Source organism: Thauera terpenica 58Eu, assembly GCF_000443165.1.
Lineage (GTDB): Bacteria > Pseudomonadota > Gammaproteobacteria > Burkholderiales > Rhodocyclaceae > Thauera > Thauera terpenica.
On sequence record NZ_ATJV01000070.1, the window covers coordinates 114746 to 172416 of the forward strand.

Genomic DNA, 57671 nt, shown 5'->3' on the forward strand with positions numbered 1-57671 from the left:
CAACTTCCCCTTGTTCCCGGCTTCCCGATGCGGATTTTCACGGGTTTCCATGATCGGCTCCTTGCTGTTGATAGGAGCCCAACTCTCGAGCTGGCAGCGACCGGCAGCTACCGGGGCAGATGTCCACAGCGTACGACTAGGCCCGAGGCCTGGTGATCCTGACCATCAGCGGCCAGATGAGCGCTCTACATCGGCGCTCTACAAAACGCGGTCCCTGCCGCGCGTCCTCAGTGCCTTGGCCAGCTCCAGATCGCGGGAATATCTCGGGCGTGGTGCAGGACGCGCGCAACCGTGATCCCCTCGTCGTCAACGAAATTAAAGAGGAGATAAGGCGTCGACGTCGGTCAGCTGCGAAGGCCAGCCGCCAGTTCGTCCCGAGCCCGGCCCATTTTCGGCTGCAGAAGCAGCGTTCGCGAATCGGCTTGGATCTGATCGAGCAACTGATCGGCGGCCTCGATGCTGTCCTCGGCGACGAAAAGCCAAGCCTCGAGCAAATCGTTTTCCGCACTGGCGGAATGTCGAACCGGGCTCACGCCATCACTACGCCGGTCGCCGTGCGGCCAGTGCTGCTCGGCCGCGTTGCTTGATTTCGTTCATGTCGAGCTCGCGCACCCGGCCCGCCTCGATGTCGGCGACGCCTTGGGCGATGTCAGCTTTCAGGCTAGCGAGGTTTGCCGCCTGCACGCCCTGGTAGGCCTCGAATAATCGCAATGCTTCGCGGATGACTTCACTCGCAGAGCTGTAGAGACCAGACTCCACGTGCCGGCGCACCCGATTTTCCAACTCGGGGGGTAAAGAGATGTTGAGGGACATGGCCGAAGTCCATACGACAGGAGGCGAACCCGAGAATCGGGCGCTACATCTCCACGGTCGCCTTCGACCAGGCAGCGCCATTCAGGATCCCATATCGCGCGCACCCAAAAAAACGCCGCCAACCCTTGCGGGCGGCGGCAAATAGAGGAGGGTAACCATGCAACAGAACTACAGGTACAACAAGGCACTACAACAACGGCACTACAACAACGCTAAAACAAAGAACTCAGGCTGATCACATGTAGAGGATGACCAGATCATTGATCACCGACGGACGCTCGTTGCCGACCACGTGGGTGACGATTTCCAGGGTCATCTGCATGCCCTTGGGCAGCTTCTCCACCGCCTTGACCCGTGTGCGCGCATGGATGCGCGAGCCGGCAGGCACGGGTGCGGGGAAGCGCAGGCGGTCGGAGCCGTAATTGACCATGTTGTTGAAGCCGACCACTTCGAAGTCCAGCGCCACGCGCAGGCGTGACTGCAGCACCTGCACCAGCGCGCCGTGGGCGATGGTGCCGCCGAAGGGGCTTTGCGCGCGGGCACGCTCGGGGTCGGTGTGGATCCAGTAATCGTCGCCGGACAACTGCGCAAATTCGTTGATCAGCTCCTGGTCGACGACGATCTGGTTGCTCCAGTCGCTGTAGGTGTCGCTGACCAGGGCCTTCATCGCGGCCTCGTCGTCGAAGCGCACCTGGCGCTTGCTCACCGCTGCGGCGGCGGCGTCGGCCTGTGCGGCTGAAGCGGCGGCGAGCGCGGCGGGCGTGCTGTCGATGTGCGCCGGGAAGTCATTGTCGGCGGCGGTGAAGCGCAGCAGCACGGTGCCGTCGGAGTGCGCGGTGTCAAACACCGGCTTGACGCGCATGCCGACCTTGATCTCGCTCTCGTCCATACCGACGAGCGTGGTGTTGATGCGCACGCCTTCGTCGAGTTCGACCACCGCGAGCTTCTGCGGCATCTCGTCGGCAAAATCCGGCAGGGTGGGAACGCGGGTCAGGGTGTAGGTGTACAGCGTGCCCGCGCCCTTCACTTCCTTCCACTCGAGGTCCTGTGACCAGCACTTGTCGCAATGGCGGCGCGGAAAGAAGATCCAGTGGCCGCAGGACTTGCAGTGCGGGATGGTGAGACGGCCTTCTTTCAGGCCATCCCAGAAGGGGGCCGAAATTGCGGTCGGCATCGGCATTGGTTTGTTGGTCGACATGCTCGTCATGCTCCCTGAAGAATCAGTGCGCCCTGCTCACTCATCACGCCGCCGGTTCCGGACACGAACACGGTGTCGCAGTCCTTGAGCTGGCGCTCGCCCGCGCGACCGGCGATCTGATGGAAGGCCTCGATGACCTGCGACATGCCGCCCGAAGTGCCGCTCTGGCCAAAGCTGAGCTGGCCGCCGTGGGTGTTCATGGGGAAGTCCCCGCGCCAGGTCAGGTCATGCTCGCGCACCCAGCGCATGCCCTCGCCCTTGGGCACGAAGCCGGCGTCCTCGAGCGTGAGCAGCACGGTGATGGTGTAGCAGTCATAGATCTGCGCCGCCTGTACATCGCTGCGCTTGATTCCGGCCATGGCAAAGGCGCGGTCGGCGGCGGGGCCGATCGGCGTGTGCACCATGTCGTCGGCGTAGGTCGGCGACTTGAACGACAGATGCTCACCAAAGCCGGTGACGCAGGCGCCGCGATTGCGTGCGCGCGCCGCCACTTCCTTGGAGGCGACGATCACCGCCGCGCCACCGGCCACCGGCATCACGATCTCGAGCACGTGCAGCGGGTCGGCGACCATCTTGCTGTTGAGCACGTCCTCGATCGTCAAGGGCTTGCCGAAGAAGCTGGCATCCGGGTTGGCGAGCGCATTGGTGCGCTGATCCACCGCGATCTTGGCCATCGCCACCGGGTCATAGCCGTACTGCGCGGCGTAGCGCTGCGCGATCATTGCATAGCCGGTGTTCTGTCCGAGGTGACCATAGGGCAGGTCGAACTCGGCCTCGGGCGCGCCGAAAGCGGTGCTGTGGCCACCGAAACGCATCGCCCGCGCCATCCAGCTCGGGTCCTCATTCGGAGCAAGGGGTGCCATCCGCGACGGGATCACGCACAGCACGGCCTGGCACAGACCGAGCTCGATCGCCGCCGCCGCACGCCACACCATGGCTACCGAAGAACAACCGCCGAGGTCGACGACTTCGGCGAAGTTCAGCGACAGGCCGAGGTACTCAGCCGCCATTGCGGGCACGAAAACCTGCGCTTCATGGAACTGCGGCCCATGAATCACCATGCCGTCGATGTCCGACGCCTTGAGGCCGGCATCAGCCAGCGCGCGTCCGGCCAGATCGGCCACCTGTTCCAGATGGAACATCTGCGGCGCGGTCGAATATTTCTCCGGCTTGTACTGCGCGGCGCCGACGATTGCTGCGTTTCCTTTGAGACCCATGCTCTCTCACCTCACTGATGCGGACCGATCGCGGCCCTGCGTTGCGCTGACGATGCCACAGCCTCAAGAGTCGGCAATCGTTCAAATCGACTAGTCGGGGCCTCAGGCCCTACAAACAGACGATTCGCTGGCGGCCGCAGCCATCAACAATCGAGCGCAGGCAAGCTCTTGTCGCTACGCGCATTTCACCGGAGGTCCTCGTGCACACCTTGTTCCGCCAGCCCCTCGCCGCCCTGCTCGCCGCCCCGCTGCTGCTGATGGCGGCCGCCGTCGGGGCCGACACGCAAATACCGACGTCAGCACCCGCCAGCGCGGCCTCCGAGTGGCGACAACATGGCCTCAATGCCGCCGAAACCCGCTTCAGCCCGCTGAGCGCCATCGATGCCAGCAATGTGGCCGGCCTGGGCCTGGCCTGGCACTTCCGTTTCGATCGCCCACGCGGGGTGGAGGCCACACCCATCATGGTCGATGGCAGCCTGTACGTCAGCGGCCCGTGGGGCGTGGTGTATGCGCTCGACGCGCGCAGCGGCAAACTGAAATGGCAGCACGACCCGCAAGTGCCCGCAGGCAAGGGCATGCACGCCTGCTGTGACGTGGTCAATCGCGGCGTGGCCGTCGACGGCGAACGCGTCTTTGTCGCCACCATAGACGGTCGCCTGCAGGCCCTGAACCGGGACGACGGGCGCGAGCTGTGGTCGACGCGCACCTTCGATCCCGCCGCCCCCTACACCATCACCGGCGCGCCGCGCGTGGTGCGCGACATGGTGGTGATCGGCAACGGCGGAGCCGAATACGGCGTGCGCGGCTTCGTCTCGGCCTATGACGTAGCCACCGGCGCCCTGCGCTGGCGCTTCTACACCGTACCCGGCAATCCCGCCGACGGCGCCGATGGCGCCGCCTCCGACCGCCCGCTGCAAGAGCTCGCGCTGCCCACCTGGAGTGGCGAATGGTGGCGCTATGGGGGTGGCGGCACGGTGTGGGACTCGATGGCCTGGGACCCCGAGCTCGATCTGCTGTACTTCGGCGTCGGCAACGGCTCGCCCCACGACCGCGACCTGCGCAGCCCGGACGGCGGCGACAACCTGTTCCTGTCCTCCATCGTCGCCGTGCGCCCGAGCACAGGCGAATACGTCTGGCACTATCAGACCACGCCGGGCGACAGCTGGGACTACACCGCCACCCAGCAAATGATCCTGACTGAACTGGAGGTCGACGGGCGCACACGCAAGGTGTTGATGCAAGCGCCCAAGAACGGCTTCTTCTACGTCCTCGACCGCGCCACCGGAGAACTGCTGAGCGCCGACAAGTACGTCACCGTCAACTGGGCGAGCCATGTCGAACTCGCCACCGGTCGCCCGGTGGAAACGGAGGGCGCGCGCTATCCGGTCGGCAGCCCCTTCCTGCTCCAGCCCTCACAGATCGGCGGCCACAACTGGCAACCCATGGCCTTCAACCCGGCCACCGGACTGGTCTATATCCCGGCGCAGGAGAGCAGCAGCTTCATGATGAAGGATGCAAACTTCCGCTACGAAGCCGAGCGCTGGAACACCGGCCTGGTGACGCCGCCGCTGCCGCCCGGTCCGGCCATGCTGGCGCAGGCGCGCAAGTTCATGCAAGGCCATCTGCTGGCCTGGGATCCGGTGCGGCGCGTCGCCGCGTGGCGCGTCCCGCATGCCGGACCGTGGAACGGCGGTGTGCTGGCCAGCGCGGGCGGCCTGGTGTTTCAGGGCGTGGGCGGCGAAGGCCTGGTGGCCTTTGACGCCCGCGACGGCAAGCGCCTGTGGCAGTCCGACACCTGGCTCGACATCCTGGGTGGCCCGATCAGTTACGAGCTCGACGGTGAACAATACGTCGCCGCCGCCGCGGGCTTTGGCAGCTCGCTGCACATCACCTCGAGCGTGCTCCTGCCGCGCACCGGCGCGCCGGTGCCGGGCGGACTCTTCGTCTGGAAGCTCGGTGCGAGCGCGCCGATGCCCACGGCCGAGCACAGACCCTACCTTGCCCCGCCCCCTGATCACGGCAGCGCCGCACAGGTGGAGCTCGGCGGCATGCTGTACGCGCACTACTGCATGCATTGTCATGGAGCGGGCGCGGTGGCCGGTGGCGGCATGCCGGACCTGCGTTATTCGCCCTATCTGGCGGCGGCGGAAGCGTTCCGGCGCCCGCCGCTCGACGGCGTGCTCGCCACCCGTGGCATGCCGGCATTCAGCGACAGCCTGCAGGCAGCTGAAGTGGACGCGATCCGCGCCTACGTGATCCGCATGGCGCACAGCTTCGCGCCGCAAGCCGACGCGCCTGAAGCTGCAGCGCAATGAAACGAACGGCCCAATGAAAACGCCCCGTGCTCACCACAGTGGGCAGGGGGCGCAGTTTTCAGCTTGGCCATTTTCAGCTTGGCCACGCTGAATGTTCAAGGTTCGCTTGCGGCACACGCCTCAAGCGAACTCAGCACGGCGGAGATCAGTTCATCGCCATCATGGTGAAGAAGCGCTCGGTCGATGCCTTGGAAGTCGAGCTCATGCTCGTGCTCTGGCAGCTGCTGTCGCTGCCCTTGCAGGCGGACATCTGCACCAGCGAGTCGATCGCGCGCGCATGGCCGGTGTCGAGCATGGCCGCCAGCCCTCCGATACAAGCTACAGCAAGCGCGCACACAAAAATCTTGGTAAACATAGGCCCATCCTCCATTTCCTGACTTTTCGGTGCTCCGTCGTTGGGGACGACTCACACTTTCGTCTGACAGGAACCCGATACGACGCCGCTTATGCTGCGACTGCCGCCCGAGTGTCTCCTCCTGCACATGACCCAGATTGACCGATTGACGCTAGGTCAACATCGTCCGAATGAACTAATTCAAATAAAAAAAGGAGCCTCTCGGCTCCTTTTCTCCAGACACGGCAGCGCTCAGGCAAACGGCGGCAGGCGGGCCTTTCTCAGCGCCTCCTCGGAGTAAGGCTGGTAGGTCCCTGCCTCCTCGTCGCGCACATACAGGGGGTCGGAAAAGGCCTTGGGATCATAGCCCTGGCGCTGCAGATCGACCTTGCGCAGCTTGAAGGTGCTGGTGAGGTCAGCCACCCCGGACACACGCACGAACACGGGTGCGGCATAGGAAGGGAGGCGCTCTGCGGTGAGGTCGTAGAACAGCTTGGGGTCGAATTCATGGCCGGGCTGCATCACCACCGCCGCCATGCCTGCCCGCCCTTCGTGCTGCGGCACCTTCACGCCATAGATGTTGAGCAATTCCATGCCGGGGTAATCCGACAAGGCATCGGCCACTTCAGCGGTGGACACATTTTCGCTCTTCCAGCGGAAGGTGTCGCCGATGCGGTCGACGAAGTACAGGTAGCCCTCGTCGTCGTAACGCAGCAGATCACCTGAGCTCCAGTAGGCATCGCCGTCGTTGAACACGTTGCGCAGGATCTTCTTTTCCGTTGCCTCGCGCGAGGTGTAGCCCTCGAAGCGCCCCGCGCCAACATCGGGATGATCGACGATGAAGGCGATGCCTTCGCCGACCTCGCCGGGCTGGCACAGGATGTATCGCCCGTTCTCGTCGCGCGGATGGCTCTCGGTCTCGACGTCGAAGCGCACCAGCCGCAGGTTCGACTTCTCCCAGTAGGGAATCCGCCCCACGGAACCGGGGTAATTGTCGATGTTGATCACCGCGGTGTTGGCTTCGGTTGCACCCCAGCCCTCGAAGATCTGTACCTCACCGAAGCGCTCGATCCAGCGCGCCCAACTCTCGGGGGTGAGGCCTGCACCCAGCATGCAGCGCAAGCTGTGATTGCGGTCATCCTCGTGCGCCGGCGCGTTGAGCAGGTAACGACAGATCTCGCCGATGTACTGCACCACGGTGATGCCGTGCTTGCGCACGTCCGACCAGAACTCACGCGTGCTGAACTTGCGCCGCAAGAAGATGCTGGCGCCGCACTTGAGCGCCGTCGATACCACCGAGGTTGCCGCCGCGCCGTGATACAGCGGCAGGCAGCAATAGAACACATCGTCAGGGCCTGTCTTCAGCGTCACCTCCATGACGTCGCCCGAAGACATCCAGCGCATGTGACTGTAACGCGCCGCCTTGGGCAGGCCGGTGGTGCCCGAAGTGAAGATCAGCAGCATGCTCTCTTCGGCGCGCACGCCCGCGCGCCCTGCGCGCGGATAGGTGGTGCGCGGCGCGGCGCCGACCTCGGCGGTGATGTCGGCCGTGAGGATCTCGCGATCCGCAGCAGTGGCGGGCTTTTCAGCGTCGGCCACGACGTAGAGCGGCCGTGCGGGGCGGTCTTCGGTGAGGGCAAAATTCGCCAGACACTCCTCGCCGACGATGAACGCCTTGGCCTCGACCGTCTCCAGCGCATGCGCCAGCGGGCGCCCGCTGACCTGAGTGTTGATGACCGCGGTGACGATGCCAAGCTTGGCCAGACCTAGCCAGTAGAAGAAGAACTCGGGTCGGTTCTCCATGGCGAGGGCACACACGTCGCCGCAGCGCAGGCCGCGCGCATGCAAGGCGTGCGCAACCTGATTGGCACGCGCGTCGACTTCGGCATAGCTCAGGCGCTGTTCGCCGTAGACGAGAAAAACCCTGTCGCCATGGCTGGCGACCTTCTCCTCGAAGCGGTCGGCGAGCGTGTAATGATCGCCGGGCTTGATCTGCATTGCGGCACGCGAACGCAGGTCGAGCTTGGCCTGTGTTTCGTCGCGGGAAACGGGCTTGCGCGAACCGGTAACACGACGCGGCACAAGATCGGATGCGGATGCGGTCATGTGTCCCTCTCCATTCTGTTTTCTAAAGATTTTGGCAAGATGTACGGCGCTGCATTCAGCGCACGCGAATCCTGGGGTCGGGCGCACCGCGGCGCATGGTGGCGAGGAACTGCTCCATCGGCGCCGGCGCCGCCACTTCGGGCAATTCGTCCTTGCCCGGGCGCTCGGCCCAGAACGCCTTCCACGACGGGAACAGGTCGTGGAATGAACCCTGATAGGGCTCGCGCCCCGGCCAGCGCATCTTGCGCTCGCCAATGGGCGGCTTGTTGAGGTCGGTGGCGTACCAGTAGCACGGCAAGCGGCGGCGGAAAAACCACTCGCCGTCGACGCGCTCGTAATCATCCCAATACAACATCTGCATGATCACCCACTCCGGGCCGGTCTCATGCTCGTTCTTGGAATACACCAGGCCAGTGGCGTGATCCGGGTCCGAGAACTCGATGATGTGCTGGCCAAGGTGGTGCGAGGTGCCGGAAAACTGGTCGCGCAGGGTGCTGTCCACCCAGGCCTTGAGATGGGCACGACCCACTTTCTCGCGCCCCACGCGAATGTCGGGCGCGAACAGGTTTACATGGGCGTCGATGTCGCGCATGTCGAGCGACAGCGAATACTTGCCTGCCAGCTGACGGATGGCGTCGATGGACTCGAGGCGGTCGATACGCGCGAGCAGGTCGGTGGGGAGCGAGGAGCTTGTCATGTCCGCGCCGATCAGATGAAGGCCATGCCACCGTTGACGGCGATGTTCTGCCCGGTGATGAAGCCGGCATCGTCGCTGGCGAGGAAGGCCGCAACGCGGGCGATTTCTTCCGGCTCGCACATGCGGCCCAGCGGGATGGCCTTGATCATCGACTGCATCCATTCGTCCGGAATACCCGCCATCATCGGCGTGTTGGTCGGGCCGGGAACGATGGTGTTGACGCGAATGCCACTGGCGGCGAGTTCGCGCGCGATGCTGCGCGTGAGCCCCATGACGCCGGCCTTGGACGCACAATAGTGGCTGGGACCTTCGCCGGTCATCGCCGCGGTGCTGGAGACGTTGATGAGGCTGCCCTTCGCTCCGCACTTCTGCATCAGGCGCGCGCCTTCGCGGCAGCACAGGAAGGTGCCGGTCAGGTTCACACCGATCACCCGCGTCCAGTTGTCGTCAGGCGTATCCAGGAAGGCGTCGACCGAACCGATGCCGGCGCTGTTGACGACCACGTCCAGGCGCCCGAAGCGCTCTTCGACTGCGGCGAAAGCGGCCTTCACCGCCGCCGGATCGGACACGTTGCACGCCAGTGCCAGGCCGTTCGCACCAAACTCGCTCACCGCCGCCGAGGCCGCTTCCAGATTGATGTCCACCGCCACGACCTGCGCGCCTGCAGCACCAAAATGCTGCACTACCGCCCGCCCCATGCCCTGACCGGCGCCGGTCACGAAAACCACCTTGTCTGCAAAGCTCACAGTCGATCTCCTTGATTGTTGTAGGTCTACGGGGGCCGCGTAACGGTCCTTGCCCGATGATGTGCCGAGCATTTTTGTCGCGATGCATGGGGCCCACATCGTCCAATGAGACTAATGCCGCCAGCTTTGCGCGGCAGCGCCCAATGCAGGACCAGTGGCAGCGCATTCGTCTGAATGGACGATGCCGCAGACCATGTCCGACCCGACGATACGCCACATCGCGCAGGCGGACCCACTGCGCCCCACCCCATTTCAGCCCCTCTCAGGGAGTCAGGTAGTGAGCACAAGCCAAGGCACTCCACAACGCGCTACATGGCACACGCATTATGCGTTGTTGATGCTGGCGACGATCTACGTCTTCAACTACATCGACCGCCTGCTGATCTCCATCCTGATCGAGCCCATCAAGCTCGAGTTCGGCGTCAGCGACACCCAGATCGGCCTGCTGTCGGGCGTCGCCTTTGCCATCTTCTACACCTTGTTCGGCTTCCCCATCGGCCGCCTGTCGGACCGCATCGGGCGCAAACCGGTGATCGCCCTCGCCTGCATTGCCTGGAGCGCCATGACCATGCTGTGCGGGGTGGCGACCAGCTTTGTCATGCTGTTGCTGTTTCGCATCGGCGTCGCCGTGGGTGAGGCCGGCGGCACCGCACCGTCGGTAGCCATGGTGGCGGACCTGTATCCACCAAAGCAGCGCTCACGCGCGCTGTCGGTGTTCATGATGGGACCCAGCCTGGGCGCCGTGCTGGGCCTGGGCCTGGGCGGCTGGATTGCACAGACCTACGGCTGGCGCACCGCCTTCATCGTCATCGGCGCCCCGGGGGTGGTGCTCGGCCTGCTGCTTTGGCTGACGGTACGCAGCCCACGCCCGCCCGCGCCTGCCGCACCCGTCGCCGGCGCTGCGCCGGAAAACTGGCGCACCACGCTGGTTGAGCTGCTCAAGACCCCGTCTTTCCTGCTCATCATGCTGGCCGGCACTCTGGCTGGTGTCATGGGCTACGCAATCGGCACCTGGAACCCAAGCTTCCTGATCCGCTCACATGGCACCAGCCTGCAAGATGCCGGCCTGCTCATCGGTCTGGGTGGAGGCATCACCGCCACCGTGGGCACCTTGCTGTGCGGCAGCGTCACCGACCGCCTGGTGGCGCGCAATCCGGGCTGGCAGCTCGGCGTGCCGGTGCTGGCCTGCCTGATCAGTGTGCCGCTCGGACTGGCCTTTTATCTGTGGCCGGTCGGGATCGCGTTTCATATCGGCTCGATGGCCATCCCCGAGGCCTTTCTTTTCTACCTGGGCTTCAGCTTCGCCGCCACCTGGTGGGCAGTGCCCTTGTACGGCGCCATCAGCCACCTGTTCCCGGCCAACCGCCTGGGGCAGGCCACAGCCCTCTTCGTCATGAGCATCACCCTGTTCGGTGTCGGCCTCGGCCCCATCATCGTCGGCGGCCTGAGCGACTTCTTCACCGCCAGCATCGGCACAGAGGCCTTGCGCTACGCGCTGGCGAGTACTGTGACGCTCTACGTGCTCACCGCCCTGTGCCTGCTGCTCGCAATCCCGGCCTACCGCCGGCAGATCGGCGCCGTGCCAGCGGCGCCCGCTGGCGCCAGCGCGCACGCCTGAGCCATCACCCTATAACCAGACCCACCAGGAGACCCCACCCATGACCTCACCCGACCTGCCCATCCCGCTCGACCAGTTTGCCGAACTCGACAACGGCCTGCGCCTGCACTACCTTGATGTCGGCAGCGGACCGGTGGTGGTGTGGCTCCATGGCAGTGGCCCGGGAGCGAGCGGCTACAGCAACTTCAAGGGCAACTACCCGGCCTTTGTCGACGCCGGCTTTCGCAACATCGTGCTCGACCTGCCCGGCTTCGGACGCTCGGACAAGCCGGCGGACGCGCACTACGACCTCGACTTCTTCGTCTCCAACCTGGACGCCTTCCTGAACAAGATCGGTGTCAGCAAGTGCACCCTGCTGGGCAACTCGCTCGGTGGCGCGATCGCGCTGGGCCAGGCCCTGGAGCATCCGGAAAGCGTTGAAAAGCTGATCCTGATGGCGCCGGGCGGGGTCGAGGAACGCGAAACCTACTTCAGGATGGAAGGCATCCTGCGCATGGTGGAAACCTTCGCCAAGGGGCCGATGGGCGCCGAGCAGATGCGCCACGTCATGAGCCTGCAGGTGTTCGACCCGGCCCTGCTCGACGACGCAACCATCAACGAGCGCTCAGCGATCGCGCCCTTGCAGCCGGCCAACCTGTTCACCACCATGATGGTGCCCAACCTGACTGAGCGTCTGCACGAAATTGCCGCGCCCATCTTCGGTTTCTGGGGCACGGATGACAAGTTCAACCCCCACAGCGGCGCCCTCAAGCTGATCGAGAACGCCCGCAATGCGCGCATGATCCTGCTCAACCAGTGTGGCCACTGGGTGCAGGTGGAGCACCGCGATCTGTTCAACCGCAGTTGCATCGACTTTCTGACCAAGGGATAAGCACGCCATGGGATCTTTCGACAACCTGCTGCAAGCCGGTCGTATCGGCAAGATGGAACTCAAGAACCGCATCGTGATGGCACCGATGGGTTCGAACTTCGCCGAATCCGACGGCACTTGCGGCGAACGCATCCAGGCCTACTACGAGGCGCGCGCCGCCGGCGGCGTTGGCCTCATCACCATGGGCGTGGGCGCCATCGCCTACCCGCACGGCACTGCCGAGCCCTACCAGGTCGGCCTGTCGGATGACAAGTTCATCCCCGGGCTGAAGGGCATCGTCGACCGTGTGCACAAACATGGCGCCAAAATCTCCATTCAGCTCCAGCACGCCGGCAAGACCTCGGTGCGCGATCTGGCCGAAGGCCGCGAGCTGTGGGTGCCGTCGATACCGCCCATGCTCAAGACCGACATGTACGCCGCCCTCACCCAGGAGGAGGTGAGCTGCTTCGTCAGCTCGGCGAAGGGTCGCGAAAAGGCCGGCGTGCAGATCCGCGTCATGGACAAGGCCGATATCGCACAGATGGTGGAGTGGTTCGCAGCCGCGGCCGACCGTGCCAAGCGCGCCGGTTTCGACGGCGTCGAGATCCACGCCGCGCACAGCTACATCATCGCCGGCTTCCTCTCCGGCTATTACAACAAGCGCGACGACGAATACGGTGGCTCGATCGAGAATCGCAGCCGCCTCATGCTGGAAGTGATCGCCGCGGTACGTGCGCGCGTGGGCGCGGACTACCCGGTATGGCTGCGTCTGGACGCCTACGAACTGCGCACCGAAGGCGGCATCACGCTCGAAGAGGCCAAGGTCTTCGCCAAGATGGCCGAAGCCGCCAGCTGCGATGCGGTGAGCGTGTCGGCCTATGCCAGCATCACCACCGGCACCGCCTTCACCGAAGCCCCCCTGGTACAGCAAAAGGCCGGCTTCCTGGCCTGGACTGCCGAGATCAAGGATGTGTTGAAGATCCCGGTGATCGCGGTGGGCCGGCTCGAGCCCGAAGTGGCGGACAACGCCGTCGCCTCCGGTCAGTGCGACTTTGTCGCCATGGCGCGCAAGCTGCTGGCCGACCCCGAGCTGCCGAAAAAGCTGATCGAAGACCGTCCCGAGGACATCCGTCCCTGTATCTACTGCTACGCCTGCGTGAGCCAGATCTTCATCAACGAGCGCGTCAAGTGCGCGGTCAATCCGATGACCGGCCACGAAGCCGAGATGCGTCTGCTCAAGGCCGAGCAAGCCGGCCATGTGCTGGTGGTCGGCGGCGGCCCTGCCGGCATGGAGGCGGCGCGCACCGCGGCGCTGCGTGGCCATAAGGTGACACTGGTCGAGCGCAGCAGCCGCCTCGGTGGCACGCTGTTCTTTGCCGCGCTGGCCTACGCCGAAAACGGTGGCCTGCTCGACTACCTGACCACACAGATGAAGAAGCTGCACATCGATGTGCGTCTCAACACCGTGGCCACACCGGAGCTGATCCGCACGCTTGGCGCCACTGCGGTCGTCGTCGCCACCGGCGCCGAGCGCAACGCGCCGCCCATCCCCGGCGCCGAACTCGACCACGTGTGGTCGGGCGACGAGCTGCGCCGCCTCATGACCGGCGATCGTGCCGACGAGATCGCCAAACGCAAGTTGTCGCTGACCCAGCGCACGCTGATGAAGGCCGGCAGCCTGGTGGGCGTCACCGACAGCACCGACGCCATCCAGAACCTGTCGCGGGTGTGGATGCCGCTGGGCAAGAAAGTCGCCATCATCGGCGGCGGACTGGTCGGTATCGAGCTGGGCGAGTTCCTGGTCGACCGCGGGCGTCAGGTGGTGATCCTGGAAGCAGGCCCCAGCCTCGGCCGCGAGTTGCCGATCGTGCGCCGCTGGCGTGTGCTCGACACCTTGCGCGAGCACGGCGTCGTGCTCCACACCAAGGCAACCGTCGACTCGATCGACAAGAAGAAGGTGTGCTACACCGACGCCGAAGGCCAGCGCCATGAGCTCGCCGTGGACTCCGTCGTGCTCGCCGTTGGTGCGCGCCCGGACGACACCCTGGCACGCACGCTGGAAGCAGGCGGCGTACCGGTCACTTCGGTGGGCGACGGCGCGCACATCGGCTACATCGAAGGGGCGGTCAAGTCGGGCATGCGCGCCGGCCTGAGCGTCTGAGCGTCACTTGGCCGGGGGCATCCGTCCCCGGCCACGCCCCATCGTGCACCACGGAGCCACCGCAATGAGTGCTGCAGCCGAGGACATTCGCACCCTCCTTTACCGTTATGCAGAGGCCATCGACGCCGGCCGCCTCGAGGACGCGGCGGCGCTGTTCCGTCACGCCCGTCTCGAGACCGGCGCGGGCGGCAGCCTTGACGCCGAGGGCGTGCTCGCGCTGTGGCGTCGCATCCTCATCCTCTACCCCTGCGGCACGCCGCGCAGCCGTCACCTCATCACCAACCCCATCATCGACATCGACGAGGCCGCCGGCACCGCCAGCGCGCGCTCGTGCTACACGGTGCTGCAGGCCACGGACGACTTCCCGCTGCAGATCGTGGCCAGCGGACGTTACCTCGATCGCTTCGCGCGCATCGATGGCGCCTGGTGCTTTGTCGCGCGCGACTACCGTCAACTCGACTTCCGCGGCGACCTCAGCCGCCATCTGCAGCCCGGCGCACTCGGCGCGCGCACGCAGTAGTCAGCTGCGCTGCGCCCGCAAGCGCACACGCCTTCATCCGATCGGACCTTGACCTCAGCCGCCCAGTCTCTTAGCGTGCCGGGCATGCGCACTGCCACCCGCAGGTCGCGCTGTCGCACCCTCCAGGAGACCGGCCGATGAGCATCGACAACACCCCCACCCTCGACGTGCTCGACGCCCGCTGCCGCGGCAGCGTCAAGCTCGCCTTTCACCCCAAACGCTGAGGGCTCGAGCATGCGTCGTCGAATCTGCTTCGAGGCCCTGTCCGGCATCCCCGAGATCCAGCCCGGCGACGATCTCGCTGCGCTCATCGTGGCTGCGCTGGAGGCGAATGCGCTGGGCCTGTGCGCCGACAGCATCCTCGTCGTCGCACAGAAGGTGATCTCCAAATCAGAGGGCCGTTTTGCCTGGATGGACGAAATCCGACCTTCTGCCAAGGCGCTCGAGCTGGCGGCCATCACCGGCAAGGATCCCGCGCTGGTCGAGCTCACCCTGTCCGAGTCCGACCGCGTGCTGCGCGCCGTGCCCGGGGTGCTGATCGTGCGCCACCGCCTGGGCTACGTGATGGCCAACGCCGGCATCGACATGTCCAACGTGCCTGGTCAGGACGGCCGCGAACGCGCCCTGCTGCTGCCGCTCGACCCCGACGGGTCGGCGCTGGCGCTGCGCACGGCGGTACACGCCCTCACCGGCCACGCCCCGGGCGTGCTCATCAGCGACAGCTTCGGCCGCCCGTGGCGCAATGGCGTGGTCAACGTCGCGCTGGGCTCGGCCGGCATCCCCGCGCTGATCGACCGCCGCGGCGACATCGACCGCCACGGCCGTACGCTGCAGGTCACGCAGACCGCCTTTGCCGACGCCATCGCCGCCGGCGCGGCACTGGCCATGGGTGAGGGTGACGAAGGCATGCCGGTGGTGCTGGCGAGCGGCTTCATGCCGGATGCGCCGGTGGTGGATTGCAAGGCCTTGCTGCGCTCGATCGACTCGGACCTGTTCCAATGAAGCGCGAGAACGTCATCGCGCTGAGCGGCGGCGTCGGCGGCGCCAAGCTCGCCGACGGCCTGGTGCAGGCGGTCGGCGATGGCCGTCTGACCGTGGTGGTCAATACCGGCGACGACTTCAACCACCTCGGCCTGCACATCTCGCCCGACGTCGACACCGCGCTGTACACCCTGGGCGGACTGGCCAACCCCGAAACCGGCTGGGGACGGCGCGACGAGACCTGGACCTTCATGGCGGCGCTCGCCCAGCTTGGCGGCGAGAGCTGGTTTCGCCTCGGCGACGGCGACCTCGCCATCCACGTCGAGCGCACGCGCCGACTGGCCGCGGGCGAAACCCTGTCCGCCATCATCGCCGACTTCGCCCGCCGCCTCGGCATCAGCGCACACATCGTGCCGATGTCGGACCAGGCGCTGCGCACCCGGGTGCACTGCGACGAAGGCGTGTTCGACTTTCAGGACTATTTCGTCCGCCTGCAGTGCCGCCCGCTGACGCGTTCGATCGAGTTCGTCGTCGCTCCCGATGCGCGCCCAAGCAGCGCAGTCGAGCAGGCACTCGCCGACGAGGCGCTGGGCGCCATCGTGATCTGCCCGTCGAACCCTTATCTGAGCATCGCCCCCATGCTGGCCGTACCCGGCCTGCGCGAACGCCTGCGCGCCGCCGGCGTGCCCATCGTCGCGGTGTCGCCCATCGTGGGCGGCGCGGCAGTGAAGGGGCCCACCGCCAAGATCATGCGCGAGCTCGGCGTACCGGTCAGCGCCGACGCCATCGCCCACCACTACGGCGATCTACTCGACGGCTTCATCCTGGACGTGCGCGATGCCGCGCTGCAAGGCCACATCACCGTCCCGGTGCATATCACCGACACCCTGATGCTGAGCGCCGCTGATCGCACGCGCGTCGCTGCAGAGACACTGGGCTTCGCCGCCACCCTGCGTCAATCCGCCTGAGTCCGCTGCCCGCCTGGGGTCATCCCGCTCGGCCTCGACGCCCCTGGGATACGCAGGCCGGCTGCGGCCAGCCGTCCACGGCTGCACCAGCCACTCAAGCGGGCTGCGAATTCGCTCGCGCACGGTGCGCGTGACATCCCCTGAAAGACATCCAGCCTTGAGGAAAAGGCTTGCAAATATTTTCGTCCCGAAGAATAATTCAAAACAATAACGATCGTTCGATATGTGCAAAATCGGGAGTAGAGCGGAACGCGATCGCTCTTACTCGTCAGGACGCCGCAATAGCAATCAGGAGGAGTCATGCTGGTCAAGCGAATCGATGTGAATGGGGATGTCCTGGGGGATCCGGCGGCCTCGGTGTGGAGCACGGCGAATGGCGAGACGGTGCCGCTCATGCCGACACCGGCGGCGATGCAGCCCACCAAGTACATCTCCACCAAGTGGCAGAACGAGGTCTATGGTCAGACCAAGAGCGTGAGCGTGAAGGCCTTGCGCAACGCTGACGAGATTGCCTTCCGTCTGGAATGGCAGGACCCGACGAAAAACGAACAGCGCATCGAGAACACCGACTTCCCGGATGCGGTGGCGATGCAGTTTCCCCTCTCCGAGGACGCCTCCCTGTTCATGGGCGGAGAGGGCACGCCGGTCAACCTCTGGTACTGGCGCGCGGATCATCCAGCGCGGGCGCGCAGCGACGTCGCTCACGGCATCGGCACCTCGCGGGTGATGGACGATGTCTCCATCAGCGCCCAGGCAGTCCACGCAAACGGACGCTGGTCGGTGGTGATGCGTCGCGCCCTGAGCGTGACCAAGGAAGCCGCGAGCGCGATCCAGATTGTTCCGGGCCAGACCGTGCGCACCACCTTCGCGGTGTGGGAGGGCGGCAACCTGGAGCGCGCAGGGATCAAGGCGTTCTCGCCCGCCTGGCTGGAACTGGAAATCGAGGCCTGATGGCCGGACGGGCATGAAGCCCGGGACGCCCCCTAGTGCAATGCCGCCCATTTTCTTCACCCTCACCCTCACCCTCTCTCCCGCGCATGGGCGAGGGGCGCTTTGTGACTCGCTGAAGCGACTCACACGTTTAGGAGATATGGCATGAGCGAAAAAACCGACATCGGTCGCGAACTCGACGGCGCGCTGCAAAAGCCCAAGCGCCAGTTGGCGATGGTCTTCGATCTGAACAAGTGTCTCGGTTGCCACACCTGTTCCATTTCCTGCAAACGGCAATGGACCCGGGACGAGGGCATGGACAACATGTGGTGGGCGGTGGTCAACACCCAGCCCGGCAAGGGCACCCCCAAGAACTGGGAAGACATGGGCGGCGGCTGGGACGAAAAGGGTGAACCCCGGCCCAGCAAGATTCCCACCCGGGACGAGTTTGGCGATGCCTGGAAGTTCAACAAGGAAGAGGTGTTCCACGGCGGCAAGGGCAAGGTCACTTACCTCAAGCCCGTCAACACCAAGGGCGAGTCTCCGGATTGGGGACCCAACTGGGACGAAGACGAGGGCGGCGGCGAATACCCCAACTCCCATTTCTTTTATCTGCCCCGAATCTGCAACCATTGCACTCACCCCGCCTGCCTTGAAGCCTGCCCCCGCGGCGCGATCTACAAGCGTGACCAGGACGGCATCGTCCTCATCAACGACAAGCAGTGCAAAGGCTTTCGCTTCTGCATGGAGGCCTGTCCCTACAAGCGCATCTATTACAACCACGTGCAGGACGTGACGCAGAAGTGCATCTTCTGCTTCCCGCGCGTGGAAAAGGGCGTCGCCCCGTCCTGTGCCCGTCAATGCCCCGGCCGCCTGCGCTTTGTCGGCTATCTGGACGACGAGGATGGCCCGATCCACAAACTGGTGCATCAGTGGAAGGTCGCCCTGCCCCTGCACGAGGAATACGGCACTCAACCCAACGTCTATTACGTGCCCCCGATGTCGCCGCCCGCTGTCGATAGCCTGGGCAAGGTGGATCCCTCCAAGCCGCGCATTCCCACCGCCTACCTGGAAAGCCTGTTCGGACCTCGGGTCAAGGAAGTGCTGGCCGTGCTGGAGGCAGAGAAAGAGAAGAAGGCCAAGGGCGAGGCCTCGGAGCTGATGGACACCCTGATCGTCTACAAGTGGCCCGAAGACATCTTCCCGGACTTCGTCCAGGACCCGGCTGAACTTTGAGGAGCATAGAAATGACAATGACACGGCGCAGTTTCATCAAAAACACCGGCGGTGCGTTGGCATTATCCCTGGTGCAACTGCAATGGAAGGGAGCCCTCGGCAGCGCCCAGGCCGCGACACCTTTCAAGTTTGCGGACGTGACCTACACCGGCTTCGAGGATGTGTACCGGGGCAAGTGGAAGTGGGACAGCGTCGCCAAGGGCACCCACTTCGTCAATTGCTGGTACCAGCGCGGCTGCAACTGGAACGTCTACGTCAAGGACGGCGTGGTCTGGCGCGAAGAGCAGGCAGGGATCTACGAGCCCATCGACCCCAAGATCCCGGACTACAACCCGCGTGGCTGTCAGAAGGGTGCCTGCTATTCGGAGCGCATGTACGACGAGTCGCGCCTGCGTCACCCCCTGAAGCGGGTCGGAGCGCGCGGCAAGGGTGGCTGGAAACGGGTGAGCTGGGACGAGGCTCTGAACGACATCGCCGACAAGATGATCGACGTGATGGTCAGCAGCGACGGCCCCGGCTCCATCGTCTGGGACCAGGGCACAGCCCAGACCAACGGCGGCGCCGGCCTGGCGATGCTGCGCACCACCCTGGTGCTGGACACCCCGGTGCTGGACGTCAACACCGAGATCGGTGACCACCGCCCTGGCGTCGGGGTGACGATGGGCAAGATGACGTTCTGCAGTTCCTCGGACGACCTGTTCTATTCCGACCTGATCCTGATCTGGGGCGGCAATCCGATCTATACACAGATCCCCAACGCCCACTTCATGACCGAGGCCCGCTACAACGGCGCCAAGATAATCACCATTGCCCCGGACTACTCGGCTTCCGCGGTCCATGCCGACCAGTGGGTCCCGGTGAAGGTGGCCACCGACGCGGCCCTGGGCCTGTCCATGGCCCATGTGATGATCGAGGAGGGCATCTACAACCGCAAGTTCGTCCAGGAGCAGACCGACCTGCCCTTGCTGGTGCATGTCGACAGCGGCCGTTTCCTGCGCGAATCCGACATGAAATCGGGAGGCGCCGAGGATCGTTTCTATTTCTACGACAGCGTGACCAAGGCCCCGGTGCAGGCCTCCCAGACCACCCTCGCCCTGGAGAAGCTGGACCCGGCCCTGGAAGGTGAGTTCGAGGTGCAGGGGGTGGCCGGCAAGCTCAAGGTGACGCCGGTGTTCGCCCGCCTGCGGGAGCATCTGAAACAGTACGTGCCGGAAAAAGCGGTGCACATCTGTGGCACCCACCCGGACACCATCCGCGGCCTGGCGCAGGCGCTGGCCAAGGCGCGGGCGGCCACCTGCATCAGCCAGTCCAATTTTTCCAAGTTCTATCACGGCATCGAGATGGAGCGGGCCCAGATCCTGTGCTTTGCCCTCGCGGGCCAGATGGGACGCAAGGGGGCCGGCTACATGGGCTTCCCCTATCTTTCGGTGGACGCGGTGGGCGCACTGTCGCAGGCCAAGGGCCAGCGCTCGCCCACGCTCGCGCTCGCGGCCCTGGGTCTGTCCATGGCGCCGGATCTCCTGAAGCGCAAGTGGGACGGCTACACCACCGAGATGACCATGTTCGACCTCGGTCGGGAGAAGTACAAGAAGGGCGACTCCATCGCTCCCATCCTCTGGCTGTACAACGTGGGCGGCATGGAAGACACCTACGGCCGTAGCGAGAAATGGGATCCGGAGATGAAGCGCTCGCTGGATTCCTACATGCAGGAAGCCGTCGCCAAGGGCTGGCAAGCCAAGCCCACTGCCCGTCCGCGCATCTTCTTCGAAGCCGGCGGCAACGTCCTGCGCCGCTTCCGCGCCTACGACAAGGTGGCCGAACGCCTGCTGCCGTCCCTTGACCTGATGGTGACCATCGACTGGCGCATGAGCAACACCGCCCTGCACAGCGACTACGTGCTGCCTGCCGCCGCCTGGTACGAGAAGGACGACATCACCTGGGCTACCCCCTTGTCCCCCTTCTCCCAGGTGGTCACCCGCGCCGCCGAGCCCATCGCCGAAGCCAAGCCCGACTGGGAAATCCACTGCCTGATCCTGAAGACCATCCAGAAGCGGGCGGCCGAGCGCGGCCTGAAGCACTTCACGGATCGTCACGGCGTCGAGCGCACCTTCGACGTCTACGACGAGTTCACCTTCGGTGGCCGCTATACCGAAGACAACGTCACCGACTTCCTGGATCTGATTCTGAGCGTGTCCTCCAACGTCGGCGACGTGAATTGGGAAGCGATCAAGAAGAAGGGCTTCCAGCGCTTCACCGCCCTGGGTGAGAACGATTATCTGAACATCGGCAATGCCACCGATGTAAACGAGAACGACACCATCACCGCGGGCCTCTGGCACACCGAGAAGAAGATGCCCTGGCCGACCATGACCCGGCGCATGCAGTTCTGCATCGACCATCCCTTCTACGAGGAGCTGGGTGAGGTACTGCCGGTGCACAAGGATCAGCCCGCCATCGGCGGCAACTATCCCCTGCATCTGACCGGAGGCCATACGCGCTGGTCGATTCACTCCAGCTGGCGCGATCAGCGCCACATGCAGCAGTTGAACCGGGGCCAACCGGTGATCTACATCAGCGTAGAGGATGCAGCGGCCAGGGGTATCGAGGACGGCGACAGGGTAAGGCTGTTCAACGACGTCAGCTCTTCGGAGTTGATGGCCAAGGTCGCGCCCGCCCACCGTCCCGGTCAGGTCACCGTATATCACGCCTGGGAGCCCTTCATGTCCAAGGACCACAAGAGCTATGCCACGGTGACCCCCAACCCGATCAATCCGCTGCAGCTGGCGGGGGGCTATTTCCATATCCAGGCTCGGGAAACCGAGCACACCCCAGGCTCCACCGATAGGGCGACGCGGGTGGACATCGAGAAAATTCACTGATGACGAGCGAGGGAACACGCAAGATGTCGAACACGAACGAGGACAAACTGTTGGCGCAGTTGCAGGCGCTGATCGGACGGAAAAGCGCCCCTCAGCAGGCCCGCGACCCGGTCAACCAGCCCAGCATCCGCAACTGGTGTGACGCTATCGGGGAGGAGAACCCGATCTACACCGACCCCGATGCGGCAGCCCGTTCACCTTACGGTGAGGTCGTGGCACCGCCGGCGATGCTGGGAGTGTGGACCCTGGCGGGAAATATCCCCCGCCTCCCCGATCCCGACTGCCCGCGCAGTTGCGCGATGAAGCTGCTGGCCGAGGCGGGCTACCGCTCCACCGTAGGCGCCAACACTGCAGAGCACTACTCGCGAGCCCTGAAGCTGGGCGAGCAGCTCAGCGGCACGCTGTCCCTGGTCGAGGTTTCCGACCTGAAGACGACGGGGTTGGGCTCGGGTTATTTCCTCACCGCCCTGACCGAATTCACCAACCAGCAGGGTGAAGCCGTGGGCAGCTGGAAATTCCGCACCTTCCACTTCAAGCCACGGGAACTGACGGACGAGGAGCGGGCGAAACAGCAGGCCAGGAAGGAACAGCTGGCGAAGATTCCCCCGCACTTGCGGGTGCGTCCGCGTCCGGCGGTGATGAGGGAGACCGCCTTCTTCTGGGAAGGCTGCCAGGCCAGGGAACTGCGCATTCAGCAGTGCGGCGGCTGCGGCCGCCTGTCCCACCCGCCCGTGGTGCGCTGCCCCCAGTGCGGCTCCTACGATCTGCGCTACCAGGTGGCCAGCGGCAAGGCCAAGCTCTACAGCTTTGTGGAGCCGGTCTATCCGCCCATGCCCTTCATGCGCTACCCCTACATCGTCGGTCTGGTGGAGCTGGCCGAAGGCACGCGCTTGCTGACCAATATCGTGCACTGCCCACCTGAACTGGTGAAGATCGGCATGGATCTGGAGCTCGTGTTCGACGACACGGACCCGGAGCTGATCCTCCCCATGTTCCGCCCCGCTCAGCCGGTGCGCAACACCGTCACCCGGCGCTTTGAGGACGTGGCTGTGGGCGAGGAGCTGCCCTTGTGGCCGATCGACGTGAGCACCCGCCTGGTGGTCGGCGGCGCCATCGCCACGCGCGACTTCGAGGACATCCATCACGAGGTGGCCGCGGCGAAGCGGGCCGGTCTCAAGGACCTGCTCATGAACGTGTTCACCAGCAACGGCCTGTGTTCGCGCTACCTGAGCGAGTGGGCTGGCCCCGATGCCCGGGTCAGCGGGGTGGATATCCGACTCGGAACGCCCAACGTGGTCGGCGACACCATGACCTTGTCGGCTGCCATCGCCGACAAGCAGGAGGTGGACGGCAAGGGTGTCATCACCCTCAGTCTGCGGGGCTCGAACAGCCTGGGCGATCACGTCACGGGCAGCATGACCATGGAACTACCGATGGGAGCGAACAAGTAATGGTGATGTCTTTTGCAGGGAAAACCGCCATCGCGGGTATTGGTGCCACCGACTTCTCCAAAAACTCCGGACGCAGCACCCTGCGTCTGGCGGTGGAGGCCTGTGAGCTGGCCATGAAGGATGCGGGCGTGACGCCGGACATGATCGACGGCATGGTCACCTATGCCCACGACAACAACAACGAGATCGATGTCTGCCGCAGCCTCGGCGTGGACAAGCTGACCCACTTCAGCCTGGTGCACCACAGCGGCGGCGCGGCCTGCGGCGTCGTCCATCAGGCTGCGATGGCCGTGGCCAGCGGAGCTTGCAACTATTGCCTGGTGTGGCGGGCGTTCAACGAGCGCTCGGAGGAGCGCTTCGGTGCCGGCGTACAGGAGCGTCCTCCGGCGCCGACGCCGATGGAGGTGGACTTCGGCTGGAGCTCGCCTTTCGGCCTGCTCACCCCCGCCAGCTGGGTGGCCATGTTCGCCCAGCGCTACATGCACGAGTACGGCGCCACCAGCGAGGATTTCGGCCGCGTTGCGGTGGCCTGTCGCAAGCATGCCGCCAACAATCCGGCGGCCTTCTTCTACGGCAAGCCGATCACGCTGGAAGAGCACCAGGCCAGCCGCTGGATCGTCAAGCCCCTGCGTCTGCTGGATTGCTGCCAGGAATCCGACGGCGGCCAGGCCTTGCTGATCACCACCCTGGATCGGGCACGGCACCTGAAAAGCGTGCCCGCGGTGATCTCATCGGCGGTGCAGGGCTCGTGTGACGACCAGCAGATGATGAAGAGCTATTACCGCCAGAGCATCACCGGCATCCCGGAGATGAAGCTCTGCGCCGACCAGCTCTACGCAGATACCGGTCTGTCGGCGGCGGACATCCAGGCCGCGGTGCTCTACGACCACTTCACGCCCCTGGTGCTGCCGCAGCTCGAGGAGTTCGGCTTCTGCAAGCGTGGCGAGGCCAGGGACTTCATCAAGGACGGCAACATCGAGCTGGGCGGACGCCTGCCGGTCAACACCCACGGTGGTCAGATCGGCGAGGCCTACATCCACGGCCTGAACGGGGTCGCGGAAGGGGTGCGCCTGGTGCGGGGCACCTCCACCAACCAGCCCGCCAACGTAGACCACGTGCTGGTAACCGCAGCCACTGCGGTGCCCACCAGCGCGGCGATCCTGTCCCGCGACAGCTGACGCTTCAACACTGAAAAGCAACAGGAGGAGACACTCACCATGACCACCGAACAAGAGGGCTTTGACTATTCAAACCTGCCCGACGTGGAGCTCACCGAAGCCGCCGTGCTGGCGGCCGCGCGGGAGAAGACCGGACTGTCCGATTTCGGCGATGAGGCGGACTGGAAGGAAGGTTTCACGCTGCTGCTCAAAGGCTTGAACGAGGAAGCCAGACTGAGCAAGATCGGCCGCATCGTCGCCTTTGGCGAAGTGCTCCGCCATCTGGAGAACCGCCTGCGCGTCACCGACGACATCAAGCGCAATCCGGAGATCCTGCAGGTGAAGATCGAGAAGCCGGTGTTCCTGATGGGTCTGCCCCGCACCGGCTCCACGATCCTGCACGATCTGATGGCGCAGGATCCGGACAACCGGGTGCCGATGACCTGGGAGTGCAACTACATGTCGCCGCCGCCGGAGGCCGCCACCTACGATACCGACCCGCGTATCGCCGATTGCGTGGCCCACCTGGAGCGCACCGCGGCCGCCCTGATCCCCGAGTTTCAGGCCATCCACGAAATGGGTGCGCTGCTGGCGCAGGAATGCCTGATGCTCAACGCCTTCGACTTCAAGAGCCAGATCTTCTCCAACCAGTTCTGGGTGCCCACCTACCAGCGCTGGGTGGAGAGCGTCGATAACCTGTCGGTGTATCGCACCCACAAGCGCCAGCTGCAGTACATGCAATGGAAGAACCCGCGCGCGCGCTGGGTACTGAAGAGCACCAGCTATTTCTGGGGCCTGGACGCGATCATGGCGGTCTATCCGGACGCGCAGATCGTGATGACCCATCGCGACCCGATCAAGCTCATCGCCTCCCACTGCTCCTTGATTTCCATGGCCTGCAGCATGGGCAGCGACCTGATCGACAAGAAGGAAGTGGGCGAGTTCTGGAGTGTCACCTGGGAAAAGGCGATGAAGAAATTCGTCGAATTCCGTCAAAGTGGAAAGGCCGAAAACGTCTTCGACATGCACTTCGCCGAACTGGTGAAGGATCAGGTGGGCATGGTCAAGCGCATCTACGCTCACTTCGGGCTGCCACTGACGGCCGCCACCGAGCAGAAGATGCGCGCGTTCATCGCCAACAATCCGAAGGAGCGCCACGGCACCCACCGCTACACCCTGGAACAGTTCGGCCTGGACCCTGCGCAGGAACGGGAGCGCTATCGTTTCTACCAGGATTATTTCCACGTCGCCAGCGAGGGCCAATGAGGCGATACCTGGCCATCCTGGGGATGGCCTTCTTCATACCCTGCCATGCCGGAAGCAGTATTCCGGCAGGCACCCCTGAGCCTATGCGAGGAGTATCGATGAGCCCGACCAAACAGACGAGTGTGCAGGCATGGGAGGCGTTTTGCGATCAATTGAAGCTGGCTGGCGCGGTGCTGGCCCGCGAATCGACGCCGGACGATGAGCTGACCCAGGCCGAGGGCCTGCGCAAGCTGGTACGGACGATTCGCATGGGCTTCGAGGCCAGCCTGGAATATGGCAACACCGACTTCCCCGAGGTCTATCAGGTGTTGACGCCGACCACCCTGGGAGAGGGAGAAACCGCCGACGCCCATTATCACCAGGCCATGATCGACGGCAGCAAGACTTACCGTCTCCATGGCCAGCGCGGCGAAGCGCCCTACATGGAGCTCACCGTCTATGCCGGCAAGATCGGCCTGGACAGCAGCAGCGCCCAGATCGCAACGGTGACCGAGGTGGACCTGCAGGTAGAGGCGGACGGCAGCTACGAGCTGATGCTGTCCCCCGACCCCCAGCCCGGCAACTGGCTGCGCACCACCCCGGAAACATCGGTCCTGTTCATCCGTCAGTATGCCCACGACTGGAGCAAGACCCGCGATGCAAGCTTCAACATCGAACAGGTCGGCGCCACTGGCGATCGGCCATTGCTGACGGTGGAGGAAGTGAGCCGGGCGCTGAGCCGCACTGCGACCTACGTGGGCCGTTCGGCCGGCACCTGGGCCGCCATCGTGGACCAGCGCCGCGCCGCAGCACCCAATCGCTTCTTTGTGTTCGAGCTGGAAAAGAAGGACGACGATGAGGAGGCGCCGGAGATGCCCTCCGGTCACCGTTTCTCCTCGGGTTATTTCCGCCTCGCGCAAGACGAGGCCTTGCTGGTGAGCTTCAAACCAGCCGAAGTGCCTTATTGGGGCCTGGACACCACCAACTACTGGTTCGAGGCCTTGTCCTACGCCGAGCGCCGATCCCACCACAACAACCGCACGGTGCGCTACGAGCCCGATGGCAGCGTGCGCATCGTGATCGCGCCCAAGGACCCCGGCGTCACCAACTGGATCGACACGCGGGGCCATCTCGAGGGGCCGATGCTGTTCCGCTGGTCACGGACCAATCTGGCACTGCCGGAGATCCAGGCCGAGGTGGTCAAGCTTGCCGACCTGGCAAAGAACTGAGCACATCGGGGACGGACTGACCCAGTCCACGCATGGCGAGCCCGCCTTTGTTCGGTGGGCTCGCCTTCTTTTTTTCAACGACTTACGTTGTGCTCTGCAAAAGGCCAGGGATGAACTCACACGCTGACACCAACATGCAGCCCGCCCTCGCGACGCCGGCCACTGGCGTCATCATCACCGGTGGCGCTTCCGGGCTGGGTCGGGCCAGCGCCCATGCGCTGGCTGCCGTGGGCCGAGCGGTGGCGATCTGGGACATCAACGCAAGCGCTGCCCTGATCGTGGCCGAGGAGATCCGCAGCCAGTACGCAGTGGCTGCCGTCGGCATTGGTCTGGACATCAGTGTTCCGGCGGCTTATCCAGATGCCATCGACCAGTCACGGCGGGCACTGACGAGCATCGGCGCTCTGGTGCATGCAGCCGGAATTGTTGACACCGGGTCCCTGGAAGGGGTGACGCTGGAAAACTGGGATCAGGGCATCAACATCCATTTGCGCCCGGTGGCACTATTGGTGCAGGCGCTGCATGCAGACCTGAAGGCCAACCCGGGCTCAGCCGTGGTCGCCTTCGCGTCCATCAATGCCACCCTGGGCAACCGCATGAATCCGATCTATTCCGCCGCCAAGGGCGGGGTGCTCTCGCTGGTGCGCTCGCTGGCCGACCGCCTGGGCGACGATGGCATCCGCATCAATTCCATTTCTCCTGGCCAGATCCTCACCCCGATGCTGCAGCCTGCGGTGGACGCACTGCCTCCGGGCAGCTTCGAGAAGCGCATCCTGCTCGGGCGCATGGGTGCACCGGAGGAGATCGGTCGCGTGGTGCGCTTTCTGCTGTCCAACGAGGCCAGCTACATCACCGCCGCCGAGATCGTGGTGGACGGCGGAAATATCTCCTCCCAGCGCGGCTGAGGCGGCGTTGGGAGGAGATCGGCCCTCAGGGCTGTGCTCAGGTCGGCGATGAGGCGAGGCTGGCCGGATAGAAGTGGCCCGTCTCCTCGCCGACAGCTTGTTCGATTCGTTCCAGGATGCGCCAACCCGCGCTGGTCCGCAGGTAGCGGGTGCGGTAGTGGCCCGCAGTGACGCCCTGGCGTATATGCGTTGGCGTGCGCATCACATGACGAAATTCGAAAAAAATCACTGATTCGGCATGATCACCGTCGATCCTGAGCCTTGGCGGATGCATGTAATGCAGGCCCGACCAGTCCTGTCGGATCTGCGCGCAGAAGGCTTCGAGCGCCGCCCGCCCTTCAATCCGCAGCTGCGGAGTCTGGCCGATGGCGAGCATCTCGAAGACGCCATCTTCGGCAAACACCTCCGCCCATTGCCGCGGCGTGCCCAGATCCCAGCCATGAGCGTACTCGGCCTCCAGGTCGAGGATCGCAAAGCGATCCTCGATGGCGCCGAGCCTGCGTTCCTGATCTTCTGTCGACATGGGCTTTCTCCTGTCAGATCGGCGGCGAAGGCGGAATGCCGAGCCGCGACAGGCTCTCTTCGCTCAGCGCCACGTATCGCCCTGCAGCGGCATCCGCAACATACAGTTCATCACCGGCAACCGGCGCGTAGCCTGATTTCTGCAGATCCACCTTGCGCAGCTTGAAGGTGGCGGTGATGTCGGCATCGGCCTTGACGCGGATGAAGAGCGGAATCGCATAGCTCGGCAGCGCCTTGGCTGCGAGTTGGTGACAGGCCACCGGATCGAAACGCTGTCCGGGCTGCATCACCAGTGTGGCCATGCCCGCGCGCCCTTCCTGGCCGGGGACGGATACCCCGTACACCGTGACCGTTTCCACGCCCGGCCAGTCGCTCAGGGCATTGGCCACTTCGGTGGTGGAGACGTTCTCGCTCTTCCAGCGGAAGGTATCGCCGACACGGTCCACGAAGTAGTAGTAGTCGTCCTCGTCGCGGCGGAACAGGTCTCCGGTGCTCATCCAGGCGTCACCGGGCTGGAACACATTGCGCAGGATCTTCTTCTCGGTGGCTGCCGGGTCGGTATAACCGTCGAAACGCCCCCCGCTGATCCCGGGCAGATTGAGGATCATGCCCAGCATTTCCCCCACTTCATTCGGTCCACACTCGATCAGGGTGCCGTCCGGGCTGCGCACGTGGCAGTCCTGGTCGCGGTCGTACTTCACCAGGCGGGCGTTGCTGCGCTCCTTGAAGGGGATGCGCCCGCAGGAACCGATCCGGTTGTCGATGTTCATCATGCCGACGTTCAGTTCCGTGCCGCCGTAGCCCTCTATCATCTGCGTGACCCCGAAGCGGTCCTGGAAAGCCTGCCAGATCGCGGGGCTCAAACCGGAGCCGGTCATCACTCGCAGCGAGTGATTTTTATCGTCTGGATGAGGAGGCTGGTTGAAGAGATAGCGGCACATCTCGCCGCTGTACTGGGCGACGGTGATGTCGTGCCGGCGCACGTCCTGCCAGAACTGGCTGGCGCTGAAGCGGCGTTTCAGAATCACGCGCCCGCCGCTGGCGAGGGCGTTGGCGAGCAGCGACATCAGCGCCGCCACATGGTAGAGCGGCAGCACGCAATAGAACGCGTCCGTCGGCCCCAGACCGAGGAAATCGCACCAGGCTTCGCCGGTGCCCAGCCAGCGCGCATGCGTGACCTTGGCCGCCTTGGGCAGGCCTGTGGTGCCTGAGGTGAAGATCAGGCACAGCGTGCTCTGCCCGATGATGCCGTCGCGCAGGCTGCGGTCCGGGTTGGAGCCGGGCTGGGTGCTCAGTTGCGCGCCGAGTTCGATGCAGCCCGCGGGAATCTCCCGCGGTTCGCCATCCGTCACCGCGTAGGTGGGCAGTCGACCCGGGATCTCGGGCGTCTGCTCCAGGCGACCCAGGCACTCCGTGCCGATGAACAGGCGTTGACTGGCGGTGGTGGCCAGTGCGTGGCGCAGGGCATCACCACTGGCCTGGGGGTTGATCAGGGCCGAAACGCAGCCGATCTTGGCGAGCGCGAACCAGATGAAGAGGAACTCCGGCCGGTTTTCCATCAGCAGGGCCACCACATCCCCTGGCTTCACCCCCTGGGCGAGGGCGAAATGGGCGTAGCGGTTGGCTTGGGCGTTGACTTCTCCATAGCTGAGGACCTGCTCGTTCCAGATCAGGAAAGGACTGTCCCCAGCCTGAGCGGCCCGCGCCTCCAGGCGGTCGGCGACCGTATAGGACTGCTCCGGGGTGTGTTTCATCATCCCGGCCGAGATGATGTCCATCCTGGCCTGGGTTTGTTCGCGAGTCACCATGTGACAGCCCTCCTGGAGAGAAAGGTGGAAAAGTGTCAGATCGCGCCACCACAGACCGAGAGGGTCTGTCCGGTGACATAGCTGGAAGCCTGGCTGGCGAGGAATAGCGCCGGACCGACGATCTCCTGGGGCTCTGCGGCCCGCCTCAGCATGGTGACGCTTTCGGCGTACTTGATGAATCCAGGGGTCTGCTTTTCCAGGTCGGTCATCATTTCGGTGAGGAAGGGCCCCGGCGCGATCGCGTTGACGCGGATGCCCTGCGACGCCCACTCGTCCGCCATGCTGCGCGTCAAGGCGATCAGCGCCGCCTTGCTCGAGCAGTACAAGGCCAGCTGACCGGCGGGGCGCAAGCCTCCCATCGTGGCGATATTGACGATGGAGCCCCCACCCGCCGGGATCATGCGCTTTGCCACGGCTGCGGCCAGATGCATGGGTCCCTTGGTATTGACGCCGAAGAAGCGGTCGAACATCTCCTCGCTGGTCTGGGTCAGCGGCGTCATGGTTTGCACGATGCCGGCGTTGTTGACCAGTACGTCACAACGACCGAACTTCTCGTAGACCGTCTCCACCAGGCGCTCGACCTCCGCCCACTCGCCCACATCGCTGGCAATCGCCAGCGCGCGACGTCCCATGGCCTCGATCTCCCTGGTGACCTCCTGGAGCGCGGGCAGGGAACGGCTGGTGACGACGACATCGGCGCCGGCCGCCGCAAAACCCAGGGCAATGGCCTTGCCCAGGCCCCGACTGCCACCCGTGACAAGCGCAAGCTTGCCGCTCAGATCGAAAAGCTGTTGTGTGGTGTTCATCCTGCTCTCCTCCTTCACCAATTTATAAACATCCCGAACGCTTGCTTTGTTGTTAACGAGAAGATAGCATGGAATTCCATTGACCATGCAATGGTGTCGAGAGATTCAGGATCGAGGGGTATCCCCACTCATGGGTGCCATCGATTAAAGTCGATCGCTTGCTATGTTCATAGTCAGACTGGAGTGAGAATGATCTCGTCGGAAACAACGATCATGCCGGAAACGGGCAAACCGCAGACTGCAACGCGCCGGACCCAGGAAGAGCGCAGTGCCGCCACCCGGGAGAAAGTGATCCAGGCCACCATCGACTGCATTGTCGAAGAGGGTCTGCACAACACCACTGCAGCCCGCATCACCGCACGCTCGGGCATCACCTGGGGGGCGATCGCCCACCAGTTCGGCGACAAGGACTCCGTGCTGTTTGCCGTCGTCGAGCGCAACGGCGAGATTTACCGCAAGCTCATCGACGCCACGCTGATGGAGGCGGGAGACACACCCGAGGAGCGCATCGCGGCGCTCATCGATGTCACCTGGAAATACATCAATGAGCCCTCCTCCTTCGCCTTCAACGAACTCGTCATCCAGAACCGCGCGCGCAACAACCCCATGATCATGGGCCAGCAGGAGGACATGTCCTTCAGGCAGATGCAGAGCACCTGGGACAAGTTCTTCGGCGAGTTCGAGATTCCGCAGGCCCGGCTGGAAACGGTGCGCAACCTGACCCTGGCCACCCTGCAAGGCCTGTCACTGATGCGCCTGATCAGCCAGCGCCGGCCGAGCTTCAAGAGCGAGATTGCCGCCCTGAAAAAATGCGCCCTGCAGATGCTGACTGTCGAGCCCTGAGGACGTTTCCCCGGCTCCATCCGCGTGGCAAACCGCCCGCCAACTTTGCCTGAAAGGTCACCCATGAAAGCCGCTCTAGCCCTGGACTATGGAAAACTGAGTATCGAGAATGTCACCCTGGACCCGCCTCGCGCCGGCGAGGTGATGATCAAGATGGCGGCCACGGGGGTCTGTTACAGCGACCTTTCGGTGCTCAATGGCGCCGTGCCCATGCCCCTGCCGCTGGCGCTGGGCCATGAAGGCGCGGGGGTGGTGCAGGCGGTGGGAGCGGGCGTGAGCAAGGTCGCGCCAGGGGACCACGTGGTGCTGTCCTTCATCCCGTCCTGTGGCGAATGCTATTTCTGCGACCATCACGAACCTCACCTGTGCGCCGCGAGCTCTCCTGAGGGCCGCATGCTCGACGGCAGCACGCGCCTGCATCTGGACGGACGGGAGATCGGCGCCATGGCGATGCTCGGCTGCATGGCGGAATACGCCGTGGTGCCCGCAATCAGCGTGATGAAGATCGACCGCAGCATCCCCCTGGACCGGGCCGCCCTGGTGGGCTGCGGCGTGATGACCGGCGTTGGCGCGGTGACCAACACCGCCAAGGTCCGCGCCGGCTCCACGGTGGTGGTGTTCGGTTGCGGCGGCGTCGGCCTGTCGGCGATCCAGGGCGCACGCCTGGTGGGCGCCAAACGCATCATTGCGGTCGACACGCTGGACGCCAAGCTGGAGTACGCCCGACATTTCGGCGCCACCGACACGGTCAATGCCAAGGACGACCCTGTCGCCGCGGTGAGGGAACTGACCGGTGGCAGAGGGGCCGACTACAGCTTCGAAGTGACGGGCAAGGTCCCGGTGATGGAGCAGGCCTACGCCGCGACTCGACGTGGCGGCACCGTCTGCATCATCGGCATCGGCCACTATACCGAGAGCTTCCCGCTCAACGCCTGCGGCTTCTCCGCCGATGCCAAGACCGTGATCGGTTGCATGTATGGCAACACCAATTTCAAGGTCGACATGCCCGATCTGCTGGAGCTCTATCTGTCCAAGCGTCTGGACCTCGACGCCATGATCACCCGCACCTACAGCATCGACGAGGTGCCCCAGGCTTTCGAGGATCTGAAGTCAGGCATCAATGCACGTGGAGTGATCCTGTTTTGAACGCCCACACCCACGCCCACACCGAGAGCATCGACGGCCTGGCATCGCCCGCCGCCACCTGCAGCTACCTTTATGCCCTGCTGGGAGAATGCTTCGCTTATCCGGACGCCGACCTGGTGGAAAACCTGCGGAGCGGCGCTCTGCTGGCGCAGATCCAGAAGCTTTGCGACGCCCTGGATCCCGCCCTGCTCCAGGGACTGGATGCTGCGGTCTTCAACGACCCCGCGGCCTCCCTGGATGCGCTCAAGGTGGAGTACACGCGGCTCTTCGATGCGGGCGCCCAGGGCACAGGCTGCTCACTCAACGGCGGCCTGCAACGCGGCCCGCAGATGAAGGTGATGGAGGAGGCGGTGCGCTTCTACGCCCATTTCGGCCTGACCCTGACCGAGGAGCAGAAGGAACTGCCGGATCACCTCACCACGCAGTTGAACTTCCTGCACTTCCTCGCCTACGGCGAGCACCTGCTGCAGACCCAGGGCGAATCCACCGACGCCTACCGCCTGGCGCGACGAGATTTCATCGCCCGCCACCCGGGACGCTGGCTGCCCATCATGGAAGACAAGCTGCGCACCATGGAGCCCATGCCCCTGTTCCTGAGCTTCACGGAACTGCTGCGCCGCCTGCTCGCGCTGGATCTCGCCCAGTTGCAGGCGCAGCACGGCGAGGCCTCATTGAAGCCCTCGGGCGACATGCCCTTCGGCGGGCTTTGAACACATAGGAGTGTCGCGATGACACCGGAGCAGATGCGACAAATCCTGGATCGTCAGAAGGCCAGTTTTCTGGCCGACGGAGCGCCGGACGCCAGGACCCGACTCAACCGCCTGGACCGTCTGGCGGCGCTGTTGCGAGAAAACCAGCAGGTGCTGCTGGATTCCCTGTGCGCCGACTTCGGCCATCGCTCGATTGAACATGCGCTGCTGACCGAGATCGCGGTGCCGATCTCCGAGATCCGCGAGACCCACAAGCATGTCGCCGCGTGGATGCGTGATGAGAAGCGGCCACTACCCTGGCTGCAGTCCTTGCTGGGGGCACGGGCCTGGGTCCATTACCAGCCCCTCGGCTCCGTGGGCATCATCGCGCCCTGGAACTTCCCCATCTACCTCGCCATGGGACCCTTGATCGGGGTGCTGGCTGCAGGCAACCGCGCGATGCTCAAGCCTTCCGAGTTCACGCCCCGGGTCGCCGAGCAGTTCGCCACCCTGTTCCCGCGCTACTTCGATGACAAGGAGATCGCGGTGGTGACCGGCGGCACCGAGGTGGGCATGGCCTTCACCGAGCTGCCTTTCGATCACCTCGTGTTCACCGGCGCGGGCGCCATCGCCAGGCACGTGATGACGGCAGCGGCAAAGAACCTGGTGCCACTGACCCTGGAGCTTGGCGGCAAGTCACCGGTGATCATCGGCCGCGAGGCCGACCTGGCCGACGCCGCGGTCAAGATCATGGACTTCAAGCTGTCCAACGCCGGGCAGACCTGCATCTCCCCGGACTATCTGCTGGTGCCGGAACAGCGCCTGGATGCGATGATCCAGGCCATCCACGACGCGGTGGCAAAGCTCTTCCCCACACTGCTGGGAAATCCGGACTACACCTCCATCGTCAACCGCCGCCACTTCGAGCGTCTCAGCCGCTATGTGGACGACGCACTCGACGCGGGCGTCAAGTGCGTGGACATCAACCCGGCCAGGGAGTCCTTCGCCAAGCAGCCCGAAGGGCAACACAAGATGATGCCTCGGCTGTTCATCAACCCGGATGACGAGCGTCTGATCATGAAGGAGGAGATCTTTGGCCCGCTGCTGCCGATCAAGACCTACCGCCAGGTGGAAGAGGCGATTGACTACGTCAATCGCCACGACCGCCCCCTGGCCCTGTACTACTTCGGTCCAGCCTCAGGCCCGGAGGCGGAGAAGGTGTTGGCGCAGACCATCTCCGGCGGCGCGGTGATCAATGACATCGCCTCCCACGCAGCCTGCGAGACCTTGCCCTTCGGCGGCGTTGGCCCGAGCGGCATGGGCTCCTACCACGGCCGCGACGGCTTCAAGCAGTTCTCCCACGCCAAGGCCATCTATCGCCAGGCGCGGGTGGACCTGTCCAGCCTGTTCGGCATGCGAGCGCCTTATGGCAAAAAATTCAAGGCAGGCGTAGCACGCTTCATGAAATAGCCAGAGCAGGGGGATGAAGACAGGCAGTCGCCGTACTGAGAGGGATCCGCCTCCAGGCGCCCCTCGCCCCCATACTCCCACACCCTCACCCTCACACCCCCATGTCCCCACATCCCGCATCGGAGCTGGAGAACTCATGACACTGACCCACCTGCAACGCCTCGAAGCCGAGAGCATCCACATCATGCGTGAGGTCGTCGCCGAAGCCGACAACCCCGTCATGCTTTACTCGATCGGCAAGGACAGCGCGGTGATGCTGCACCTGGCGATGAAAGCCTTCCACCCGGCGGTGCCACCGTTTCCGCTGCTGCACGTCGATACGCGCTGGAAGTTTCGCGAGATGTACAAGTTTCGCGAGCGCATGGTCGCCGAGACCGGCATGGACCTGCTGGTGCACATCAACCCCGAGGGCGTCGAGAAGAACATCAACCCCTTCACCCACGGCTCGGCGATTCACACCGACATCATGAAGACCGAGGGCCTCAAGCAGGCGCTCGACCAGTACGGCTTCGATGCCGCCTTCGGCGGCGCGCGCCGCGACGAAGAGAAGGCGCGTGCCAAGGAGCGTGTGTTCTCGTTTCGCAGCGCACAACACCGCTGGGACCCGAAGAACCAGCGCCCCGAGCTGTGGAAGCTCTACAACGCGCGCAAGCACAAGGGCGAGTCGATCCGCGTGTTTCCGCTGTCGAACTGGACCGAGCTCGACATCTGGCAATACATCTACCTTGAGAACGTGCCCATCGTGCCGCTCTACCTCTCGGCCGAGCGCCCGGTGGTCGAGCGTGACGGCACGCTGATCATGGTCGACGACGAGCGCATGCCGCTGCACCCGGGTGAAGTACCGATGATGAAGAAGGTGCGCTTCCGCACCCTGGGCTGCTACCCGCTGACCGGCGCGGTCGAGTCCGAGGCCGACACCTTGCCGGCGATCATTCAGGAGATGCTGCTCACCAAGACCTCCGAGCGTCAGGGCCGCGTCATCGATCACGACTCGGCAGCATCCATGGAAAAGAAGAAGCAAGAGGGGTACTTCTAATGGCTCACACATCCGACCTGATCGCCACCGATATCGAGCAATATCTCAAGGCACATGAGAACAAGAGCCTGCTGCGCTTCATCACCTGCGGCAGCGTGGACGACGGCAAGAGCACCCTCATCGGGCGTCTGCTGTATGAATCGAAGATGCTGTTCGAGGACCAGCTCGCTGCGGTCGAAGCCGACTCGAAGAAGTTCGGCACCCAGGGCGACGAGATCGACTTCGCCCTGCTCGTCGATGGCCTGGCCGCCGAGCGCGAGCAAGGCATCACCATCGACGTGGCCTACCGCTTCTTCTCCACCGACAAGCGCAAGTTCATCGTCGCCGACACTCCCGGCCACGAGCAGTACACACGCAACATGGTCACCGGTGCCTCCACCGCCGACGTCGCCATCCTGATGGTCGATTCGCGCCGCGGCATCCTCACCCAGACCCGGCGCCACAGCTATCTGGTCAAGCTGCTGGGCATCCGCCATGTGCTGGTGGCGATCAACAAGATGGATCTGGTCGATTACTCGGAAAAGACCTTCAACGACATCGTCGACGCCTACCGCGATTTCGCCGCCCGGATCGGACTTGAGAGCCCCACCTTCATCCCGCTCTCGGCGTTCAAGGGCGACAACATCACCGACCCCAGTGCGGCCATGCCCTGGTACCACGGCACCACGCTGATGGGCTACCTGGAAACGGTGGAGATCGACGATGAGCGCATGCAGCGCGCGCCCTTCCGTCTGCCGGTGCAGTGGGTCAACCGCCCCAACCTGGACTTCCGTGGCTTTGCCGGCACCATCGCCGGCGGCGTCATCCGTCCGGGCGACCGCATCCGCGTGCAGCCTTCGGGGCGCGAGAGCACGGTGGCGCGCATCGTCACCCGCGGCGGCGATCTGGAGCAGGCCGTGTCGGGCCAGTCGATCACGCTGACCCTGAACGACGAGATCGACATCTCGCGCGGCGACGTGATCTCCACCGTCGGCGCCCCGGCCGAGACCGCCGACCAGTTCGAGATCACCCTGGTGTGGATGCACGACGAGCCCTTGCTGCCCGGGCGCCCCTACCTGCTCAAGATCGGCACCAAGACGGTCACCGCCACCATCACCGACATCAAGTACCAGGTGAACGTGAACACGCTCGAGCACGTGGCCGCCAAGACGCTCGAGCTCAACGCCATCGGCGTGTGCAACCTGAGCCTGGACCGCCAGATCGCCTTTGATCCCTATCAGGACAACCGCGACACCGGTGGCTTCATCCTCATCGACCGCCTGAGCAACAATACCGTCGGTGCCGGCCTGCTGCACTTCGCGCTGCGCCGCGCACACAACATCCACCTGCAGCATATGGATGTGGACAAGATCGCGCGCGCGAGCATCAAGCACCAGCAGGGCTGCGTGCTGTGGTTCACCGGCCTGTCGGGCGCGGGCAAGTCCGCGATCGCCAACCTGGTCGAGCAAAAGCTGCACGGCCTGGGCCACCACACCTATCTGCTCGACGGCGACAACGTGCGCCACGGCCTGAACAAGGACCTCGGCTTCACCGACGCCGACCGTGTGGAGAACATCCGCCGCGTGGGCGAAGTGGCCAGGCTGATGGTCGACGCCGGACTGATCGTGCTCACCGCCTTCATCTCGCCCTTCCGCGCCGAGCGCAGTATGGCGCGCAGCCTGGTGGAAGAGGGCGAGTTCGTCGAGGTCTTCGTCGACACACCGCTGGAAGTGGCCGAGCAGCGCGACGTCAAGGGCTTGTACAAGAAGGCGCGGCGCGGCGAGCTGAAGAACTTCACCGGCATCGACTCGCCCTACGAGGCGCCGGAAGAGCCCGAGATCCGTCTCGACACCACCCGCTTGTCGCTCGAGGCCGCAGCCGACGCAGTGATCACCACGCTGCGCCTGCGTGGCGTCATCAGCGACTGAAGCGCTCGACTCATCGGCTCCCGACCGCCCCTCCCCGGCAGCCCCGCGGCTGTCGGGGAGGGCGCCGCAGGGCCGCCAACTGAACGTTCCACCCAGGACTCGCCATGACTCAGTCTTACGCCCCCCAGGCCTTACTCGACGCGCTGCTGCCCATCGCACGTCAAGCCGGCGCGGCCATCATGAACATCTACGCCACCGACTTCGAGGTGCGCGGCAAGGACGACGCCTCGCCCGTGACCGAAGCCGACGAGTGCGCCGAAGCGCTCATCCTGCCCGCACTGGCCAGCCTCACGCCGGACATCCCGATCGTCGCCGAAGAAGCCGTTGCCGCCGGCCACATCCCCAGCGTGGGCGAGCGCTTCTGGCTGGTCGACCCGCTGGACGGCACCAAGGAGTTCATCAACCGCAATGGCGAATTCACGGTGAACATCGCCCTCATCGAAAACGGCTCACCGGTCCTGGGCGTGGTCTTCGCACCTGCGCTCGATCGCCTGTTTGCCGGCGCGGTCGGGCTGGGCTCTTTCGTCGAAGACCAGGGTGTACGCCGCAACATCGCCTGCCGCAGCGAGCCCGCCGCGGGCCTGACCGTGGTTGCCAGCCGTTCGCACGGCGATGCCGATGCGCTCGCCAGCTTCCTCGCCGGGCGCAAGGTCGCCAGCCAGACCAATGCCGGCTCATCGCTCAAGCTATGCCTGGTGGCCGCGGGCGAAGCCGATGTCTACCCGCGTCTGGGGCGCACCATGGAATGGGACATCGCCGCCGGCGACGCCGTGCTGCGTGCGGCGGGCGGCATCGTACGCACGCTCGACGGCCCTGCGCTGCGCTATGGCAAAGCCGATTTCGCCAATCCGCATTTCGCCGCCTGGGGCAAAACCGCCGCAGCCTGAGCAGGCAAAAACCGAGCTTTATTCAGTTTCTTCAAAACGGAATCGGTCGCGCGTCGCAACGCATTGTTATATAGAATGTTTTTCACGACGCGCGGATTCTCTCACAGCCCCGAATGCGAGTAGTCAGCGCGGCATTGGTTTGCTCAAATGAAGTTCATTCAGAGCACAAGAAGCCATGGCCGCCAGGCACTCTCCCCTCCGCCGCAACCCCACTCAATCCCGCGCCGAAGCCACGCTGAAGGCGATTCGTGAGGCGACGCTCAGAATCCTGAAAGAGGAGGGGCCGGCGCGCCTGAACACCAACCGCATTGCCGAAGTGGCGGGCATCAGTATCGGCAGCCTGTACCAGTACTACGCCGACAAACATGCGATTGCGGCCGACATCTGCAACGAATTGCTGATGTCCGAACTGGGCGACATCAAGCGCCTGGATCGTCAGACATTGAGTCTGGCGCGCGACTCACTGGATTCGACCCTCGCATTCTTCGTCGAAGAGCACGTCGCTCGCCACCGCCGCCTGTACCAGCAGCTCAAGGGCTTCTATCTCGAGATCCACTGGAGTTACGACTTCGAGGTGTACTCGCGCAAGCTCTACCCGAACAAACCGAGCACCGCCGAGTGGCTGCCCTCAGCCCTCCAACAACACCACGCCGTGCTGCGCGTGCACGATTTCGAGCTTGCCGCCCAGATGGTGGTGAACGCGCTCGAAGGCACGATCCACGCCACGCTGGATCGCAACCCGGATCTGATCCTGAGCCAGGCCTTCGTCGACGAGTTGCAGGCGATGCTCGTCAATTACCTCAAGAAGACACCCACTGAGGGAGCCCCCCCTCTCCCTGAGGAGTGAATCGTGTTCTATTACTTCGACTTCAGCGTCTGGTTCAAGCTGCTGCGTCTGGTCAGCAAGGAAAAGAACGATCGCCAGCGCCGCGGGCTGTACAAGTTGCTGCTGCTGCACATCCCGCTGCGCGCGAGCGTCACCGCGCTATGCTTTTTTCTCGATGGCATCCTCTTCCCCGCACTGTGGCGCACCCAGGTGAAGACGCCGGTGTTCATCATCGGTCATGCGCGCAGCGGCACCACGCTGGCACACCGCCTGATGAGTGCGGACGAACGCTTCTCGACCTTCAAGTACTACGAGTTGCTGCTGCCCTCACTGCTGCAGAAAAAACTTGTGCATCTCGCGGCCTGGATCGACGCCAGGGTGCTCGGCGGGGTGCTCGAGCGCAAGCTGCAGGCCTGGGAGAAGCGCAAGTTCGGCCCGACGCAGCACATCCACAAGATGGGGCTGACGATCCCGGAAGAAGACGACCTGCTCTACTTCAACTCCTGCGCCTCCGGCTTCTGGCTCACCAAGCTGCCCTACATGAGCGAGCTCGATTTCTTCCACGTCGACCAGCGTTCCCCCGCCAGCCGGCGCCGCATGATGAAATTCTACAAGGAGTGCGTGCGCCGCCAGCTCTACATCAATGGCAGCGAGCGCATCCACCTGAGCAAGAACCCCACCTACTGTGGTCGCGTCGAGGCGCTGATCGAAACTTTCCCCGACGCCCGCTTCGTCGTCCTCTACCGTAACCCTTACGAGACCATCCCCAGCCTGCTCAAGCTGCTCAACGTGGGCTGGAAGCTGCAAGGCAACCTGTCCAGGGAGCGTGTGCGCGAGTCCAACGAAGTCATGACCGGGCTGTCCTACGAGACCTATCTCCACCCACGCGAAGTCCTCGCGCGTCACCCCGAAACTCCGCACGCAATCATCGACTACCGCCGCCTGACCACCGACCCCAAGGGCTGCATCGAAGACGTGTACCGCGACCTCGGCCTCGACATCACCCCGGCCTACGCCGCCTTCCTCGAGGCCGAAGCCGCACGCACGCGGCGCCACGAAACCGAGCATCGCTACAGCCTGGCCGAGTTCGGCCTGGATGATCAGGACATCCGCCGGCGACTCGCCCCCCTGTTCGAAGAGTTCCAGTGGGACGAGCACATTCCCGCCAAGCCAGAAGACGAGAAGGAAGCCACTCATGCATGACATCCCCCCCCAACACCAGCAGGCGCTGGAGACCGTCACCGCCCACCTCCAGCTCACCGATCCCGCCGCGCGCGATGCCGCAGCCATGCTGCGCAAGGCCTGGGACGGCATGCTCGAGCAGCTCGTCGACGCACGTAACGCGATCGACGATCCCAAGCTGTGGCCGCCGCCGGCCACGCCGCGCAACCTCGCCGAAGGTTATCGCTACGTGCTGGGCTTTCTCTACGGCTCGATCTCGCGCTGCCTCGGCCCGACGCCCGAGTTTCCCTATTTCGTGCGCGCCATCCAGCCGCTCAACCGATCGACCATCGACAACTGCGACGCGATCTACCTGATGGCGCCGATCGACGGCAACTACAGTTACACCATCCGCGGGCGCGCAGCCGACAGCAGCGCATGGCGTGGCGAAAAGGCCCCGGCCGGCGCGCGCAAGGCGCCCCACTACGTGATCTTCGAGACCCCCAGCGGCTACTCGGGCGAGAGCGGCAGCCTCAAGGAGATGAAGCCCGGTACGCGCATCAACTGCGCCGAACTCGACAGCACCGAGCTCAAGGTCGACGCCGACGGCCGCTTCGAGATCCTGCTCGCGCCGGAAAAGCCCGCCGGCTACGAAGGCAACTTCATGCTCACCCGCGCCAGCCGCACGCGCAAGCAAAAGGATGGCAGCAGCGTCACGCGCGAATACGTCAGCCAGCTGGTGATGCTGCGCGAGCTGTTCTCCGATTGGGAAAATGAAGACCTGCTCGAGCTCTTCATCTACCGCAATGATCTGCTCGGCAAGCCGATGCCGCCCTACACCGCTGAGCTCGCCGCGCATCAGATCGCCGAGATCGGCCGTTTCACCCGCAACCAGGTACATTTCTGGAACGAGTTCTACGCCGTCGTATGCGAGGTCTACGGCGACATGAACGGCGACGGCGAGCGCTTCATGCCGCGCAACGACTTCAACAAACCCAACGCCGCCTCGCTTGCCACCGCCGGCGGCATGGCGACCAACGTCTACTGCGGCGGCATGTTCGAGCTCGCCGCCGACGAGGCGCTGGTGATCGAAATGCATCAGCCGGTCGAGCCGGTGTACATCGGTTTCAGCCTGGGCAACATGTGGGGTGAATCGCTCGACTTCGCCAACTATCAGAGCAGCCTGGGCGGCCTGCAGGCGCAGCGCGACGCCGACAACGTATTCCGTCTCGTGATTGCGCACACCGATCCGGGCATCGCCAACTGGCTCGACACCACCGGCCAGCCCGAAGGCTACATGGCCATCCGCTGGGCCTACCCGTCCAAGCCGATGGACAAGCTGCCGTGGGCGACCGCAAAGAAAGTGGCGCTGGCCGAGGTCCGCCAGCACCTGCCCGCCGACACCCGTATGGTCACGCCCGAACAACGCCGACACGCGATCGCCATCCGCCAGGAACACGTCCAGCGGCGTTATCGCCAACACTGAGAGCCCACCCAGCCATGGCCAACACCCTCAACAACAAGGTCGCAATCATCACCGGCGGCAGTCGCGGCATCGGTGCGGCCATCGCCGAGCGCTTTGCCGCCGAAGGGGCGAAAGTGGTGCTCGTTGCCCGTACCCGCGCACCCGGCGGCAAGCTGCCCGGCTCACTCGACGAGACCGCTGCCCGCATCCGCGCCCAGGGCGGGAACTGCCACTGCGTGCAGGCCGATCTGGGCAGCGCAGGGGATCGCGAGCGCATCGTCACCGAAACGGTCGCCCATTACGGCGGCGTCGACATCCTGGTGAACAACGCCGCCTGGGCACGCTTCGCCCCGAGCTACGCCCAGCCCCCGGAGCGCGTCGAGCTGGCCTACGCAGTCAATGTTTTCGCCCCGCTTCATCTGTCGCAGCTGGTCATCCCGTTGATGAAGGCCTGCGGTGGGGGCTGGATCCTGAACCTGTCGAGCGTCACCAGCAAGCTGCCGCCGCCCGCACCTTACGACCCGAATGAGCGTGCCTACCGCTTCCACACCACGCACTCGCCCACCCTCTATGGCTCGACCAAGGCCGCACTCGAGCGCATGAGCGCCGGCCTGGCGATGGAACTCGCCGCCGACAACATCGCGGTCAACACCCTCGCACCGGTCGAGGCCGTCGCCAGCGCAGGCGCGCTCAAGAGCGGCTCGATCGACGATGTCGCGCACATGGAGCCGGTCGAGGCCATGGCCGAGGCCGCGCTGGCGCTATGCTCACGTGCGCAGAACACGTTGTCGGGCCGTATCTCCCTGAGCTTGCCGCTGCTGCGCGAGCTCGGCGTAAAGGTCATGAACCTCGATGGCGCCACCCCCCTGCCCGACTTCACTCTTTGAACCCCTCGCCACAGGGCACCCTCATGTTCGAAATATTCGCTTCCACCCCGGAAAACCTGAACCTGGCCGAGATCGGCCCCTTCGCCCAGCGCGTCGAAGCCATGGGCTACGACGGCCTGTTCGTGTCCGACGCCATCCACGACGGCCTGCTGCTCGCCTGCCAGGCCCTGTCTGCCACCACCCGGCTCAAGGTCGGCACCTCGGTGCTGGTGGTGTTTCCGCGCAGCCCGATGAACGTCGCCCTCGCCAGTTGGGATCTGCAGAAGATGTCCGGTGGTCGCTTCGAGCTCGGCATGGGCACGCAGATCAAGCAGAACATCGAGGAGCGCTACTCCGCGCGCTGGCTGCCGCCCGCCGCCGGCATGCGTGAATACATCGGCGCGCTGCGCGCCATCTTCCACACCTTTCGCAGCGGTGAGCGCCTCAACTATGAGGGCGAGCACTACAAGTTCACCCGTCTGCAGCCCTTCTTCAACCCCGGACCGATCGACGCCCCCGACGTGCCACTCATGCTGGGCGCGGTGGGTCCGAAGATGCTCGAACTGGTGGGGCAGACGGCGGACGGCATCCACACTCACCCCACCAACACCTCGGTGCGCTACCTGAAGGAAGTCATCCTGCCGCAGATCGCGGTGGGCGCGGCCAAGCGCGACCCCGGCCGCGCCAGACCGCTGATCTGCGCCAGCCAGTTCGTCGCCACCGGCCCGGACGACGCCACCGTCGCCAGCGAGCGCGAGCGCTTCCGCAACATGCTGGCCTTCCTCTTCTCCACCCCGGCGTACTGGGCCAGCCTGGAGCTGTTCGGCTGGCAGCAGGTAGGCGAAGACTTGCGGGCGCTGACCCGCGAAGGGCGCTGGAAGGACATGCCGGCGGTGTTCACCGACGAGGTGCTCGACACCTTTCTCGTCTGCGGGCGCTACGACGAACTGCCCGAACACCTGCTGTCGCGCTTTGGCGGCCTGGTCGACCGCATCACGCTGACCGTCCCCGAGGACCCGGCCAACGATGCGGGTGCCGCAGCCGCCATTGCGGCGATCCGCAAGCGCACAACAACAGGCTGAGTCGCTTTCAGGCTCAGTACAGAATCCGGCAACGAATCGTGCCCTCGATGCTGGCGATCTGGTCGAGGGCGACCTGGCTGGCATCGGTATCGACATCGATCACCACGTAACCGATGTCGCCGCTGGTTTGCAGGAACTGTGCCGCGATGTTGATGCCGGCCACCGAGAAGCGCTCATTGATTCGCGCCAGCACGCCGGGGACGTTCTTGTGGATGTGCAGCAGGCGAGACTTGCCGGCGTGTGCGGGCAGCGAAACCTCGGGGAAGTTGACCGCCGATGAGGTCGAGCCGTTGTTGCTGTAGCGCAGCAGCTTGACGGCGACCTCGGCCCCGATGCTGGCCTGCGCTTCCGCGGTCGAGCCGCCGATATGCGGCGTCAGGATGACATTGTCAAAGCGCGTGAGCGGCGACACGAAGGGGTCGTCATTGCCCTTGGGTTCGACCGGAAAAACATCGATCGCAGCCCCCAGCAGGTGCTTCGCATCGAGCGCCGCGACCAATGCGTCGATATCCACCACCGTGCCGCGCGCGGCATTGACCAGGTAGCTGCCCGGCCGCATCTGTGCCAGCTGTGCTGCGGCGATCATGTTATGCGTGGCCGGGGTCTCGGGCACGTGCAGGCTGACGACATCAGCAGCACCCAGCAAGGCCTCGAGACTCGCGACCGGGCGCGCATTGCCGAGCGCGAGCTTGGGCTCGATGTCGTAATAGAGCACGGACATGCCAAGGTGCTCGGCGAGCACGCCGATCTGCGTGCCGATATGTCCGTAGCCGACGATCCCCAGCGTCTTGCCGCGCGCCTCATAGGAATGCGCAGCGCTCTTTTCCCAGCCGCCGCGGTGCTGCACGGCGTTCTTGTGCGGAATGCCGCGCAGCAACATGATGATTTCGCCCAGCACAAGCTCCGCGACGCTGCGCGTATTTGAGAAGGGCGCGTTGAAAACGGGTATGCCTAGCCGCGCCGCTGCCGCCAGATCGACCTGGTTGGTGCCGATGCAAAAGCAGCCGATGGCGACCAGCTTGGGCGCGCGCTCCAGCACCTCGGCGCTCAGACGCGTGCGCGAACGCAGCCCGACGAAATGCGCATTGCCGATGGCCGCAATCAAATCGTCACCTACCAGCGCCTGCGCATGCGTTTCCACCTGCTCATAGCCGTCGCGCTTCAATACCTCGACAGCGGAAGGATGAATGCCTTCGAGCAGCAGGAACTTCAATCTGGCTTTGTCGTGCGACAGTCTTGATGACATATGACTCTTTCTCTCCCGGCAATTTCGGGCACCGGCTGTCGCCGGCGCAATGACGTTGATCGCTGCGTTCAAGGCTAGGGCTTGAACGGCTCGGTTTCACCCGGTTTGCGCAGCATCTTGTTGACTTCATCAAGGTGCATCTCTTCCTGGGAGATCATCTCGCGGGCATATTCCTCAAGCAGCACCGACTCGCCCTCGACGATCTTCAGCAGCGCGTAATAGGCATCAAGCGCCGCTTTCTCATGGGCGTAGCTTCCCCGCAAGATGTCGCCGATGTCGTGCTTCGTCGTGTCCAGCAGGGGGCCGATTTTCAGCGACGGATGACCACCCAGCAGCGTCACCAACTCGCCTGCCTTGTGTGCATGGAGGAGACTTTCGTCGGCATTGCCCTTGAGCCAGGACACGATGGGAATACGGTTGTAACCGAAGACCATCAGGGAATAGTGCGTGTACTTCACCACGCCGGCCAGCTCGAACTCCATGATGAGGTTGAGCGCATCAATCGCGGCCTTTGTTTTTGCGTTTTCCATAGCGGACTCCGATGGGGTTGGTTCGGGGAACAGAGGAACGACGAAGCTGAGCGAACGAAAAAGAGACAGGTCACCCTCTTCGAGGCCGCCTGCCGCTTGTCGTTCCCCTGTCTGCCACGGTAGTCCGGAATCCGGCCCTCGACAAGCTGCGCCCTGATCATCAGATTAATGAATGGCCTCATCAGAGAGCTATTGGCCACTCATGTCCTTGTCCTCGCCCCTTGCGCTGCGCATCATCGTTGATACCGGATGCCGCACCGCATCCATCCAACAGCGAGGTAAGCAATGGGACTCCGAGGAAACGCCGCGATCGCGGGCTATGTCGAGCTCAAGCCGGAAAAGAAACCCCAGGGTGCGCCCTTGTTCAGCATTGAGCAGTGGGCAATGCTGGCACAACAGGCGCTGCGGGATGCCGGCATTGAAAAGCATGAAGTGGATGGAATCGTCACCTCATCCATCGCCGAATCGGCCATGTTCGCGCCCGCGACGCTGGCCGAATACCTTGGGCTGGAACTCAACCTCGCCGAGCACATCGACCTCGGCGGAGCCAGCGCCGCAGGCGCCATCTGGCGCGCTGCCGCGGCCATCGAGTTAGGCGTCGCCGAGGTGGTGGTGTGTGCCTTCCCGGCAGGGCCCATGCCCATGCCGGTCGAGCTCAAGCCCCACCCCTTTCCCTTCGGCGCCTCGAGTAACGAATACGGCTCGCCGCAGGCCCAGTTCGACATCCCCTACGGCAACCTGGCCCAGAACTGCGGCTACGCCCAGATCGCCAACCTCTACGGCGCCCGCTACGGCTACGACCCGCGCGCCCTGGCCAAGATCGCGGCGGACCAGCGCGCCAGCGCTTGCGCCAATCCGGACGCCATCTTCTACGGCCAGCCCATCACCATCGACGATGTGCTCAACAGCCCGATGATCGCCGACCCGATCCATCTGCTGGAGATCGTCATGCCGGTGGCCGGCGGCGCGGCGGTGGTGGTGACCAGCAAGGAACGCGCGGCGCGCGCCAAGCATCGCCCGGTGCGCATCACCGGCTTCGGCGAACGCCTGGCCTTCAAGACCCCGACCTATGCCGCCGACCTGCTGAACACGCCGATCGCCGCCGCCGCGAGCCGGGCCTTCGCAATGGCCGGCATCAGCCATGCCGATATCGACATGGTGTCGATCTACGACTGCTACACCATCACCGTGCTCATGACCCTGGAGGACGCCGGCTTCTGCCCGAAGGGCAAGGCGGCAGAGTTCATTCATTCCCACGACCTCAGCTACCGCGGCGACTTCCCCTGCAACCCCCATGGCGGCCAGCTCTCCTTCGGCCAGACCGGCATGGCGGGCGGCATGCATCACGTCATCGACGGCGCCCGCCAGATCATGGGCCGCGCCGGTGGCAATCAGGTGCGCGATTGCAACCGGGCTTTCATCAGCGGCAACGGCGGCATCATGAGCGAGCAGGTTGTACTGATCCTGGAGGGCGCATAGCCATGAAAAAACCATATCCTGTCCCCACTCCCGACAGCCGTCCGTTCTGGAATGGCCTGGCCGAGCAGAAAATCCTGCTCAAGCACTGCCGCGACTGCGACTGCGTATTCCACTACCCGCGCGTCACCTGCCCCAATTGCCTGTCCTCGGATCTCGACTGGAAGCAGGCTTCCGGGCAGGGCACGCTCTACACCTACACGATTTCACGCCGCCCCACCCATCCGCTGTTCGCAGACGAGGTGCCCCAGTTCATGGCGGTGGTCGAGCTCGAGGAAGGCCCCCGCATCACCAGCACGCTGCTCAACGTGCCCGAAGACAAGATCCAGATCGGGATGGCATTGACGCCGGTTTTCGAGCACAACGAGAAAGAAAAGATCACCTTGCTGCGCTTCCAGCCGGCCGACACCGCCCTGCGCGGAGCCGCGCCGTCCGCAGCGGAAGACAAGCCGGCAAGCGCCAGCCAGTTGACGCCAGAGGTGCTGGCCTACATCGGCCGGGTGAGCGACAAGGTCAGCGGCTACCCGGTCTCTGCCGAGGAAATCCGTCGCTTCTGCTACGCCACCGACGACCACAATCCGCGCTACCTGAGCGGCGAAGACATTGTCGCGCCGCCGATGTTCGTCTCCATCCCCTTCGATTGGGAGGTGCCGATGGACAGCCTGCCCGAGGACGGCACGCCGCAGCAGAACGACGGCCTCGTGTTTCCGCCGCTGAAGGCAAAACGCAAGCTCTTCGGCGGCTATCAGGTCGAGTATTTCCAGGAAATACGGCCGGGTGACGTCCTCACCCGCCAGCGCAAGTTCCTCGACATCTACGAGCGCAGCGGCGCGAGCGGCAGTTCGGTCTTCATGCTGATCGAGGCCACCTATACCAACCAGCGCGGCGAGAAGGTCGCGGTTGATATCAACACCATCATCAACCGCTGATGGCCCGCCTGTTACGGCGCAAGTCATGACAAATCACGTGAGGAATTGCGCGCAAGGCGGGCCGGATCAGTCGCCGCCCGCGCGCGACGGAACATCGGAGGGGCGAGACTCTTGCCGCCTCTCCGGCCTGTCGGCGCAGCTCCTTGTCGAAGCATTTCATCTTTGATTCCGGCTTGGCCGGCTTAAAGGATACGCAAAATGAATGAAGCGCAAAGCCGCTACTTTGAAGACGTCTGCGAAGGCATGGAATTGGCGCCGCTGACCAAGACCGTCACCACCACGCAGATGTTCCTGTACAGCGCCATCACCCGCAATCCCCATCGCATCCACTACGACGAGAAGTTCGCCCACAGCGAGGGCTTGCCGACCGTTCTGGTCCAGGGCCCCTTGCAGGGCGCCCAACTCTCGGCTTATGTCAGCGACTGGATGGGCGCGGGCGGATTCCTGAAGAAATTCACCTACTCCAACCGCGGTATGGCGCTCGCCGGCCAGTCCCTGACGCTACGGGGCAAGGTGGTGAAGAAGTACGAACTTGAGGGTCGCCCCGCCGTGGACCTGGAAGTCTGGGAAGAAAATGCGACAGGTGACCTGCTGGTGCCCGCCACCGCCACGGTATTCCTGCCCTCGCGTTCCACCAACTGAACAAAGGAGTTCGGGACATGGAAACCGTTGCAGACATTTTTCGCTCGCGCAGCCAGGACAGCCTGCCGGCCCTTTATTTCGAGGATCGTTGCTGGTCCGGCGCAGAACTGGTGGCGGAATGCGCGGCTCGTGCCAACTATCTGCTGGCCCAGCGCCGTCCCGGTCCCTTCCATGTCGGCCTGCTGCTGGACAACATCCCGGACTATGCCTTCTGGGTTGGGGCCTGCGCCCTCGCCGGTGCCACCTTCGTCGCGCTCAACTCGACCCGCAAGGGGGCGGATCTGGCGCGGGACATCAGCCACACCGAATGCCAGTTCCTGATCACCGAATCCTGCCATCAGGGGCAAGTGCCGCAGGAGACGATCGAGACACTCGGCAGCGGCTTCCAGGTGGTGGACGACCCCGCCCACAAGGACATCCTCGCCAGCGCGAACAAGCAACCCCTGCCCGCCGTCTCGCCCGCTGACATCGCCTGTCTGATCTTCACCTCGGGCACGGGCGGATCGCCCAAGGCGGTGATCTACTCAAACGCCCGCGTGGTGCGTAACAGCTTGATGCTGGTGCAAGCCCAGAACCTGACTGCACGCGACGTCTCCTATGTGCCGATGCCCCTGTTTCACTCCACGGGCCTGATCATGGGGCTGCTGGCGCTGCTGGCCGCGGGCGGAGCGGCAGTACTGCGCCGAAAGTTCTCCGTATCCAACTTTCTTCCCGACGTGCGCAAGTTCAATGTCTCGGTCTTTTGCTACGTGGGCAAGCCGCTGGCTTACATCCTCTCCACCGAGGAAAAACCCGACGATCGCGACAACACCCTGCGCCTGGTGTGCGGCAGCGAAGCCACCGAGGTGGACATCGCCCGCTTCACCCGCCGCTTTGGCTGCATGCCGGTGGACCACTATGGTTCATCCGAAGGCTGCATCACCATTTTGCGCACCGAGGGCACGCCCGCGGGCTCGCTTGGGGTTGGCGTCTCGGATCAGATCCGCGTCATGAACCCGGCCACCGGAGAGGAATGCCCGCGAGCCCGCTTCGACAGCCATGGCCGCCTGGAAAACGGCAACGAGGCGATCGGCGAATTGGTCAATCTCGCAGGGGAAACACTCTTCGAAGGCTACTGGAACAATCCAGCAGGGCGAGAGCAGCGCATCCGCAATGGCGCCTACTGGAGCGGCGACCTGGCCTACCGCGACGCCAAAGGCTTCTTCTACTTCGCCGGCCGCGACACCGAGTGGCTGCGGGTGGATGGAGAGAACCTCTCGGTCGTGCAGATCGAGCAGGTGCTGGCAAGACACCCCCAGATAGCGATCGCATCGGTCTACGGGGTCCCCGACCCCCTCGTCGGCGACCGGGTGATGGCGGCGCTGGAGATCCTGCCCGGCAGCACGCTGGACCTGGAGGAGTTCAAGTCCTTCCTGGAAGCGCAGGAGGACTTCGGCAGCAAATGGATGCCCACCTTCATCAGGATCAGCCGCAGGCTGCCCACCACCCACACCAACAAGGTGCTGAAGCGGAATCTGAAGCAGGAAGCCTGGGAGTCTGACGATCCGGTCTGGTGGCTGCCACCCCGTGAGGAACACTACCGCCCCTTCAGCGCGGATGATGCCAAGGCATTACGCGAGCTTTTCACCAGCAGGGGCCGCGACCACTTGCTGACGCATGGAGACTGAACCATGGATTTCCGTTATTCCGCCGAGCAGGAACAGTTTCGCCAGCAGATACGCCAGTTTCTGGACGACAACGTAAGCGACGCCCTGCGCGAGGAGATCGCGGTATCGGGTCACTCCCCCGGTCCCCTTGCCACGGAATTCCTCAAGCTTCTGGGGAAACAGGGCTGGCTGGGAATCGGCTGGCCCAAGGAGCACGGTGGCCAGGGCCGGTCGATGATCGAGCAATCGATCTTCTATCACGAGCTGGATCTGCAGGACATCCACTACGGCAACCTCACCATCACCTCCCTGGCCCTGACCCTGATCAAGCTGGCCTCGGAAGAGCAGAAGCAGCAGTACCTGCCCCACATCCTGAGCGGCGACCTGGAAATCTGCCTGGGCTATACGGAGCCCAACGCCGGCTCGGACCTGGCCAGCCTGAGCACGCGCGCGGTGCGCGATGGCGACGAATATGTCATCACCGGCCAAAAGGTGTACACCACCGGTGCCCACTACGCCAGCCACATCTGGCTGCTGGCCCGCACCGATCCGACGGCGCCCCGTCACAAGGGCCTGTCGGTCTTCATCTTCCCGCTGGCGACTCCCGGCGTGACGGTGCGGCCCATCTACACCATGGAAGGCATCCGCACCAACGAGGTCTTCCTCGATGAGGTGCGGGTTCCCGCCAGCGCCATGATCGGTGCCCCCAACAGCGGCTTCTACACCATTGCCGTGGCGCTGGATTTCGAGCGCGTCTTCATGGGCAAGTACACCAAGATCCGGCGCAACTTCGACGCCTTGCTGGCATGTTGCAAGGAGACGGATGATGCGGGTCAGGCACGGTACGACGACCCCGTGATCCAGGACCGCCTGGTCCGCCTGCATATCGACATCGAACGCCTGCGTCTGCTGTGCACCAAGACCGCGTGGATGATAGACCGCGGCAAGGTGCCCAACGCCGAGGCCTCGGCACAGAAGATTCTGGCCTCCGAACTGGAGCAAAGGCTCGCCGACGAAGGCATACAGATACTCGGCCCGCGTGCGCTGCTCGAATATGGCTCCCCCCACGTGCCCATGCAGGGCTACCTGGCCCAGTCCTGGTTGCTGGCGCCGATGATGAAGTTCGGTGGGGGCACCAACGAAATCCAGCGGGATATCGTCGCCCAGCGCGGGCTGGGCCTGCCCCGAGGCTAACTCTTTAAGCGGACGACAGAACAATGGAACTGGACCTCACCTCCGAACAGCAGCAGATCAAGGACGCGGTGCGCCGCTTCCTCTCTCGAGAGTGCACCCCTGCCATGGTGCGCAAGATGCGCGAGGAGCACGCGGCCCTGCCCCGCGAAATCTGGCAAAGCATGGCCGAACTGGGCTGGCTGAGCCTGCCCTTCGCAGACGCCTATGGCGGCGCAGGCAGCGACTGGGTCACCCTGGCGGTGGTGGTGGAAGAACTGGGACGGGCTTGCGACCCGACCCCCTTTGTGGATTGCATCGTCACCTGTGGCTGGTTGATCCAGGATGTCGGCAGCGAGGCACAGAAACAGCAATGGCTGCCGCCCCTGATTGAAGGCAAGTTGATGTTGAGCCTGGCGACCCACGAGGAGACAGCCCTGCATGGTGCCGGCACACCCCCGACCACGCTGCGTCAATGCCCCGCAGGCTTGCGCCTCGATGGACGGAAGTACTTTGTCGTCAACGCCGACGCCAGCGACTTCCTGCTCGTCAGCGCCGCAATGCCCGACAGCGCAGAGACCAGCCTGGTACTGGTTTCACCCAAGGCCGAAGGGGTCGAGCTCATCGCCTTGCACTCCCTGGCCCATGCCAATGTGCACGAGGTCCGCTTCAACAATGTGCTGGTTCCACAGGAACAATGGCTTGGCGACGGCCCGGTGGCGCAATCCCGCCTGGATGAGGCCCTGGACCGGACGCAAGCCTTCCAGTCCGCTGCCGCTGCCGGTGGCGCACGGCAAGTGCTGGAAATGACCGTGGCCTATGCGAAGGAGCGCGAGCAATTCGGCAAGCCGATTGGCAGCTTCCAGGCGGTCCAGCACATGCTGGCCAATGTCTGGACCGACGTGGAGACGGCCTGGCTGGCCGCCTACGAGGCCATCACCTACCTCGAAGCCGGTCTGCCCGCAGCGGAAAAAGTCGCCATCGCCAAGTGCGCAAGCAATGCGACCTTCCTTCAGGCCTGCTTCACCGCCCACCAGATCTTCGGCGGCATGGGTTACATGTGGGAAACCGACCTGCACCTATGGACCCGCAAGGCCAAGGAGATCGAACTCGCTTACGGTGGCCCGCATCGCTACCGTCGTCGCCTCGCAGCGCTGCTTTGATTCAGCCGCCCGGCTCAGGACAACACCGTCCGGGCAGCTGAATCAGAACCCAGCGACGCACAGCACTGCGCCAGAACCAACGGGGAGCGCTGACTGCAAAGTGCCTTGACTGCCATTTCTGGAGCCGGGAATGAACACCATAGCCGAACTGATCACCCGAGTTCGACACCGCTGTTCGCCACAATCTACCGATCATAGGCATCATCGGTAACGACGCGGCCTGGGGGCAGATCATGCGGCCTCAGAACTTGATGTATGGTGAGCGCGCCAATCCTCCCGCTGCACTATTGCAGTTCACTCGCTACGAAAAGATTGTCGAGGCGCTGGGCGGGCATGGCGAATATTGTGAGCGCCCCGAGGAGATCGGACCCGCCATCCAGCGGGCAATCGATTCTGGCAAGCCCGCGCTGGTCAATATCAAGATCAGGCAGGACAGAGGCGCTCCCAAGGGGAGCCACTATGCCTGAGGCGTCGCTGATGTCTTCAAAGTCGATAAGGCCCTGATGCTCATGTCGGGCGAATCGCCAAGCCTGAAGCGATTCGCCCGACAATTTCAATGAGCTTCGATGAAGGTCATTGTCAGCCGACTTCAGCCTTTCAGCCTGGCTGCAATTTTCGCGACATATTCACCCTGATGACGAGCGATACCCAGTTCACGCTCGTCGGGCTGGCGCGAGCCATCGCCACCGGCAATCGTCGATGCGCCATAAGGCGTACCGCCACCGACCTGGGAAACATCAAACAGCGCAGGCGTGGTGTAGCCGATCGGCACGATGATCATGCCGTGGTGCGCGAGCGTGGTCCAGGTGGAGGTGATCGTCATCTCCTGCCCACCGCCTGTGCCGGTCGAAGTAAACACGCTGGCCACTTTGCCGGCCAAAGCGCCCTTGGCCCACAGTCCACCGGTCTGGTCAAAGAAGTTGCGCATCTGCGCGGACATGTTGCCGAACCGAGTGGGCGTGCCCACGATGATGGCGTCGTAGTCGGCGAGCTCAGACGGCTTGGCGACCGCCGCCGCTTGATCGACCTTGCCGCCGGCCGCCTTGAAGACCTCGGCATCCATGGTTTCCGGCACACGCTTCACCGTGACCTCCACGCCAGCGACGCTCCGAGCGCCTTCAGCAACTGCGTTCGCCATCGTTTCGATATGGCCGTACATGGAGTGATAAACAATCAGAACTTTAGTCATTTTTGCGTCCTCGCTGGATAAGATTCGATCTGCTTCTGCACTTCTCGTCATGCGGAAAAACCGGGGCATGACTCCCACGCCCAACCCTGAGGCTGGAACCCGACCACCTCGACTGCGTGCTCATGTCACATCCACCAGCACGATCTCACTGTCTTCCTGCGCGCTCACCCGCAACAGGACCTCGTCGTCTATTGCCAGGCCATCACCGGTCGCTGCCAGCACGCCGTTAACCTCGATCCGACCGCTGGCAGGAACCAGATAGACCTTGCGCCCGGCGGCGATGTGATATTCGGCACTCTGCCCAGCCGCAAGGCTTGCAGCGACCACGCGCGCATTCGCACGGATCGGCAGTGCATCTGCGTCACCGGACAAGCCGCTGGCGAGGGTGACAAAGGATCCGCTGCGCTCGACCTTGGGGAAAGGCTTGGACCCCCAGGCCGGCGGCAGGCCCTTTTCATCCGGCATGATCCAGATCTGGAAGATCTGCGTGGGCTCACCCTCTTCATTGAGCTCACTGTGGGTAATGCCGGTTCCAGCACTCATCACCTGCACATCGCCCGCGGCGGTGCGGCCCTGATTGCCGAGGTTGTCCTTGTGCGTGATTGCACCCTTGCGCACATAGGTGATGATCTCCATATCGCGGTGGGGATGCGGTGGAAAACCGGTGTGCGCAGCGATGGTGTCGTCATTCCATACCCTGAGCGCGCCCCAACCCATGCGTTTGGGGTCGTAATATGAAGCGAATGAGAAATGGTGGCGGGCATCCAGCCAGCCATGCTGGGCACCGCCCAGTTCAAGATGGGGTCGTAGCTCGATCATCTCGGAATCTCCTTTTGATTTAATCCGTGCCTACAAGAGAGATATTTCTATGGAATCAGAACAATCTTTTCAGAGCCACCCTCATTGATCCGATGATAGGCCGCGACCGCCTCTGCAAGCGGCAGTTCGATGAATCCACCTGGCACCGGCAAGCCGTCCTCAAACGCAGCGCCTATTTTTTCAAGCATCCTCGCGCAATCCTGCAAGCTGTACAGCAGCGAGTTGACGCCGATAATCGCTCCGCCGCGACGGTATAGATTCAAGGAGGACATACTGATCACTCCATCCGCGGGCGCCGCAATTATCACCACGCGCCCAAACGTATCAACGCTATCAACCGCTGCCGACAACCAATAGCCAGTCGTATCGAAGACGACTTCCGGCGCGTGCTGTTCAAAGCGCGCTCGTGCCTGCTCCGGCAGTTGCGCTGCGTCCTGCAATTGAAAGGCGTTGACACCCTGGGCTTGCAGCTCTTTTGCGACCTCGGCACGCCGCACGCCCACTACAACATTCGCGCCCCGTGCTTTCCCCAGCGCTTGCGCAGCGCTGGCCACCGCACCGGCACCTATGATCAGGAAGCGGGTACCGGCCTTGACCTGGCTTCGCTCAAGCGCATCCCAAGCGGTGATGAATGGCACCCCGCACGTGGCCGCCTGAGAAAAGCTGAGCGACGCCGGCATGGGTGCGACAGCATCGGCCGGCACAAGGACATATTGCGCATGGCAGCCGTCACGGTAGAAACCAAAGCCCTTGCCTGTACCGCCCCAGACCGCCTTCCCCTGCAGCTCTGGTGGCCCACTCACCACAACACCGGAAAAATCCCGCCCGGGAATACGCGGTGCCGTGGTGTAGGGAAAGCTACCAAGCACGTTCTTCAGATCGCTAGGGTTGATCCCCGTAGCCCGAACCTCAATCAGAATTTCACCCGGCCCAGGCACCGGTCTCGGCACATCGCGCACTTGAAGCGAATCCAGCGTGCCGGTATCTGAAAACTGCAGAGCTTGCATGATAGCCCTCGATTAATTGAGTCATATATGCCGCACACGGCATGTAATTTATTTTCCGCTCAGTTGGCCTGGCTCCGCTTGAATCGCTCGCGCAGGTGCGGAGTATCGAGATTCAGCACAGGACCCGCCGGCACAACGCCCGTTGGATTGATGGTGTCATGACTGCGGTAATAGTGCTCCTTGATATGCTTCATATTGACGGTCGCAGCCACACCAGGCCACTGGTAAAGCTCTCGCAGATAATCTGCCAGATGCGGATAATCTTCGATCCGCCTCAAGTTGCACTTGAAGTGCCCGTGATAGACAGCATCAAAACGCACAAGCGTCGTAAACAAACGCCAATCCGCCTCAGTAATCTGCTCGCCGAGCAGGTAACGCTGTTTCGACAGACGTTCTTCCAGCTCATCCAGGGTCTCGAACAAGGGAAAGACCGCCTGCTCGTAAGCTTCCTGAGTAGTCGCAAATCCAGCCTTGTAGACTCCGTTATTTACACGGTCATAGATCTGATCGTTGATGCCACCAATTTCCGTGCGCAGAGCTTGCGGATAATAATCTCCAGGCGTGGCGCCAATACCATCGAAAGCGGAGTTCATCATGCGAATGATTTCGGAAGACTCATTGCTGACAAACAAGTTCTGCTTTTTATCCCACAATACCGGTATCGTCACTCGCCCACTGTATTCAGGGTCGGCGGCCGTATAAATCTGGTGCATGTAGCGCGCTTGAAACACCGGGTCTGCCACCACGCCTTCGCCAGCTTCAAAAGTCCAGCCATGTTCGCGCATCAAGGGGTTCACCACCGAGACCGAAATCATCGACTCCAGCCCTTTCAGTTTGCGAAAGATCAAGGTCCTGTGTGCCCAAGGGCAGGCCAGGCAGACGTACAGATGGTAGCGTCCAGCTTCGGCCTTGAAACCGCCCTCACCGCTTGGACCCGCGCTGCCATCGGCCGTGACCCAGTTGCGAAATTGCGACTCGCTGCGAGCGAAGCGGCCATCGGTGGAGTCGGTGTCATACCACTGGTCAAGCCATTGACCTTTCACGAGCAATCCCATTTGCTGCCTCCGTTCATTTTTGATTGTGATGAGCACAAGGGCCGCGCTGGCGGACAGCTTCCCCATCAAGCCGGTCGAATTTCTCTCACTTGCAAGCGCGCCATGCATAAACTTCCTGCTCGCCGCTCTCTTTCAAGAAATATCAATCAGGCTGTTTGATGTACGCACTATAATGCAATGGGTTGGCGAAAAATAACGGAATGATCTGAGCTTTATAGTCAGAAAAACTGAACAATGACCTTGCTTATCACTCTGGATGCGCTGCAGACCCTGGACGCGATCGAGCGCCGCCAAAGCTTTGCCGCCGCCGCCGAAGAGCTGCACCGCGTGCCGTCCGCGGTCTCCTACACCATCAACAAGCTGGAAGAAGACCTCGGCGTCGCGCTCTTCGACCGCAGCCGGCGCAAAGCCGAGCTGACCGCAATTGGCCGCCTGGTGCTGGAGGAAGGCCGGAAGATTCTCAAAGCCGCTGAGCAATTGACCGCGCTTGCCCGCCAGGCGGCCGACGGCTGGGAGGTGGAGCTTCGCATCTGCATCGACAGCATACTGAGCTGCGACCCCATCTATGACCTGATTGCAGCCTTCCAGCGCGTACAGCCCAAGACCGAGATCCGCCTGACTGAAGAAGTGCTCGGCGGTAGCTGGGATGCGCTGTGCGACGACCGCTGTGATCTGGTGATCGGCGCCGAGGGCGCGCCCCCTGCCCCTGGGCTTGCCCTGCATTCACTG

Annotated in this window: 52 protein-coding genes and 1 pseudogene (2 of these 53 running past the window's edge); 35 read left to right on the plus strand and 18 right to left on the minus strand. The window is 63.9% G+C overall.

Translation table 11 applies throughout. From position 1 onward, the window contains the following. The 5 genes from M622_RS40935 to M622_RS33930 all read right to left on the minus strand — a co-directional run. A protein-coding gene (locus M622_RS40935; RefSeq protein WP_031347198.1) for a site-specific integrase crosses the window boundary here: on the minus strand, positions 1 to 51 show its 5' end (the start). 282 nt of this gene lie to the left of the window's left edge; only the first 51 of its 333 coding nucleotides appear in the window; it begins with the start codon at positions 49 to 51; the stop codon falls past the left edge of the window. Between the two features lie 293 nt (positions 52 to 344). Next, positions 345 to 533: a type II toxin-antitoxin system RelE/ParE family toxin gene (locus tag M622_RS40610; protein WP_245543082.1), complete on the minus strand. Its 189-nt coding sequence runs from the start codon at positions 531 to 533 to the stop codon at positions 345 to 347. Between the two features lie 7 nt (positions 534 to 540). Continuing rightward, positions 541 to 813 (minus strand): type II toxin-antitoxin system ParD family antitoxin, encoded by a 273-nt coding sequence (locus tag M622_RS33920; RefSeq protein ID WP_021250143.1) that lies wholly within the window; start codon positions 811 to 813, stop codon positions 541 to 543. A gap of 235 nt (positions 814 to 1048) precedes the next feature. After that, a complete protein-coding gene (locus tag M622_RS33925; RefSeq protein ID WP_031347200.1) occupies positions 1049 to 2011 on the minus strand; it encodes a bifunctional OB-fold nucleic acid binding domain-containing protein/MaoC family dehydratase in 963 nt (320 codons plus the stop codon). 5 nt (positions 2012 to 2016) lie between these two features. Further along, positions 2017 to 3228, minus strand: a complete 1212-nt coding sequence (locus M622_RS33930; protein ID WP_021250145.1) for a thiolase family protein — start codon at positions 3226 to 3228, stop codon at positions 2017 to 2019. Positions 3229 to 3428: 200 nt separating this feature from the next. Between M622_RS33930 and M622_RS33935 the strand changes: the two genes are divergently transcribed. Continuing rightward, a complete protein-coding gene (locus M622_RS33935) occupies positions 3429 to 5543 on the plus strand; it encodes a PQQ-dependent dehydrogenase, methanol/ethanol family (protein ID WP_021250146.1) in 2115 nt (704 codons plus the stop codon). A gap of 145 nt (positions 5544 to 5688) precedes the next feature. Here M622_RS33935 and M622_RS33940 read toward each other — a convergent pair whose 3' ends face one another. The 4 genes from M622_RS33940 to M622_RS33955 all read right to left on the minus strand — a co-directional run bounded on the left by M622_RS33940 (position 5689) and on the right by M622_RS33955 (position 9426). Further along, positions 5689 to 5898 (minus strand): hypothetical protein, encoded by a 210-nt coding sequence (locus M622_RS33940; protein WP_021250147.1) that lies wholly within the window; start codon positions 5896 to 5898, stop codon positions 5689 to 5691. 231 nt (positions 5899 to 6129) lie between these two features. After that, complete coding sequence (locus M622_RS33945) at positions 6130 to 7983, minus strand: long-chain-acyl-CoA synthetase (protein ID WP_021250148.1); 1854 nt, start codon at positions 7981 to 7983, stop codon at positions 6130 to 6132. Positions 7984 to 8038: 55 nt separating this feature from the next. Further along, positions 8039 to 8680 (minus strand): nuclear transport factor 2 family protein, encoded by a 642-nt coding sequence (locus M622_RS33950; RefSeq protein ID WP_021250149.1) that lies wholly within the window; start codon positions 8678 to 8680, stop codon positions 8039 to 8041. An 11-nt stretch (positions 8681 to 8691) separates the two neighbouring features. Then, the gene (locus M622_RS33955; protein WP_021250150.1) at positions 8692 to 9426 is read right to left on the minus strand and encodes an SDR family NAD(P)-dependent oxidoreductase; all 735 of its coding nucleotides are present in this window, start codon (positions 9424 to 9426) and stop codon (positions 8692 to 8694) included. 277 nt (positions 9427 to 9703) lie between these two features. Here M622_RS33955 and M622_RS33960 point away from each other — a divergent pair, with 277 nt between their 5' ends. The 14 genes from M622_RS33960 (at position 9704) to M622_RS34025 (ending at position 27556) form a co-directional block, all read left to right on the plus strand. Next, on the plus strand, positions 9704 to 11044 hold the full coding sequence (locus tag M622_RS33960) for a spinster family MFS transporter (protein ID WP_031347203.1): 1341 nt from the start codon (positions 9704 to 9706) through the stop codon (positions 11042 to 11044). A gap of 40 nt (positions 11045 to 11084) precedes the next feature. Next, complete coding sequence (locus M622_RS33965; RefSeq protein ID WP_021250152.1) at positions 11085 to 11915, plus strand: alpha/beta fold hydrolase; 831 nt, start codon at positions 11085 to 11087, stop codon at positions 11913 to 11915. 7 nt (positions 11916 to 11922) lie between these two features. After that, positions 11923 to 14055: an oxidoreductase gene (locus M622_RS33970; protein WP_021250153.1), complete on the plus strand. Its 2133-nt coding sequence runs from the start codon at positions 11923 to 11925 to the stop codon at positions 14053 to 14055. Between the two features lie 64 nt (positions 14056 to 14119). Further along, a complete protein-coding gene (locus M622_RS33975; protein ID WP_021250154.1) occupies positions 14120 to 14575 on the plus strand; it encodes a nuclear transport factor 2 family protein in 456 nt (151 codons plus the stop codon). A 234-nt stretch (positions 14576 to 14809) separates the two neighbouring features. Then, positions 14810 to 15577, plus strand: a complete 768-nt coding sequence (gene cofE, locus M622_RS33980) for a coenzyme F420-0:L-glutamate ligase (RefSeq protein WP_021250155.1) — start codon at positions 14810 to 14812, stop codon at positions 15575 to 15577. Then, positions 15574 to 16524 (plus strand): 2-phospho-L-lactate transferase, encoded by a 951-nt coding sequence (gene cofD / locus M622_RS33985; RefSeq protein ID WP_021250156.1) that lies wholly within the window; start codon positions 15574 to 15576, stop codon positions 16522 to 16524. The genes cofE and cofD overlap by 4 nt, the downstream gene beginning before the upstream one ends. A 300-nt stretch (positions 16525 to 16824) precedes the next feature. Beyond that, entirely contained in the window at positions 16825 to 17475 is a 651-nt protein-coding gene (locus M622_RS33990) for an ethylbenzene dehydrogenase-related protein (protein ID WP_021250157.1), read from the plus strand. 144 nt (positions 17476 to 17619) lie between these two features. Beyond that, positions 17620 to 18690, plus strand: coding sequence for a 4Fe-4S dicluster domain-containing protein (locus M622_RS33995; protein ID WP_021250158.1), 1071 nt, complete (start codon positions 17620 to 17622; stop codon positions 18688 to 18690). An 11-nt stretch (positions 18691 to 18701) separates the two neighbouring features. After that, complete coding sequence (locus tag M622_RS34000; protein ID WP_021250159.1) at positions 18702 to 21569, plus strand: molybdopterin-dependent oxidoreductase; 2868 nt, start codon at positions 18702 to 18704, stop codon at positions 21567 to 21569. Positions 21570 to 21592: 23 nt separating this feature from the next. Next, complete coding sequence (locus tag M622_RS34005; RefSeq protein WP_169375147.1) at positions 21593 to 23020, plus strand: FAS1-like dehydratase domain-containing protein; 1428 nt, start codon at positions 21593 to 21595, stop codon at positions 23018 to 23020. Between the two features lie 5 nt (positions 23021 to 23025). Further along, complete coding sequence (locus M622_RS34010) at positions 23026 to 24198, plus strand: lipid-transfer protein (RefSeq protein ID WP_245543083.1); 1173 nt, start codon at positions 23026 to 23028, stop codon at positions 24196 to 24198. Positions 24199 to 24237: 39 nt separating this feature from the next. After that, positions 24238 to 25443, plus strand: coding sequence for a sulfotransferase family protein (locus M622_RS34015; protein ID WP_021250162.1), 1206 nt, complete (start codon positions 24238 to 24240; stop codon positions 25441 to 25443). Positions 25444 to 25541: 98 nt separating this feature from the next. Then, a complete protein-coding gene (locus M622_RS34020) occupies positions 25542 to 26651 on the plus strand; it encodes a DUF1214 domain-containing protein (protein ID WP_021250163.1) in 1110 nt (369 codons plus the stop codon). A gap of 110 nt (positions 26652 to 26761) precedes the next feature. Beyond that, positions 26762 to 27556, plus strand: coding sequence for an SDR family NAD(P)-dependent oxidoreductase (locus M622_RS34025; protein ID WP_021250164.1), 795 nt, complete (start codon positions 26762 to 26764; stop codon positions 27554 to 27556). Between the two features lie 37 nt (positions 27557 to 27593). Here M622_RS34025 and M622_RS34030 read toward each other — a convergent pair whose 3' ends face one another. Genes M622_RS34030 through M622_RS34040 form a run of 3 tightly spaced genes read right to left on the minus strand, consistent with a single transcriptional unit; the run spans position 27594 to position 30692 of the window. Further along, positions 27594 to 28079: a nuclear transport factor 2 family protein gene (locus M622_RS34030; RefSeq protein ID WP_021250165.1), complete on the minus strand. Its 486-nt coding sequence runs from the start codon at positions 28077 to 28079 to the stop codon at positions 27594 to 27596. Between the two features lie 13 nt (positions 28080 to 28092). Next, positions 28093 to 29886 carry a long-chain-acyl-CoA synthetase gene (locus M622_RS34035; protein ID WP_021250166.1) on the minus strand — a complete coding sequence of 598 codons (1794 nt, stop codon included), beginning with the start codon at positions 29884 to 29886 and terminating at the stop codon, positions 28093 to 28095. Positions 29887 to 29921: 35 nt separating this feature from the next. Continuing rightward, the gene (locus tag M622_RS34040; protein WP_021250167.1) at positions 29922 to 30692 is read right to left on the minus strand and encodes an SDR family NAD(P)-dependent oxidoreductase; all 771 of its coding nucleotides are present in this window, start codon (positions 30690 to 30692) and stop codon (positions 29922 to 29924) included. Between the two features lie 189 nt (positions 30693 to 30881). Here M622_RS34040 and M622_RS39415 point away from each other — a divergent pair, with 189 nt between their 5' ends. From M622_RS39415 to M622_RS34100, 12 genes are all read left to right on the plus strand, one after another. Then, positions 30882 to 31535: a TetR/AcrR family transcriptional regulator gene (locus M622_RS39415; protein WP_021250168.1), complete on the plus strand. Its 654-nt coding sequence runs from the start codon at positions 30882 to 30884 to the stop codon at positions 31533 to 31535. Positions 31536 to 31598: 63 nt separating this feature from the next. After that, entirely contained in the window at positions 31599 to 32681 is a 1083-nt protein-coding gene (locus M622_RS34050) for a Zn-dependent alcohol dehydrogenase (RefSeq protein WP_021250169.1), read from the plus strand. After that, positions 32678 to 33391, plus strand: a complete 714-nt coding sequence (locus tag M622_RS39420; RefSeq protein ID WP_021250170.1) for a molecular chaperone TorD family protein — start codon at positions 32678 to 32680, stop codon at positions 33389 to 33391. The genes M622_RS34050 and M622_RS39420 overlap by 4 nt, the downstream gene beginning before the upstream one ends. Before the next feature lie 18 nt (positions 33392 to 33409). Next, on the plus strand, positions 33410 to 34840 hold the full coding sequence (locus M622_RS34060) for a coniferyl aldehyde dehydrogenase (protein ID WP_021250171.1): 1431 nt from the start codon (positions 33410 to 33412) through the stop codon (positions 34838 to 34840). A 136-nt stretch (positions 34841 to 34976) separates the two neighbouring features. Further along, positions 34977 to 35876 carry a sulfate adenylyltransferase subunit CysD gene (gene cysD, locus M622_RS34065; protein WP_021250172.1) on the plus strand — a complete coding sequence of 300 codons (900 nt, stop codon included), beginning with the start codon at positions 34977 to 34979 and terminating at the stop codon, positions 35874 to 35876. Next, positions 35876 to 37783, plus strand: a complete 1908-nt coding sequence (gene cysN / locus M622_RS34070) for a sulfate adenylyltransferase subunit CysN (RefSeq protein ID WP_021250173.1) — start codon at positions 35876 to 35878, stop codon at positions 37781 to 37783. Before cysD ends, cysN begins: the two co-directional genes overlap by 1 nt. A 104-nt stretch (positions 37784 to 37887) precedes the next feature. Continuing rightward, complete coding sequence (gene cysQ / locus M622_RS34075; RefSeq protein WP_021250174.1) at positions 37888 to 38670, plus strand: 3'(2'),5'-bisphosphate nucleotidase CysQ; 783 nt, start codon at positions 37888 to 37890, stop codon at positions 38668 to 38670. A gap of 175 nt (positions 38671 to 38845) precedes the next feature. Next, on the plus strand, positions 38846 to 39517 hold the full coding sequence (locus M622_RS34080) for a TetR/AcrR family transcriptional regulator (protein WP_021250175.1): 672 nt from the start codon (positions 38846 to 38848) through the stop codon (positions 39515 to 39517). Positions 39518 to 39520: 3 nt separating this feature from the next. Beyond that, complete coding sequence (locus tag M622_RS34085) at positions 39521 to 40699, plus strand: sulfotransferase family protein (protein ID WP_021250176.1); 1179 nt, start codon at positions 39521 to 39523, stop codon at positions 40697 to 40699. Beyond that, a complete protein-coding gene (locus tag M622_RS34090) occupies positions 40692 to 42143 on the plus strand; it encodes a UBA domain-containing protein (protein WP_021250177.1) in 1452 nt (483 codons plus the stop codon). Before M622_RS34085 ends, M622_RS34090 begins: the two co-directional genes overlap by 8 nt. Before the next feature lie 14 nt (positions 42144 to 42157). Continuing rightward, positions 42158 to 43009, plus strand: coding sequence for an SDR family NAD(P)-dependent oxidoreductase (locus tag M622_RS34095; RefSeq protein WP_021250178.1), 852 nt, complete (start codon positions 42158 to 42160; stop codon positions 43007 to 43009). A 23-nt stretch (positions 43010 to 43032) separates the two neighbouring features. After that, positions 43033 to 44070, plus strand: a complete 1038-nt coding sequence (locus M622_RS34100) for a TIGR03617 family F420-dependent LLM class oxidoreductase (protein WP_021250179.1) — start codon at positions 43033 to 43035, stop codon at positions 44068 to 44070. 13 nt (positions 44071 to 44083) lie between these two features. Here the strand turns inward: M622_RS34100 and serA are convergent, their stop codons facing one another. Together serA and M622_RS34110 are read right to left on the minus strand one after the other, a co-directional pair. Beyond that, positions 44084 to 45316: a phosphoglycerate dehydrogenase gene (gene serA, locus M622_RS34105; RefSeq protein WP_031347210.1), complete on the minus strand. Its 1233-nt coding sequence runs from the start codon at positions 45314 to 45316 to the stop codon at positions 44084 to 44086. 74 nt (positions 45317 to 45390) lie between these two features. Further along, on the minus strand, positions 45391 to 45846 hold the full coding sequence (locus tag M622_RS34110) for a ferritin-like domain-containing protein (protein WP_021250181.1): 456 nt from the start codon (positions 45844 to 45846) through the stop codon (positions 45391 to 45393). Positions 45847 to 46131: 285 nt separating this feature from the next. Between M622_RS34110 and M622_RS34115 the strand changes: the two genes are divergently transcribed. From M622_RS34115 to M622_RS34140, 7 genes and pseudogenes are all read left to right on the plus strand, one after another. Next, entirely contained in the window at positions 46132 to 47325 is a 1194-nt protein-coding gene (locus M622_RS34115) for a thiolase family protein (protein WP_021250182.1), read from the plus strand. 2 nt (positions 47326 to 47327) lie between these two features. After that, on the plus strand, positions 47328 to 48251 hold the full coding sequence (locus tag M622_RS39425) for an FAS1-like dehydratase domain-containing protein (protein WP_021250183.1): 924 nt from the start codon (positions 47328 to 47330) through the stop codon (positions 48249 to 48251). A 198-nt stretch (positions 48252 to 48449) separates the two neighbouring features. Next, on the plus strand, positions 48450 to 48893 hold the full coding sequence (locus M622_RS34120) for a MaoC/PaaZ C-terminal domain-containing protein (protein WP_021250184.1): 444 nt from the start codon (positions 48450 to 48452) through the stop codon (positions 48891 to 48893). Between the two features lie 17 nt (positions 48894 to 48910). Then, positions 48911 to 50560, plus strand: a complete 1650-nt coding sequence (locus M622_RS34125; protein ID WP_021250185.1) for an AMP-binding protein — start codon at positions 48911 to 48913, stop codon at positions 50558 to 50560. A gap of 3 nt (positions 50561 to 50563) precedes the next feature. After that, positions 50564 to 51733, plus strand: coding sequence for an acyl-CoA dehydrogenase family protein (locus M622_RS34130; RefSeq protein WP_021250186.1), 1170 nt, complete (start codon positions 50564 to 50566; stop codon positions 51731 to 51733). Between the two features lie 23 nt (positions 51734 to 51756). After that, positions 51757 to 52872, plus strand: a complete 1116-nt coding sequence (locus M622_RS34135; RefSeq protein ID WP_021250187.1) for an acyl-CoA dehydrogenase family protein — start codon at positions 51757 to 51759, stop codon at positions 52870 to 52872. A gap of 167 nt (positions 52873 to 53039) precedes the next feature. Continuing rightward, positions 53040 to 53339 (plus strand): annotated as a pseudogene (locus M622_RS34140) (thiamine pyrophosphate-dependent enzyme); the annotation flags it as partial. Positions 53340 to 53461: 122 nt separating this feature from the next. On the opposite strand, the gene wrbA reads toward M622_RS34140, so the two are convergent. From wrbA to M622_RS34160, 4 genes are all read right to left on the minus strand, one after another. Next, entirely contained in the window at positions 53462 to 54112 is a 651-nt protein-coding gene (gene wrbA / locus M622_RS34145) for an NAD(P)H:quinone oxidoreductase (RefSeq protein WP_370696041.1), read from the minus strand. Positions 54113 to 54181: 69 nt separating this feature from the next. Then, positions 54182 to 54880 (minus strand): pirin family protein, encoded by a 699-nt coding sequence (locus M622_RS34150; protein WP_021250190.1) that lies wholly within the window; start codon positions 54878 to 54880, stop codon positions 54182 to 54184. A 47-nt stretch (positions 54881 to 54927) separates the two neighbouring features. Next, on the minus strand, positions 54928 to 55887 hold the full coding sequence (locus M622_RS34155; protein ID WP_021250191.1) for a quinone oxidoreductase family protein: 960 nt from the start codon (positions 55885 to 55887) through the stop codon (positions 54928 to 54930). A 59-nt stretch (positions 55888 to 55946) separates the two neighbouring features. After that, a complete protein-coding gene (locus tag M622_RS34160) occupies positions 55947 to 57050 on the minus strand; it encodes a glutathione S-transferase family protein (RefSeq protein WP_021250192.1) in 1104 nt (367 codons plus the stop codon). A gap of 126 nt (positions 57051 to 57176) precedes the next feature. Here M622_RS34160 and M622_RS34165 point away from each other — a divergent pair, with 126 nt between their 5' ends. After that, positions 57177 to 57671, plus strand: the 5' portion of a protein-coding gene (locus M622_RS34165) for a LysR family transcriptional regulator (protein ID WP_021250193.1). 426 nt of this gene lie beyond the right edge of the window; only the first 495 of its 921 coding nucleotides appear in the window; it begins with the start codon at positions 57177 to 57179; its stop codon lies beyond the right edge, outside the window.

Bases quoted from the DNA above. Each gene is read 5' to 3' on its own strand.
- M622_RS34095 (WP_021250178.1), top strand. From the start codon at position 42,158: ATGGCCAACACCCTCAACAACAAGGTCGCAATCATCACCGGCGGCAGT.
- cysQ (WP_021250174.1), top strand. From the start codon at position 37,888: ATGACTCAGTCTTACGCCCCCCAGGCCTTACTCGACGCGCTGCTGCCC.
- M622_RS34080 (WP_021250175.1), top strand. From the start codon at position 38,846: ATGGCCGCCAGGCACTCTCCCCTCCGCCGCAACCCCACTCAATCCCGC.
- wrbA (WP_370696041.1), bottom strand. From the start codon at position 54,112: ATGACGAGAAGTGCAGAAGCAGATCGAATCTTATCCAGCGAGGACGCA.
- M622_RS33975 (WP_021250154.1), top strand. From the start codon at position 14,120: ATGAGTGCTGCAGCCGAGGACATTCGCACCCTCCTTTACCGTTATGCA.
- cysD (WP_021250172.1), top strand. From the start codon at position 34,977: ATGACACTGACCCACCTGCAACGCCTCGAAGCCGAGAGCATCCACATC.
- M622_RS34035 (WP_021250166.1), bottom strand. From the start codon at position 29,886: ATGGTGACTCGCGAACAAACCCAGGCCAGGATGGACATCATCTCGGCC.
- M622_RS34160 (WP_021250192.1), bottom strand. From the start codon at position 57,050: ATGCATGGCGCGCTTGCAAGTGAGAGAAATTCGACCGGCTTGATGGGG.
- M622_RS34120 (WP_021250184.1), top strand. From the start codon at position 48,450: ATGAATGAAGCGCAAAGCCGCTACTTTGAAGACGTCTGCGAAGGCATG.
- M622_RS34155 (WP_021250191.1), bottom strand. From the start codon at position 55,887: ATGCAAGCTCTGCAGTTTTCAGATACCGGCACGCTGGATTCGCTTCAA.
- M622_RS33945 (WP_021250148.1), bottom strand. From the start codon at position 7,983: ATGACCGCATCCGCATCCGATCTTGTGCCGCGTCGTGTTACCGGTTCG.
- M622_RS34150 (WP_021250190.1), bottom strand. From the start codon at position 54,880: ATGATCGAGCTACGACCCCATCTTGAACTGGGCGGTGCCCAGCATGGC.
- cofE (WP_021250155.1), top strand. From the start codon at position 14,810: ATGCGTCGTCGAATCTGCTTCGAGGCCCTGTCCGGCATCCCCGAGATC.
- M622_RS33940 (WP_021250147.1), bottom strand. From the start codon at position 5,898: ATGTTTACCAAGATTTTTGTGTGCGCGCTTGCTGTAGCTTGTATCGGA.
- M622_RS33925 (WP_031347200.1), bottom strand. From the start codon at position 2,011: ATGTCGACCAACAAACCAATGCCGATGCCGACCGCAATTTCGGCCCCC.
- M622_RS39415 (WP_021250168.1), top strand. From the start codon at position 30,882: ATGATCTCGTCGGAAACAACGATCATGCCGGAAACGGGCAAACCGCAG.
- M622_RS34040 (WP_021250167.1), bottom strand. From the start codon at position 30,692: ATGAACACCACACAACAGCTTTTCGATCTGAGCGGCAAGCTTGCGCTT.
- M622_RS34110 (WP_021250181.1), bottom strand. From the start codon at position 45,846: ATGGAAAACGCAAAAACAAAGGCCGCGATTGATGCGCTCAACCTCATC.
- cysN (WP_021250173.1), top strand. From the start codon at position 35,876: ATGGCTCACACATCCGACCTGATCGCCACCGATATCGAGCAATATCTC.
- M622_RS34015 (WP_021250162.1), top strand. From the start codon at position 24,238: ATGACCACCGAACAAGAGGGCTTTGACTATTCAAACCTGCCCGACGTG.
- M622_RS34125 (WP_021250185.1), top strand. From the start codon at position 48,911: ATGGAAACCGTTGCAGACATTTTTCGCTCGCGCAGCCAGGACAGCCTG.
- M622_RS34130 (WP_021250186.1), top strand. From the start codon at position 50,564: ATGGATTTCCGTTATTCCGCCGAGCAGGAACAGTTTCGCCAGCAGATA.
- M622_RS33920 (WP_021250143.1), bottom strand. From the start codon at position 813: ATGTCCCTCAACATCTCTTTACCCCCCGAGTTGGAAAATCGGGTGCGC.
- serA (WP_031347210.1), bottom strand. From the start codon at position 45,316: ATGTCATCAAGACTGTCGCACGACAAAGCCAGATTGAAGTTCCTGCTG.
- M622_RS34025 (WP_021250164.1), top strand. From the start codon at position 26,762: ATGAACTCACACGCTGACACCAACATGCAGCCCGCCCTCGCGACGCCG.
- M622_RS34100 (WP_021250179.1), top strand. From the start codon at position 43,033: ATGTTCGAAATATTCGCTTCCACCCCGGAAAACCTGAACCTGGCCGAG.
- M622_RS34010 (WP_245543083.1), top strand. From the start codon at position 23,026: ATGTCTTTTGCAGGGAAAACCGCCATCGCGGGTATTGGTGCCACCGAC.
- M622_RS39425 (WP_021250183.1), top strand. From the start codon at position 47,328: ATGAAAAAACCATATCCTGTCCCCACTCCCGACAGCCGTCCGTTCTGG.
- M622_RS34030 (WP_021250165.1), bottom strand. From the start codon at position 28,079: ATGTCGACAGAAGATCAGGAACGCAGGCTCGGCGCCATCGAGGATCGC.
- M622_RS34115 (WP_021250182.1), top strand. From the start codon at position 46,132: ATGGGACTCCGAGGAAACGCCGCGATCGCGGGCTATGTCGAGCTCAAG.
- M622_RS34050 (WP_021250169.1), top strand. From the start codon at position 31,599: ATGAAAGCCGCTCTAGCCCTGGACTATGGAAAACTGAGTATCGAGAAT.
- M622_RS33930 (WP_021250145.1), bottom strand. From the start codon at position 3,228: ATGGGTCTCAAAGGAAACGCAGCAATCGTCGGCGCCGCGCAGTACAAG.
- M622_RS33970 (WP_021250153.1), top strand. From the start codon at position 11,923: ATGGGATCTTTCGACAACCTGCTGCAAGCCGGTCGTATCGGCAAGATG.
- M622_RS34020 (WP_021250163.1), top strand. From the start codon at position 25,542: ATGAGCCCGACCAAACAGACGAGTGTGCAGGCATGGGAGGCGTTTTGC.
- M622_RS34005 (WP_169375147.1), top strand. From the start codon at position 21,593: ATGTCGAACACGAACGAGGACAAACTGTTGGCGCAGTTGCAGGCGCTG.
- M622_RS33990 (WP_021250157.1), top strand. From the start codon at position 16,825: ATGCTGGTCAAGCGAATCGATGTGAATGGGGATGTCCTGGGGGATCCG.
- M622_RS34090 (WP_021250177.1), top strand. From the start codon at position 40,692: ATGCATGACATCCCCCCCCAACACCAGCAGGCGCTGGAGACCGTCACC.
- M622_RS34000 (WP_021250159.1), top strand. From the start codon at position 18,702: ATGACAATGACACGGCGCAGTTTCATCAAAAACACCGGCGGTGCGTTG.
- cofD (WP_021250156.1), top strand. From the start codon at position 15,574: ATGAAGCGCGAGAACGTCATCGCGCTGAGCGGCGGCGTCGGCGGCGCC.
- M622_RS33995 (WP_021250158.1), top strand. From the start codon at position 17,620: ATGAGCGAAAAAACCGACATCGGTCGCGAACTCGACGGCGCGCTGCAA.
- M622_RS34060 (WP_021250171.1), top strand. From the start codon at position 33,410: ATGACACCGGAGCAGATGCGACAAATCCTGGATCGTCAGAAGGCCAGT.
- M622_RS34135 (WP_021250187.1), top strand. From the start codon at position 51,757: ATGGAACTGGACCTCACCTCCGAACAGCAGCAGATCAAGGACGCGGTG.
- M622_RS33950 (WP_021250149.1), bottom strand. From the start codon at position 8,680: ATGACAAGCTCCTCGCTCCCCACCGACCTGCTCGCGCGTATCGACCGC.
- M622_RS33965 (WP_021250152.1), top strand. From the start codon at position 11,085: ATGACCTCACCCGACCTGCCCATCCCGCTCGACCAGTTTGCCGAACTC.